General features: G+C 61.7%; 46 protein-coding genes and 1 pseudogene (1 of these 47 only partly in view). 28 read left to right on the top strand and 19 right to left on the bottom strand.

What is annotated here, in order from left to right:
* Nucleotides 1-170: 170 nt before the first annotated feature.
* The 3 genes from QF039_RS11865 to QF039_RS11855 all read left to right on the top strand — a co-directional run bounded on the left by QF039_RS11865 (nucleotide 171) and on the right by QF039_RS11855 (nucleotide 1,153).
* Complete coding sequence (locus QF039_RS11865; protein WP_003217074.1) at nucleotides 171-716, top strand: hypothetical protein; 546 nt, start codon at nucleotides 171-173, stop codon at nucleotides 714-716.
* 72 nt (nucleotides 717-788) lie between these two features.
* Nucleotides 789-1,001, top strand: coding sequence for a hypothetical protein (locus QF039_RS11860; RefSeq protein ID WP_003217072.1), 213 nt, complete (start codon nucleotides 789-791; stop codon nucleotides 999-1,001).
* 11 nt (nucleotides 1,002-1,012) lie between these two features.
* Nucleotides 1,013-1,153: a hypothetical protein gene (locus QF039_RS11855; RefSeq protein ID WP_003217070.1), complete on the top strand. Its 141-nt coding sequence runs from the start codon at nucleotides 1,013-1,015 to the stop codon at nucleotides 1,151-1,153.
* A gap of 3 nt (nucleotides 1,154-1,156) precedes the next feature.
* Here QF039_RS11855 and QF039_RS11850 read toward each other — a convergent pair whose 3' ends face one another.
* From QF039_RS11850 to QF039_RS11835, 4 genes are all read right to left on the bottom strand, one after another.
* The gene (locus tag QF039_RS11850; RefSeq protein WP_307518265.1) at nucleotides 1,157-2,503 is read right to left on the bottom strand and encodes a sodium:proton antiporter; all 1,347 of its coding nucleotides are present in this window, start codon (nucleotides 2,501-2,503) and stop codon (nucleotides 1,157-1,159) included.
* A 98-nt stretch (nucleotides 2,504-2,601) separates the two neighbouring features.
* Nucleotides 2,602-3,744, bottom strand: coding sequence for a hypothetical protein (locus tag QF039_RS11845; RefSeq protein ID WP_307518263.1), 1,143 nt, complete (start codon nucleotides 3,742-3,744; stop codon nucleotides 2,602-2,604).
* 54 nt (nucleotides 3,745-3,798) lie between these two features.
* Nucleotides 3,799-6,357 (bottom strand): hypothetical protein, encoded by a 2,559-nt coding sequence (locus tag QF039_RS11840; RefSeq protein WP_307518261.1) that lies wholly within the window; start codon nucleotides 6,355-6,357, stop codon nucleotides 3,799-3,801.
* Nucleotides 6,358-6,495: 138 nt separating this feature from the next.
* Complete coding sequence (locus QF039_RS11835; protein WP_087692315.1) at nucleotides 6,496-7,407, bottom strand: LysR family transcriptional regulator; 912 nt, start codon at nucleotides 7,405-7,407, stop codon at nucleotides 6,496-6,498.
* A gap of 111 nt (nucleotides 7,408-7,518) precedes the next feature.
* On the opposite strand from QF039_RS11835, the gene QF039_RS11830 reads away from it, so the two are divergent.
* The 7 genes from QF039_RS11830 (at nucleotide 7,519) to QF039_RS11800 (ending at nucleotide 14,896) form a co-directional block, all read left to right on the top strand.
* Nucleotides 7,519-8,502 carry an aldo/keto reductase gene (locus QF039_RS11830; RefSeq protein WP_003217060.1) on the top strand — a complete coding sequence of 328 codons (984 nt, stop codon included), beginning with the start codon at nucleotides 7,519-7,521 and terminating at the stop codon, nucleotides 8,500-8,502.
* A gap of 71 nt (nucleotides 8,503-8,573) precedes the next feature.
* Nucleotides 8,574-9,365 (top strand): CDP-diacylglycerol diphosphatase, encoded by a 792-nt coding sequence (locus QF039_RS11825; RefSeq protein ID WP_307518257.1) that lies wholly within the window; start codon nucleotides 8,574-8,576, stop codon nucleotides 9,363-9,365.
* Between the two features lie 103 nt (nucleotides 9,366-9,468).
* On the top strand, nucleotides 9,469-11,463 hold the full coding sequence (locus tag QF039_RS11820; RefSeq protein ID WP_177047942.1) for an aminotransferase class I/II-fold pyridoxal phosphate-dependent enzyme: 1,995 nt from the start codon (nucleotides 9,469-9,471) through the stop codon (nucleotides 11,461-11,463).
* Nucleotides 11,464-11,488: 25 nt separating this feature from the next.
* Nucleotides 11,489-12,325 carry a transporter substrate-binding domain-containing protein gene (locus tag QF039_RS11815; protein ID WP_307518255.1) on the top strand — a complete coding sequence of 279 codons (837 nt, stop codon included), beginning with the start codon at nucleotides 11,489-11,491 and terminating at the stop codon, nucleotides 12,323-12,325.
* Nucleotides 12,326-12,490: 165 nt separating this feature from the next.
* Entirely contained in the window at nucleotides 12,491-13,195 is a 705-nt protein-coding gene (locus QF039_RS11810) for an ABC transporter permease (protein ID WP_134326647.1), read from the top strand.
* Nucleotides 13,196-13,202: 7 nt separating this feature from the next.
* The gene (locus tag QF039_RS11805; protein ID WP_003217050.1) at nucleotides 13,203-13,901 is read left to right on the top strand and encodes an ABC transporter permease; all 699 of its coding nucleotides are present in this window, start codon (nucleotides 13,203-13,205) and stop codon (nucleotides 13,899-13,901) included.
* Nucleotides 13,898-14,896, top strand: coding sequence for a DMT family transporter (locus QF039_RS11800; protein WP_307518251.1), 999 nt, complete (start codon nucleotides 13,898-13,900; stop codon nucleotides 14,894-14,896). Before QF039_RS11805 ends, QF039_RS11800 begins: the two co-directional genes overlap by 4 nt.
* Here QF039_RS11800 and QF039_RS11795 read toward each other — a convergent pair.
* A pseudogene (locus QF039_RS11795) lies at nucleotides 14,852-15,280 on the bottom strand (TetR family transcriptional regulator C-terminal domain-containing protein); the annotation flags it as partial. The gene QF039_RS11800 and the pseudogene QF039_RS11795 overlap by 45 nt on opposite strands.
* A 158-nt stretch (nucleotides 15,281-15,438) precedes the next feature.
* On the opposite strand from QF039_RS11795, the gene QF039_RS11790 reads away from it, so the two are divergent.
* Nucleotides 15,439-16,434 (top strand): succinylglutamate desuccinylase/aspartoacylase family protein, encoded by a 996-nt coding sequence (locus QF039_RS11790; RefSeq protein WP_307518248.1) that lies wholly within the window; start codon nucleotides 15,439-15,441, stop codon nucleotides 16,432-16,434.
* 1,047 nt (nucleotides 16,435-17,481) lie between these two features.
* A complete protein-coding gene (locus QF039_RS11785; protein ID WP_177037383.1) occupies nucleotides 17,482-19,632 on the top strand; it encodes a methyl-accepting chemotaxis protein in 2,151 nt (716 codons plus the stop codon).
* On the opposite strand, the gene QF039_RS11780 is transcribed toward QF039_RS11785, so the two are convergent.
* From QF039_RS11780 to QF039_RS11770, 3 genes are read right to left on the bottom strand one after another with little or no spacing between them, the layout of a single operon-like run.
* Nucleotides 19,613-20,881 (bottom strand): EAL domain-containing response regulator, encoded by a 1,269-nt coding sequence (locus QF039_RS11780; RefSeq protein WP_003209700.1) that lies wholly within the window; start codon nucleotides 20,879-20,881, stop codon nucleotides 19,613-19,615. The two genes, QF039_RS11785 and QF039_RS11780, sit on opposite strands and share 20 nt — an antisense overlap.
* Before the next feature lie 9 nt (nucleotides 20,882-20,890).
* Nucleotides 20,891-21,274, bottom strand: a complete 384-nt coding sequence (locus tag QF039_RS11775) for a response regulator (RefSeq protein ID WP_008430409.1) — start codon at nucleotides 21,272-21,274, stop codon at nucleotides 20,891-20,893.
* Nucleotides 21,259-22,614: a HAMP domain-containing sensor histidine kinase gene (locus QF039_RS11770; protein WP_307518245.1), complete on the bottom strand. Its 1,356-nt coding sequence runs from the start codon at nucleotides 22,612-22,614 to the stop codon at nucleotides 21,259-21,261. The genes QF039_RS11775 and QF039_RS11770 overlap by 16 nt, the downstream gene beginning before the upstream one ends.
* A gap of 409 nt (nucleotides 22,615-23,023) precedes the next feature.
* Between QF039_RS11770 and QF039_RS11765 the strand changes: the two genes are divergently transcribed.
* From QF039_RS11765 to xylB, 5 genes are read left to right on the top strand one after another with little or no spacing between them, the layout of a single operon-like run.
* Nucleotides 23,024-24,556, top strand: coding sequence for a sugar ABC transporter ATP-binding protein (locus QF039_RS11765; protein ID WP_307518242.1), 1,533 nt, complete (start codon nucleotides 23,024-23,026; stop codon nucleotides 24,554-24,556).
* Nucleotides 24,557-24,581: 25 nt separating this feature from the next.
* Complete coding sequence (locus QF039_RS11760) at nucleotides 24,582-25,550, top strand: hypothetical protein (protein WP_003209708.1); 969 nt, start codon at nucleotides 24,582-24,584, stop codon at nucleotides 25,548-25,550.
* A gap of 33 nt (nucleotides 25,551-25,583) precedes the next feature.
* Nucleotides 25,584-26,525 (top strand): ABC transporter substrate-binding protein, encoded by a 942-nt coding sequence (locus tag QF039_RS11755; RefSeq protein WP_258346063.1) that lies wholly within the window; start codon nucleotides 25,584-25,586, stop codon nucleotides 26,523-26,525.
* Between the two features lie 20 nt (nucleotides 26,526-26,545).
* Nucleotides 26,546-27,538 (top strand): LacI family DNA-binding transcriptional regulator, encoded by a 993-nt coding sequence (locus tag QF039_RS11750; RefSeq protein WP_307518237.1) that lies wholly within the window; start codon nucleotides 26,546-26,548, stop codon nucleotides 27,536-27,538.
* Between the two features lies 1 nt (nucleotide 27,539).
* Nucleotides 27,540-29,015, top strand: coding sequence for a xylulokinase (gene xylB / locus QF039_RS11745; RefSeq protein WP_307518235.1), 1,476 nt, complete (start codon nucleotides 27,540-27,542; stop codon nucleotides 29,013-29,015).
* Between the two features lie 698 nt (nucleotides 29,016-29,713).
* On the opposite strand, the gene QF039_RS11740 is transcribed toward xylB, so the two are convergent.
* Entirely contained in the window at nucleotides 29,714-30,568 is an 855-nt protein-coding gene (locus tag QF039_RS11740) for an NmrA family NAD(P)-binding protein (RefSeq protein ID WP_307518233.1), read from the bottom strand.
* Between the two features lie 96 nt (nucleotides 30,569-30,664).
* Entirely contained in the window at nucleotides 30,665-31,108 is a 444-nt protein-coding gene (locus QF039_RS11735; RefSeq protein ID WP_003217805.1) for an Lrp/AsnC family transcriptional regulator, read from the bottom strand.
* Between the two features lie 130 nt (nucleotides 31,109-31,238).
* Between QF039_RS11735 and QF039_RS11730 the strand changes: the two genes are divergently transcribed.
* On the top strand, nucleotides 31,239-32,138 hold the full coding sequence (locus QF039_RS11730) for a DMT family transporter (protein ID WP_307518230.1): 900 nt from the start codon (nucleotides 31,239-31,241) through the stop codon (nucleotides 32,136-32,138).
* A 19-nt stretch (nucleotides 32,139-32,157) separates the two neighbouring features.
* On the opposite strand, the gene QF039_RS11725 is transcribed toward QF039_RS11730, so the two are convergent.
* Together QF039_RS11725 and QF039_RS11720 are read right to left on the bottom strand one after the other, a co-directional pair.
* On the bottom strand, nucleotides 32,158-34,146 hold the full coding sequence (locus QF039_RS11725) for a U32 family peptidase (RefSeq protein WP_307518228.1): 1,989 nt from the start codon (nucleotides 34,144-34,146) through the stop codon (nucleotides 32,158-32,160).
* Between the two features lie 236 nt (nucleotides 34,147-34,382).
* Entirely contained in the window at nucleotides 34,383-34,763 is a 381-nt protein-coding gene (locus QF039_RS11720) for a RidA family protein (protein ID WP_010170818.1), read from the bottom strand.
* A gap of 544 nt (nucleotides 34,764-35,307) precedes the next feature.
* On the opposite strand from QF039_RS11720, the gene QF039_RS11715 reads away from it, so the two are divergent.
* On the top strand, nucleotides 35,308-36,249 hold the full coding sequence (locus tag QF039_RS11715) for a cupin (protein ID WP_307518226.1): 942 nt from the start codon (nucleotides 35,308-35,310) through the stop codon (nucleotides 36,247-36,249).
* Here the strand turns inward: QF039_RS11715 and QF039_RS11710 are convergent.
* The 3 genes from QF039_RS11710 to QF039_RS11700 are packed head-to-tail and all read right to left on the bottom strand — an operon-like array spanning nucleotide 36,242 to nucleotide 39,697.
* The gene (locus QF039_RS11710) at nucleotides 36,242-37,147 is read right to left on the bottom strand and encodes a LysR family transcriptional regulator (protein ID WP_177021084.1); all 906 of its coding nucleotides are present in this window, start codon (nucleotides 37,145-37,147) and stop codon (nucleotides 36,242-36,244) included. The genes QF039_RS11715 and QF039_RS11710 overlap by 8 nt on opposite strands.
* Before the next feature lie 34 nt (nucleotides 37,148-37,181).
* Entirely contained in the window at nucleotides 37,182-37,904 is a 723-nt protein-coding gene (locus QF039_RS11705) for a FadR/GntR family transcriptional regulator (RefSeq protein ID WP_003217775.1), read from the bottom strand.
* Between the two features lie 56 nt (nucleotides 37,905-37,960).
* Nucleotides 37,961-39,697: an IlvD/Edd family dehydratase gene (locus QF039_RS11700; protein WP_307518222.1), complete on the bottom strand. Its 1,737-nt coding sequence runs from the start codon at nucleotides 39,695-39,697 to the stop codon at nucleotides 37,961-37,963.
* Between the two features lie 192 nt (nucleotides 39,698-39,889).
* Here QF039_RS11700 and QF039_RS11695 point away from each other — a divergent pair, with 192 nt between their 5' ends.
* The 5 genes from QF039_RS11695 to QF039_RS11675 are packed head-to-tail and all read left to right on the top strand — an operon-like array spanning nucleotide 39,890 to nucleotide 45,786.
* On the top strand, nucleotides 39,890-41,212 hold the full coding sequence (locus QF039_RS11695; protein WP_087693837.1) for an MFS transporter: 1,323 nt from the start codon (nucleotides 39,890-39,892) through the stop codon (nucleotides 41,210-41,212).
* A 21-nt stretch (nucleotides 41,213-41,233) separates the two neighbouring features.
* A complete protein-coding gene (araD1, locus tag QF039_RS11690; RefSeq protein WP_307518218.1) occupies nucleotides 41,234-42,226 on the top strand; it encodes an AraD1 family protein in 993 nt (330 codons plus the stop codon).
* An 11-nt stretch (nucleotides 42,227-42,237) separates the two neighbouring features.
* A complete protein-coding gene (locus tag QF039_RS11685; RefSeq protein ID WP_307518216.1) occupies nucleotides 42,238-43,818 on the top strand; it encodes an aldehyde dehydrogenase (NADP(+)) in 1,581 nt (526 codons plus the stop codon).
* A gap of 39 nt (nucleotides 43,819-43,857) precedes the next feature.
* Nucleotides 43,858-44,733, top strand: coding sequence for an SMP-30/gluconolactonase/LRE family protein (locus tag QF039_RS11680; RefSeq protein WP_307518214.1), 876 nt, complete (start codon nucleotides 43,858-43,860; stop codon nucleotides 44,731-44,733).
* 48 nt (nucleotides 44,734-44,781) lie between these two features.
* Complete coding sequence (locus tag QF039_RS11675) at nucleotides 44,782-45,786, top strand: substrate-binding domain-containing protein (protein ID WP_003217769.1); 1,005 nt, start codon at nucleotides 44,782-44,784, stop codon at nucleotides 45,784-45,786.
* Nucleotides 45,787-45,940: 154 nt separating this feature from the next.
* On the opposite strand, the gene QF039_RS11670 is transcribed toward QF039_RS11675, so the two are convergent.
* On the bottom strand, nucleotides 45,941-47,089 hold the full coding sequence (locus QF039_RS11670; RefSeq protein ID WP_102369085.1) for an aldose epimerase family protein: 1,149 nt from the start codon (nucleotides 47,087-47,089) through the stop codon (nucleotides 45,941-45,943).
* Between the two features lie 128 nt (nucleotides 47,090-47,217).
* Between QF039_RS11670 and QF039_RS11665 the strand changes: the two genes are divergently transcribed.
* Nucleotides 47,218-48,000 carry an SDR family NAD(P)-dependent oxidoreductase gene (locus tag QF039_RS11665; RefSeq protein ID WP_307518211.1) on the top strand — a complete coding sequence of 261 codons (783 nt, stop codon included), beginning with the start codon at nucleotides 47,218-47,220 and terminating at the stop codon, nucleotides 47,998-48,000.
* Nucleotides 48,001-48,122: 122 nt separating this feature from the next.
* The gene (gene treS, locus QF039_RS11660; protein WP_177029046.1) at nucleotides 48,123-50,174 is read left to right on the top strand and encodes a maltose alpha-D-glucosyltransferase; all 2,052 of its coding nucleotides are present in this window, start codon (nucleotides 48,123-48,125) and stop codon (nucleotides 50,172-50,174) included.
* 28 nt (nucleotides 50,175-50,202) lie between these two features.
* Here the strand turns inward: treS and QF039_RS11655 are convergent, their stop codons facing one another.
* From QF039_RS11655 to QF039_RS11645, 3 genes are all read right to left on the bottom strand, one after another.
* The gene (locus tag QF039_RS11655) at nucleotides 50,203-53,250 is read right to left on the bottom strand and encodes an efflux RND transporter permease subunit (RefSeq protein WP_177021088.1); all 3,048 of its coding nucleotides are present in this window, start codon (nucleotides 53,248-53,250) and stop codon (nucleotides 50,203-50,205) included.
* Nucleotides 53,251-53,259: 9 nt separating this feature from the next.
* Nucleotides 53,260-54,372, bottom strand: coding sequence for an efflux RND transporter periplasmic adaptor subunit (locus QF039_RS11650; RefSeq protein WP_008433355.1), 1,113 nt, complete (start codon nucleotides 54,370-54,372; stop codon nucleotides 53,260-53,262).
* 104 nt (nucleotides 54,373-54,476) lie between these two features.
* The gene (locus tag QF039_RS11645) at nucleotides 54,477-56,012 is read right to left on the bottom strand and encodes an efflux transporter outer membrane subunit (protein WP_307518208.1); all 1,536 of its coding nucleotides are present in this window, start codon (nucleotides 56,010-56,012) and stop codon (nucleotides 54,477-54,479) included.
* Nucleotides 56,013-56,421: 409 nt separating this feature from the next.
* Between QF039_RS11645 and QF039_RS11640 the strand changes: the two genes are divergently transcribed.
* A complete protein-coding gene (locus QF039_RS11640) occupies nucleotides 56,422-57,378 on the top strand; it encodes an ABC transporter substrate-binding protein (RefSeq protein ID WP_307518206.1) in 957 nt (318 codons plus the stop codon).
* Nucleotides 57,379-57,401: 23 nt separating this feature from the next.
* Nucleotides 57,402-57,671, top strand: partial view of an LLM class flavin-dependent oxidoreductase gene (locus QF039_RS11635; protein ID WP_003217715.1) — the start only. The gene runs 1,062 nt beyond the window's last position; the window shows 270 of its 1,332 coding nt (coding positions 1-270); it begins with the start codon at nucleotides 57,402-57,404; its stop codon lies beyond the right edge, outside the window.

Here is a 57,671-nt window from a genome sequence, read left to right as displayed (position 1 = left end):
CCAAAAAGGAATCAGACCGCTGCGCACTGGAGCGCTGTCCCGGTCCAGCGGGCCCAAGCTCCCGCGCCACCGATGCGGCCCTATCGCCTCAAAACGGTGCACTGATTACTTGAACTTTGCACCAGCCCGGTTCTTCTAAACTGCTTCAAATGCCAGCACGGAGCACGGATGTGCCCAGAATCATCTCACCCGACACCCCGGAATCGAGCCTGACCGACCACAGCGAACACAACGCGAAGATTTTCGGTTCGCCCAAGGACCGTCTCGACTTTTACCGGCGTGAAATCCAGTACGAAACCAGCATCCTGGCCAACCGCACCGACGCCTACCTCACGGCCCAGTCATTCCTGGTGATCGCCTTCGTGTCCGGCATGGGCAACCTGAACCCCGAATGGGGCAAGCTGTTCACCCTGGTGGTGCCCGTGTTCCTGGCGACCCTGGGCATTCTCAGTTCCCTCAACGCCTGGCCGGGGATTCGGGCGGCCTACGAAATCATCGACCACTGGCATTACAAGCAGAGCGAACTGCTGCGCAGCGAGCCGGTGATGGGCCTGGCCTACGATGAGTCGCCACTGTTCAGTGAGATGGAGTCGTCCCACAAGGGCTATCGCAAGTCGCTGTTGTTCTCGATGCGCGCGCCCTGGCTGTTCATGGTGTTCTGGGTGATGCTGGGGGCCTACGCGTTTTACATCCAGGTGGACAACCCCGGCTCATAAGCAATTGGAACTTCACCGACCCGCACGGGACCTTACCTTTACGCAGTCTGCGTTTTCCAACAGAGGTGAGCCATGAGCACAGACAACGACCCGCAAACCAGCAACCGTAACGATCCCGCCATCGACCGCGGCGAACCGGCCCCCGGCACCGCGGCCGACGCGCCAAAAGACCCCAAGCCTGCCAGCGACCCCAAGGCCAAGGAAAACGACTACAGTCCAGACTTCAAGCCCGAGCGCGAGCCCAAGCCTGAAACCGATGCCGATATCGATACCCAAGGCGGTTAGAGGAGACGGTGATGTCAGTTGAAATAGACGAAGACGATGAACTCAATGACCCGGGCAATGAAGACCCGGGTTCATTGATGGATGATGCCGAAGTACCGCTTAACGACCTGGATGATGCCGCTGACGTCGGCAACACTGAAAACCAGGAGTAGACGTCATTGTTGTGCCTGGGCACGTCGTTCATACCACGCCAGCATCGGCTGCGTGCTGAGACCATGAACGACGATGCTCAGGGCAATGACTGACAGCGTCAGGTTCACCGCGACCGCACTGCTGGTGCCCACCAGCCCGTGGTTGATGGCATAGAACAGGTAGTAGATGCTGCCGATCCCGCGAATCCCGAACCAGCCCACCAGCCCGCGCTGATGGCGATTCAGCAAGCCGCCCCAGGGTATCGACAGCACGCTGAGGGGGCGAATCACGCAAAACAGCGCCGCCCCCACCGCCAGGGCCCGCCAGTCCCAATGGCTGACCAGCACCACGCCCAGCAAGGTCACCAGGAACACTTCCATCGAACGCTCCACCAGCCCCCCAAAGGCGAGCATGTCGCCCATCATCACCCCGGCGGCGATTTGCGTGTCCTGCAGTTGCCCGACATCGCCATGCAACGCATGCTCCGGCTCAACTTCCATGTGGCCAACCACCGGCTGTGCCAGATGTTCCGCCGGGGTTTGTGAGTTGCCGGTGGACTTGAACTCGGCCTGGCGCAGCCCCAGGCCGGCGGCAAATACCGACAGGAAGCCGTAGCCGCCGATGGCTTCGGCCACCACATAGGCGAGGGCGATCAGGGCCAGCGTCAGGTAGTCATTCGGTGACAGGGTGCTGTCGGCATTGGTGATACGCATCTTCAGGGTGACGCGACCGATGCCACGCCCCATCCAGTAGCCCACGAGCAACCCGGCAGGTACGGCCCAGAGCAGGTTTTTCAGCACCCAGCCGCCCAGCCAGTCACCGTCGAACCCGCCGTGCTGCATGAAAAACAGCGCAAAGATCACGAACGGGAAGGCCGTGCCGTCGTTCAAGCCTGCCTCACCGGAAAGACCGAAGCGCAGCGCGTCATAATCCTGCGCGTTATTGACCTGCACCAGGCCCGCGAGCACCGGGTCGGTGGGCGCAAGAATCGCCCCCACCAGCAGTGAAACCCCCCACGACAACCCCAGCAGCCAATGCAGCACCAGGCACGTCCCGAGGATGGTCAAGAGCATCACCGGCCCGGCCATGCCAAACGCAATGCGCCAGGTTCGGTGCTTGAGGGGCAGGCGCAGTTTCAGCCCGCTGACGAACAGCGAAAACAGCACCGCGACTTCCGTCAGGTGTTCCATCCAACTGGCCGAGGCCTTGATGTCCAGATGCAGCAGGTCCATGCCCAGCGGGCCGATACCCACGCCGAGCAACAGGCACACCGCCGAGGTGGTGACCGGCATCCAGCGCAGGTAGGAGGAGGTGAGGGCGAGGGTGAGCAACACCGCGCCCAGTACGGCCATCCATAGGATGAAGGTCATTGAATAGTCCCGGGCATGGTCTGTGTGAACGTTTGAGGTTTGCCGGGAGAGAGAGGTTCAAAAAACGCGCATTGCCTGCTCGGGCAATGCGCGGTTTGTCAGGTCGCCAGGCGTGTTACGTTGGCATTGAGGGTGCTGTTTGGGGTGAAGGAGAAGGTGAACCCCGAGTCGAGAAACTTTTGCAGCCCGTCATTATCAAGACTGAATACCGTTGCACCGACCGATTGATCAAGAGTGCCAGTGGCATCGAACATGGCTTTGTCCAGGCCGGCTTGGTTGGTGTTGTAGATATAGAGCTTTCCATCACTGCTCTTTTGAATATAGGCGGTGTGTACGATATTGCCGTCTGCTCTATTGCTCATGAAATTGATAACGCCTGATTCGGTAATGTCCGCGGGCCTGAATACCGCGCTGGTATTCTCCGCAGTAATACCCATCAGATCCTTGTAGCGTTGCGTGTAATTGGAATCCCCGCTCCTGACCACACTGCCCAGCACGGCCTCGCGAGTTTTCAACGGGAGTGCATTGTCTGCCATCCCGACGAACATGGTTTTTTCGTAGCAGATTGTCCCGGTGTATCCCGTTTTGGCATGGAGCTTCTCCAGTTTGTCGCGAAGCGCTTCTACCGGCACGGCGTCAGCTTTGAAATTTTCCAGCGGCTCGCCAAAGGGCTGTCTGGTTTTCACATTCAAGGCGTGCCAATTACCGGTGGCGTCATCAAACTTCGCAAACACCTTGGCTTCTTCGGTCGCATTGGCCGCCTTGTAAGTGCCTTCGGCAATGCCGGGCTTTTTCGCCAGTGACGTCAGGTCGACACTGCGCAAGGCGCCACGCAGATGATTGACGCCGTTACGTCCAGCGGTCAGCGTGGTGCGCCCCAGCTTCAATGCACTCCGGGCCAGATCATCAGCCCCGCTCAACGGATTGAAACTCCCCAGCGCCGCGCGCCCGACAATCTTCGCGCCCTGGGCGAACTTGCTGAAAGCCGATGCGCCAGCGGCCACGGCCTTGGCCCCCCTGGCTGCCGCACCGAGGCCCACGGCAAACCCAAATATATCCAGGGCCAGGTCGCCGACACCTTCGGCGATGTTGCCGTTTTGAAAGTTGACGATTGCCGACCTCAAGGGGATCAGGTTGAGGAGGAATTCATTGACTTTCTTGTAAAAGGGAACCTCGGTATCAAGCGTGGTGAGCCCCTCGGCCTCTTTTTTGAATGACCGAATATCAACATCCTTCACCATGGCATCGGCAATATAAGACGTTCGGGCACTGCCAAAGCTCTTGGGATTGGCGGCCTAGATTTTTTCATCCGTCAACCCGGGTGCGTACTCGCCCGAAGGTATGACTTCTTCCAGGTCTTTATGGTAATGGGTGTGATTGGAAGGCTGTTTGCCTGCCGTGAAGTCACCCAGGTCCGTACGTTCGGTAATCTTCGCGGTCCTGAGATTGATTTCGTAGATGTGCACCTGGTTGTTGCGCCTGGTTTTCACCAGCAGGCAATTGTCTTCGGGCACCCGCTTGCGGGTTTCCTTGCCAAAGTTGTCCTTATCGACGTCGACTTCCCTGACCACTGTGATTTCGCCGTATTCCAGGTTTTTACGGTCTTCTTCAGGGAGCCGCGAAACCATCCACTTGACCTGGGTCGCGACGCTTTTTTCGATGCCGTCGGCGTATTCCCCGAACGCGTCCTGGAACACGTTCGGCATACTTGGCAGGTCTTTGGTTTTTTCCAGCACCTCGCTGAGGTTCAACGTACTGGATGAGGTCACCCAATGATTGTCAGCGGGGGGCGGGGGCCCAATTCCAAGTACCCCTACGGCCGGTGGTTCTTCGACGCCAGGTCGATGGTGAAGCGCGTCCTTCATATACAAGTCGAGGATCGAATAAGGCCCCGGGAAATCGCTATGGGCGGGTTCCAGCGTGATGCTCTTGTCTTCCAGGGTTGCCGTATCCATGCCCGGCAGGGCTTTGCGCAACTGCTCCAGGGCCATTTCCTTGCGTAATGGCATCGGCATGCTCTGTGTTTGACTGGCCGCGCTCAGCTCGGTGATCTGCGCATCGAATGCATCGCGTACATCATTCATTTGGCCTTCGGTCACCGGATACGGCATACCGTTCGCGCTTCCCCAATCCTTGAGCGCCTCTTGCTGGGCGGCATATTCGACATAACGCTCCTGGGCGGAGACTGGCGCCACCTCAGCGTGGAGCATGACCTGCCCGTAGGACATCCCTGCGGTTGAACCCGGAGACTGCGCTTCGATGCGTTCTACCGCGGTGACAAAACTGACCCAACTATGGGAACCCGGGGTGACCTGGTCCGGGATGTCTTTAACCAGGAACTCCGGAGCGCGGGTGGAGAGCAGCAGATGCGCTTGTAGCGCCGCTGCCTCGGGTGACGATGCCTTGCCGGTACTGACAAGATGTTCGGCCAACCGGCTGACGATACCGGATGCGGGTTTGCCCCAGGTACTGTTCCCGGTCACGGCAAAACCGGCGATGTGATGCCTGGACCTGGGGTCTGTCGCGCGGAACGAGTTGTCTTTGTCCACACTCATGGCTGCCAACAGCCAATCAGTGGCACTGCCTTTGATGGACTGCGCGTCAAATTTTGCCTGGAGGGCCTCGCCCAACGCCTTGCCCTTGGGGGAGCGGATCAGCGAGTCGAGCACCCGCTGCGGGTCAGCCAGCTCGGAAGGCGTGAACGACTTGCCCTGCATGAGGTATTCCACTACGTTCCTGGCGCCGTTCAAATCAACGTCGCCGATCTTGCCGCGGCGCAGGTCGGACCGCAGCTGATTCGCCGCCTCGGGCGCAAGCGGGGGCTGCCATTCCAGCGCACCGCCATAATTGCCATGGAGCGGCGCCTGGAGTTCAGGCCTGAGCAGATAATTCGTCAGGTTCTCCACCTCCTCGGGCGTGGTTGGCACGTCCCAGCCATTGATCTCAAGGAATTCCTTGAGGCTAATGGTGCTCCCTGAGTCGGTGCTCCCGACCTGGCGGTAAGCGCTGTCGGGGTGAAGCTCGACTTTATTCTTTTGCAGGTAGTCGAGAACGTCACCGCTCCCAATGCTGCCCGATCGAATCCGCTCAAGCAGGTAATTGAGTTCACGCCCCACGGTGTTCAGCGTCTGGGTATTGCCCACCAGGGCTTTCTGGCGCTCAACCTCGTCCTCACCACGGGTTTCGTGCAGGTCCGCAAAACGCGGGCCGCTCACGCCGGTAAAAGCTTTGTCGCGCGCCAACTCATCTGCACGCTCGTGGGCATGATCCGGCAGGATATGTTCTTGCTCTTTGTAGAATTGGCTCACCAACCACAGGGGGGCACTGTTGCTGTTTTGGGAGAGCGGCGGTTTGAAGGGGATCGGGTTACCGTCGCCGATAACGCGTGCGGCGTCCCTGACCTGTGCGCCCACCTGCGCCCAGCCTTTGTCATCGGGGCCGTTGGGTTGCGCGGCGGCGGAGGGCCTGCGCTGGTAGGTGATCTTCCCGGTATTGGGGTCAATCATCACTGAATTGGGGTTTATCCCGTTTTCCCTCATCCAGTCACGGACTTGCGGGGACTCCATGGCACGCCCCAACTGCGACCACCACTGCCCGAACGTTGAGTTCGGCGGAATGTTCTCGACCATGATCGCGTCGTCATGGCCGTCGCCCTTGACCTGACGCAGCGCGCTGGCTACCTGGCCTGCCAGTTCACCGTCGGCATCGGTACGCGGGCTGGGGATCCTGGTCCCGGGGGAGCCTGGCGCGGCATTTTCCGGCGCTGCGGCCTGGAGCCGCGCCGGGGGAAGCGGCTTGTCAGGTGCGCTCAAAGGAATAAAAGAAGCCGTAGCCTGAGTAGGAGCAATTGTCATAGGAGGGGGATCCGGTAATTTATCGAGTACACCCAAGCAGCGCTTCGCTCCAGCGGGTGTAACTCTTCGTACCCGATGCCCCCTCAGCGATTCCATCCCACTGGCATGCAGATTGATACGGCGTTTTACGCGCCCATGCTAAGGGTGCGCCGCGGTCCTCAGCCGAATCATGTCGATCAGCTGGCGCAATCCCGGCTGCGACTGACGCCGGCTGGGGTAGTACATGCACAGCGGCGCGCCGATGCAGGCCCAGTCGGGCAGCACTTCCACCAGGCGCCCGTCGGCCAGTTCCGCCAGCACGCGATTCTCCAGGCAGTAGGCGATACCCACGCCTTGCAGGGCCGCATCAACGATGGTCTGGGTGTCGGCCGCGCTGAAGTGGCCGGGCACATCGAGCCGCTGCTGGCGTACGCCATTGCCCAGTTCCCATTTGTAGGTGGTCTTGTCGCCCAGGTACATGCGTACACAGGAGTGCGTGAGCAAGTCCCTGGGCACTGCAGGTGTCCCTGCCTGTGCGAGGTAGGCCGGGGAGGCGACCATGATCCAGCGCAGCTCGCCGGTCAGCGGCACGGCCACCATGTCCTGGGGCACCGTGGCGCCATAGCGGATTCCTGCGTCGTAGCCCTCTGCGACGATGTCGAGCATGCGGTCCTCGATCATCACGTCCAGGCGCAGTTGCGGGTAGGTGCGGGTGAACTCGCCGAGCACCGGCGAAATCAGCAGCACCGCGGCATCCCGGGGTACGTTCAGGCGCAGGCGGCCAATCGGCGCCTCGCGGTACAGTTCGAGGGTGTCGAGGCCGTCCTGGATCGTCGCAAAGCCGGCACTGAGTTTTTCCGCCAGTACCACGCCGGCATCGGTAGGCTCTACGGCGCGGCTGGTGCGATACAGCAACTTGACCCCCAGGCGCGTTTCCAGGTTGCGCATGGTGTGGCTCAGGGCCGAGGTGGTGACGCCAAGTTCATTGGCAGCATGCCGGAAACTGCGGCGACGGATGATCGCCATGAAAACATTCAGGTCGGCCAACTCGGAGCGATTGAACGCAGCCATATCAAGCACCTTTTATGGGGTTTGGGTTGCACGCGGCGTTGAGCCCGATTCAACCACGGATGATCTAGAGTAATCGTTTTTTTACTGATTGTTTCTGGCGGAGGCTTTTTCATGAGTATCGAAACCATCAAGATCCCGGGCATCGACAAGGCCGTCTCGCGGATTGCCCTGGGCACCTGGTCCATGGGTGGCTCGATGTGGGGCGGCGCCGATAATGAGGTCTCGGTCAAGACCATTCGCCATGCGCTGGCCAGCGGCATCAACTTTATCGACAGTGCGCCGGTCTACGGCCTTGGGCTGTCGGAAGAACTGATCGGCCGGGCCCTGCGCGGCGTACGCCACACGGCGGTGATCGCCACCAAGGCCGGGTTGCAATGGGACGACGGCACGGTGCGCCGCAATGCCACGGCCCGACGTATCCGCAAGGAAATCGAAGACTCACTGCTGCGCCTCGAAACCGACTACATCGACCTCTACCAGATTCACTGGCCCGACCCGTTGGTAGCCCAGGAGGAAACCGCCGGCGAGCTGGAAAAACTGCGCCGTGAAGGCAAGATCCTTGCCGTGGGGGTGAGCAATTATTCGCCTGCGCAAATGGACGATTTCCGCCAGTACACGCACCTGGACACCGTGCAGCCGCCCTACAACCTGTTTGAGCGGGCGATCGACAGCGATATCCTGCCGTACGCCAAGCAAAATTCACTGGTGGTTTTGGCTTACGGTTCGCTGTGCCGGGGTTTGTTGAGCGGCAGCATGCACGCGGCCACGGGTTTTACCGGGGATGACGTGCGCAAGCTCGACCCGAAATTCAAGGCGCCACGCTTTGAGCAGTACCTGGCGGCGGTCGCGGCATTGGACGTGTACGCTCGCGAATGCCACGGCAAGTCTGTGCTGGCCCTGGCGTTGCGCTGGGTGCTGGACCAGGGCCCCACGGTTGCACTGTGGGGCGCCCGCCGGCCGGAGCAGCTCAAAGGCGTTGAAGATGCGTTCGGCTGGCAGCTCACGGCCGATGACCTGCAACATATCGACCGTATTCTGGCCAGCACGATAAAAGACCCGGTAGGGCCGGAGTTCATGGCCCCGGCCCAGCGTTAACCTTTGCGACAGGGATGTCTTGCAGCTTGCAAAACAACACAAGACATTCCTTTGGCGTTGAGGTTTTTGGCATGAAGCGCGGTCCCTTGTTCAAGATCATGGGTGGTTTGCTGTGTGTGGTGGCGGTGGCAGCCGCCTGGAAATGGCGCGGCAATCCCGATGTGCTGTGGCAGATCGTCAGCCGTCAATGCGTGCCCGACCAGAACCAGCACCAGAATCCGCGCCCCTGCCTCGAGGTTGATCCGGACAAGGGGTTCGCGCTGCTCAAGGACCTCAACGGCCCGTACCAGGACTTACTGATCCCCACCGATAAAGTCACCGGAATCGAAGACGTCGCGCTGGCCCGGGACTTGTTGCCGCATTACTTTGCCCAGGCGTGGAAACACCACGATGTACTCTCGGCCGGCCTGCAAACACCGATTGCCGACCGTTATGTATCCCTGGCGATCAACTCGCGGTATGGCCGCACGCAAAACCAGTTGCACATTCATATCGCCTGCCTGCGCCCCGACATTTTCAACACCCTCAATGAACGCGCGGCAACCCTCGACGAGCACTGGCAAATCCTGCCGGTAAAACTGCAGGGGCATACCTACAGTGCCCGTACGTTGTCGGCGGTGGAATTCGACCTGCGCGACCCATTGGCCATCCTGAATGACTACGTGCAGGCCCAGGGCGACGCCATGGCCAGTTACAGCTTGCTGTTGGCACCGGCGGCGAACGGCAACTTCGTACTGTTGACCACGCGGTTGACGCTCAAGGAATGGAACCTGGCCTCCGCCGAAGAACTGCAGGACCGCCAATGCAACCTGATGGGCAAACCACCACAACGACCTGTTTTAGCTGTTAACGACATCCGGTGAAGTTTGCCATTGAACGAGTGTTCAGTTTCAATTATGTTGGCTGCACCCCCTGCCTGGTAACAGGCGGGCTTGCGCTTTTTCTGATTGAACGAGAGGCACTGGCATGCGGTTTTCACCTTTTGTCGAGCGAATTGCAGGGCAGGGCGTAGCCGCCTGGGACATCCACCACGCCGCCTTCCAGGCCAGCAGCAAAGGCGAAGACATCATCATCCTGAGTGTGGGCGATCCGGATTTCGCCACACCCTCGTTCATCACCGACGCCGCCGTCGAGGCCCTGCGCCAGGGCGACACCCACTACACCGAAATCCCCGGCCGCCCGGCACTGCGCGATGCCATCGCCGCACGCTACAGCCAGTCCCTGGCTCGCCCGCTCGACGCTGAAAACGTCATCACCGTGGCCGGTGCGCAGAACGCCTTGTTCGTCACCTCGCTGTGCCTGTTGCAGGCCGGTGATGAAGTGATCGTGCTCGACCCGATGTACGTCACCTACGAAGCGACCCTCAAGGCCAGCGGCGCAACGCTGGTGCGGGTGCCGTGTTCCGCCGACTCGGGCTTTCGCCTCGACCCGGCACTGCTGGCTGCCGCCATTACGCCTCGCACCCGGGCGATCTTCTTCTCCAACCCCAACAATCCCACCGGCGTTGTCCTCAACCCTCAGGAATTGCAGGTGATCGCCGACCTGGCGATCGAGCATGAACTGTGGGTAGTGGTGGACGAGGTCTACGAAAGCCTGGTGTTCGATGGCGAATACCATAGCCTGGCCGCGTTGCCGGGCATGGCCGATCGCTGCATCGTGATCGGCAGCCTGTCCAAGTCCCATGCCATGACCGGCTGGCGCATCGGCTGGATCGTCGCCGCGCCTGCGATGGTGGCCCACGCGGAAACCCTGGTATTGAGCATGCTCTACGGCTTGCCGGGGTTCGTGATGGAAGCCGCGACCGCCGCCGTGCTGGCCCACGATGAAGTCACCCAGGGCATGCGCGAAACCTACCGCCGCCGCCGCGACCTGGTGGTAGCAGGTCTCGGCGGTTGCCCGGGCATTCACGTGCGGGCCCCGCAGGCAGGCATGTTCGTGTTGGTGGATGTGCGGGACACCGGCCTCGGCTCCCTGGATTTCGCCTGGCGGCTGTTCCGCGAAGCAGGGGTTTCCGTGCTGGATGCCGCGGCCTTCGGCGAGCCGGCCCAGGGTTTTGTGCGGCTGTCGTTTACCCTGGGTGAAGCGCGACTGGCCGAAGCCTGTGAACGTATCAGCCGCTTCGTCGCCAAGCTCGCCGGAGAACCGCGAATCGAGCCTGCGGCGAAAATCATCAGCGTACAGCCGGTGGCGGCGAAGAAGATGATCGAGGTGCTCGATCTGCATAAACGCTTTGGCAATATCGAGGTGCTCAAGGGCATCTCCCTGACCGCCCACGAAGGCGAGGTGATCTCGCTGATCGGCGCCAGCGGCTCGGGCAAAAGTACCTTGCTGCGCTGCATAAATATGCTCGAAGTGCCGGACCAGGGCAGCATCCACGTCGACGGTGAAAGCATCAAGCTCAACTACGGCCGGCCCGGGGCACCGCTGGTGGCCGACGCCAGGCAACTGGTGCGGATTCGCTCGACACTCGGCATGGTGTTCCAGAACTTCAACCTGTGGCCCCATCGCACCGTGCTGGAGAACCTGATCGAAGCGCCGATCCAGGTGCTGCGCGAAAGCCGGGCCGAAGCCATCGAGCGCGCCGAAGCCTTGCTCGACCGGGTTGGCCTGGCCGCCAAGCGCAATGAATACCCGGCGTTCCTCTCCGGCGGCCAGCAGCAGCGGGTGGCCATCGCCCGAGCCCTGGCCATGCGCCCCAAAGTCATGCTGTTCGACGAACCCACCTCGGCCCTCGACCCGGAGCTGGTGGGCGAAGTCCTGCGGGTGATTCGCTCCCTGGCCGAAGAAGGCCGCACCATGATCCTGGTGACCCATGAAATGGCGTTCGCCCGGGATGTGTCATCCAAAGTCGCGTTTTTGCATCAAGGCCTGATCGAGGAAACCGGCTCGCCGGACTCGGTGTTTATCGACCCACGCAGTGAACGTTGCCGGCAGTTCGTCAACGCGCATCAAACTCGCTAACTCCAAAAAAAGACGGGGCAAGATCATGAAATCCAAACGATTGGCAAAGTGGTTGAGCAGTGCTGTGTTGATGCTGGCGGCAGGTACTGCGTTGGCGGCGGAGAAACCCATTGTGTTCGCGGTGGCGGCAGAACCCTACCCACCGTTCACGGTGAAGGGCGGCAACGGGGAGTGGTCCGGCTTTGAGGTGGACCTGATCCATAAGCTCTGCGGCTTGATGAAGGCTGAGTGCCAGATCAAGGAAGTGGCCTGGGACGGGATTATTCCGTCGCTGCTGGCGAAGAAAATCGACGTGATTTTCTCCTCGATGTCGGTCACCGAAGAGCGCGAAAAACAGATCGCCTTCAGCCGCGCCTACTACGATTCGCTGCTGGGCATTGCCGGCCCCAAGGGCACCACGGTCGAAGTCTCGCCGGCAGGGCTGAAGGGCAAGATCATCGGCGTGCAGATCTCCACGGTCAGCGCCAACTACCTGAAGAAGTACTACGAGAACATTGCTGACCTGAAGTACTACGACACCCAGGAATCGGCCAACGCCGACCTGATTGCCGGGCGCACCGACCTGATGATGGCCGACGGCGTCGCCATCGCCATGATGGTCAAGACCCCTGAGGCCCAGGGCCTGGCCGAAATCGCCGAAGTGCCTTACGACCCGATCATCGGCCGCGGCGTGGGGGCCGGCCTGCGCAAGGAAGACGCCGAACTCAAGGCCCGGCTCGACAAGGCCATCGGTGAGTTGCTGGTGAGCAAAGACTACGCCGACCTGTCCCAGAGCGTGTTTGGGGTATCGGTCAGCCCGTGCAAACGCGCCGACACGCCTGCCTATGTGAGCAAAGTCTGCGACAGCCCCTACACCAACTAACCCTTTAGAGAGGGCGTTTTTGTGGTGAGGGAGCTTGCTGTGGCGAGGGAGCTTGCTCCCGCTGGGGTGCGAAGCGCCCCCAAAAAATGGGCCTGCTACGCAGTCCAGCGGGAGCAAGCTCCCTCGCCACAGGGTCATTGCGTGTCATCGAAATAGGGAGCCGCGATGTTCGATCTACTCAACTTCAGCGAACAAGGTTGGGGCAACGCATTGCTCAAGGGGTTATGGATGACCCTGCAGATCTCCGCCGGCTCGTTTGCGGTGGGGCTGCTGATCGGCCTGGTGGTGGCCTGCGCCAAGCTCAGTGCACCGCGCCCGATAGCCATGCTGATGCGCGGCTACACCACGGTGTTTCGCGCGGTGCCCGAGTTGCTGCTGATCCTGCTGCTGTATTACGCAGGCTCGATGGGCCTCAACGCATTGATGCTGTGGCTGGGGTTTGCGCAGTTCAACATCAGCGGCCCGCTGGTAGCGGTCCTGGTACTGGGGCTGGTGCAAGGTGCGTACGCCTCGGAGATTTTTCGCGCGGCGATCCTCGCGATTCCCCATGGCCAGATCGAAGCGGCGCGGGCGTTTGGCTTGAGCGGCTTTGGCCTGTTCCGTCGGGTGACCCTGCCGATCATGGCGCCATACGCCCTGGCGGGGATGTCCAACCTGTGGATCAATCTGATCAAGGACAGCGCGCTGATCAGCGTAGTGGGCACCAACGAACTGCTGTACACCGCCAAACAGGCGGCGGGCTCGACCCGGCATTACCTGTTGTTCTACCTCACGGCCGCCGCCTTGTATTACCTGGTGACACTGGCCTCCAACTACCTGTCCGGGCGCCTGGAGCGACGTATTCGTCGCTGGATGCCGGTTGTCGAGTGAGCCGCACATGCCTGAGTGGATAAGTTATTACGCAGGACTGATCGCCAAGGGCTTGCAGACGACGCTGTCGCTGCTGGTGATCTCGGCAGTGCTCGGCTTCGCCCTGGCGGTGCTGGTAGCGCTGGCGCGGCTGTCCCGGCGCAAGTGGCTGGCCCGTTGCGCACTGGGCTACACCAGTGTGCTGCGGGGCACGCCGCTGCTGATCCAGATCTACATCTTCTATTACGGCCTGGGCAGCCTGTTTGCCCAGTTCCCGATGATTCGCGGGAGTTTCCTCTGGCCGTTCCTGCGGGACGGTTACTGGTACATCGTGTTCGCCCTGGTGTTGTCGGTGGGCGCGTACGTCGGTGAAGTGATTCGCGGCGGGCTGCTGGCCGTGCCCAAGGGTGAAATGGAAGCCGCCTCGGCGTTCGGCATGACGCCACGCCAGGCACTGTTGCGGGTGCGCCTGCCACGGGCCATGCGCCTGCTGCTGCCGACCCTGGCGGGGGAGACGGTGATGCTGCTCAAGTCCACGGCGCTGGCCTCGACCATTGCGGTAGTCGACCTGCTTGGCGCCGCCAACGTGGTACGCGCCCAGACCTTGCAGATCTACCAGCCGCTGCTGCTGGTGGCCGGGGTCTACCTGTGCCTGACCTTTTTGATTGAAGCCCTGTACGCGATTGCCGAGCGACGCGGCACACCGTTGCGCAGGTCTGCCGGATGAAAACCGATCGCTCGTTGCAAGGGATTGCCTTGTGCTCGCTGGCCTATGCGTTCCTGGCGTTGCAGGACGCCGGGATCAAATGGCTGGTGGCCGACTACTCAGTGTTCACCATCCTGTTCTGGCGCAGCCTGGTGGTGGTCGCCGCGTGCGTGATCGCCGGGCGAATGGGTTTGCTCAAGCGTGCCTGGCACTCGGTCAGCCGCAAGCTGTTGATCATCCGCGGCCTGCTGTCGCTGCTGGCCTGGCTGCTGTACTACACCGCCGCCAGAGACCTGACCCTGGCGGAAATGACCACGCTGTATTTTTCCGCACCGATCATGGTCACGTTGCTCGCGGCATTGATCCTCAAGGAGCGCGCCAGTCGCGGCCAGTGGATTTCGCTGATCATCGGCTTTGTCGGCGTGGTGATCGCTTGTCGCCCCAGCAACATGCTCGATCCGTTGCCAATCGCCCTGACATTGGCGGCAGCACTGTGCTGGGCGTTTACCTATATCCAGTTGCGCCAGGTGGACGACAACACCTCGGTGCTGGAGCAGATGCTGATCACCAATGTGGTGTTTGTGATCTGCATGGCGCTGACGCTGCCCTGGACCCACACGCCATCGCCGACCCCGGCATGGCTGGGCATGCTCGGCGCGGGGCTGGTGGGCGGGATTGGCCAGTTCCTGCTGTTTGCGAGCTTCCGCCGGGCCACGGCGACGCTGCTGGCGCCGTTTGAATACACCGGTTTGATCTGGGCGTTCCTGCTGTCGAGCCTGGTCTGGGGCACGGTGATGGACGTGTCGCTGATTTTCGGCGCCGTGCTGATCGCCATCAGCGGCACCCTGGCCATGCTCAGCGCCCGGCACCCGGTGTCACAGGATGTGGTCGGCGCCGAATGCTCCGTGACGCAGCCCCTGTATCCAGCAACGGCAGATGTGCAGTCCGTTGGCGGGGCTGAAGGTGCCGGGGTTGAGGCACCACTCGAGCCAGAGTCCGTCGAGCATCGCCGATAAGCCGATGGCGGCCAGGCGCGTGTCGTGGATCACGAAGCCTTCGCTCTCGGCCAGGTCGTCGAGCAACTGGCGGATCAGTTCGAGGTAGGCGCGGTAGCTTTTTTCATGGGAGTCGTTCACGTGGTTCGAGTGGCGGATCAGGCTCCAGAACACCACCCAGACGCCCAACAGTTTCGGGTCCATGACCCGCGAGGAAAACGAGCCGGCGAGGAATGCATCGAGCCGCGCGGCAGGGCCCACGGCCTGGTCGACTTCCTGCCACAGGGCGGTGGTCAGTTCGCTGGCGAGTTTGTGGTAGGTCTCGGCGATCAGTGCATCGATGCTGCCGAAATGGTGATTGAGCAACCCCACCGAAACCCCGGCTTCAGCGGCGATGCGCCGCACGGAAATGCCGGCATGCCCGTCACGGGCGAGGCTGGTGAGGGTGGCGGCAATCAACAGGTCGCGACGGTCTTCGGCCACAGGCACACCCTCGGTGAAGATAGATGGTTGAACGTGTGTTCAATATATACCTGCAGAACCAACAAGAGGAGGGCAACGGCATGGCAAAAGACCTTTCGTGGCAAGTCCCCGGGGATTCCGGGAACACCCTGCACATTGGCGCCTGGCGCTTCGAGGGTGACGGCGACGGCCCTCGGGTGCACCTGCAGGCCGGTGTGCATGCCGATGAAATCGCCGGGATGCTGGTGTTGCATCAACTGCTGCCGCGTTTGCAGGCCTGCCAGGATCAGGGCCGGCTCAAGGGCACGGTGACGGTGGTGCCCCAGGCCAACCCGTTTGGCATTGGCCAGTTTCGCCAGGGGCGGTTGTTGGGGCGGTTTCACGAAGCCACCGGGCAGAATTTCAACCGGGCGTTTGATCATTCATTGGCCATGGAGCGGCCGGCCAGCAACCTGGCGCAATGGCAGAAAAGCCTGGTGCAACTGGCCGCCGATGCTGACCTGGTGCTGGACCTGCACACCGATGATGAAGCCCTGCCATATCTCTACATCCACCGCAGCTTTTGGCCCGCGGGCCAGGTATTGGCGGCGGCGTTGCAGGTGGATGTGGTGATTGTCTGGGACGAGGGCGGTGATGGGTCGTTTGAGGAGACCATCATTGATCACGGGCAGCCGCGGTTGGCGGCGACGATTGAATTGCGTGGGCAGGCGGATGTGAGTGATGCCCTGGCCGGGCAGGATGGCGACGGGATCTGGGGTTGGCTTTGTGCCAGTGGGGTGATTGATGAGGCGCCGGTGATTGCTCAATGGCGGGGGCAGGTGGTGGACATGGGCTGCATGGAGACCATCCTGGCACCGTGTGCCGGGGTGTTGGTGTTTGAGAAAGGTTTGGGTGAACAGGTTGAAAAGGGTGAGCGGTTTGCGCGGATTATTCGGCGGCCTGGGGATTCGGCTTCTGAGGTTGTGCTGCATGCGGCGCAAACCGGGCGGATGGTGACGGGGCATCGGGAGCGGCTGGTTTCACAGGGTTCGGTGGTGGCCAAGTTTACCGGGACGCGGTTGTCTGAGGGGTACAGCGGGGGGGTGTTGGATCCTTAGGCGGGAGTACATATCCGTTTCTTCGGTTATGGCTGGTATTGGTTCCGCTCTTACAGCGGCTCACTTTTGAAAAGCGCAAAAGTAAGCAAAACGCTCTTGCCCCACCACTCGGCACCTCGCCCAGGCTCGGTGTGCCCTCACTCCGGCTTTGGACCGTGGGCCGCCGTCATGGGCCATCCCTGGCCCAGGACGGCTAACCCGGCGTCCTGCCGGGTTACCCACGCTCCAAAGCCTGCGTTCGGCCAGCGTGGTTTAACGGGGCGCCCAAGATCAAGATCAAAAGCAGATCAACAGCACAGCGGCCTACCGGCCGGCTTGAGTGTTGAAGAGCAAAATCAAAAGCTAAAGCGGGCACGGTTCAAATGTGGGGTGGCTTGCCTGCGATGGCATCGCCTCGGTGTGTCTGATGCACCGAGGTGTCTGCATCGCAGGCAAGCCAGCTCCCACAGAAAAGCAACTCTGCTTTCGCTCTGGACTTTGCCTTTGCTTTTAACACTCAGGTCGGCTTTCAGGCCGCCGTGCTCTTGCTTTTGATCTTGATCTTGCTCTGACTGCCCCAATAAGCCCGAGGCCGAACGCAGGTATTGCGGAGCGGGTAAACCGGCAGGACGCCGGTTTAGCCGCGCCGGGCCATGGATGGCCCGTCGCGGCGGCCCGCGGAGTAATGCCGGAGTGAGGGAACGCCGAGCCACAGCGAGGCGCCGACAGGCGGGGCAGAGCGCTTTGGTTACTTTGCCGCTTTTGCAAAGTGACTCGCTGTAAGAGCGAAACCATAAGCCGCCGTTACCCAAATAACGGATATGCCCCCAAAATTCCGCCGATATTCGATCTCGAAAACCACGGCCCCCTGGGACATCCCACCCGACAAGCGATCTTACTGCCACCCGCTGGTGCATGCTCTTGATTGCATGCAGCTTTTTGTGGCGAGGAAGCTCGCTCCCGTTGACCCGCATGACAGGCCAGGCAGCCTAATCAATAGCAAGCTAGCTAATTGGCGCATTAATTGCCTTGAAATATGGCAATTAGACATCACTCCCGGAGTCCGCCATGAGCAGCCTGTCGAGCAGCACGATGCAGTTATCTTCCGCCGAGAAAAGCTGGCTGCCCTGGTGGGGCAAGACCGGCAAGTTCGCCATGGGCTGGTCCTGCCACCTCAACCGCGCGGTGTACCCGGTGATGGAGCAAACCTTCGAGGCCATTGCCGAAACCCGGGTCAAACTCCTGCAAACCTGGACCCGCGAACAGTGGGAACACCTCAACGAACTGGCCACGACACTGGCCCGCGATTCCGTGCTCACCGACAACAGCCTGCTGCTGGAAAAACTGCACCAGGCCGGGGATTTCTCCGAGCTGTTTATCGTCGACCCAAAGGGCGAATTACTGGCGAGTACCTGGAGCCAGGCCAGTCACCGCGCGCTCAATCAACAAGCCCTGGCCGCCGGGCTCAAGGCGCCATTCCTCCACGGTCCCTACAGCGACCCGCTGACCTTGCAGATCGGCCCTTCGTCTTCGCGCTTCCATGACGAAGTGACCCTGATGTTCTACCAACCATTGACCCGCGAGGGCAGGGTGGTCGGCTGCCTCTGCGGTCGGGTGCCCAACGACATACTCGGGGATTTGATCCAGCGCGAGGCCGGGCATATCTTCCCCGAGTCCGGCGATAACTACCTGTTCATGGTGCAATCGCGCTTCGACCCGGCGCTGCAGCCGGGCATTGCGCTGTCCCGCTCACGCTTCGAGGACGGCACCTTCACCCACGGTGAAAATCTCAAGAGCGGCGTGCACACACCCTGGAAAACCGTACAGATCCAGCGCCATACCGAACTGGAATTGCGGTTTATCGACCCCGCCACCCAACAACTGCACCCCGGCGTGCGGGAAACCATCCGCAAGGGCTCGAACCTGTTTGTCACCTATCCCGGCTATTCCGACTACCGTCACATCCCGGTGGTGGGCAAGGGCGTGACCTTCGAACTGCCGGGCTCGCCGGATCGCTGGGGCATGATGTGCGAGGCCGACCTGGAAGAGGTCTACCGCCGGCGCTCCCTGAGCCACGGCTTGATGAAGCCCTATCTGGCGACCATGGCCGGCCTGTTTGCCTGCAACTTCCTGGTCCGTCACTACAGTGGTTTGCCCGCCGCCTGGACCGATGCGTGCGAGGTGCTGAGCATGGTCGTCGCGGCCTTGCTGTTCAGCCGCCTGGGCCCCAGGCGCCTGGCCGCACGCCTGAATGAAATGACCGAGGTCATCCGCACCATTGCCGAAGGCGAGGGCAACCTGCGCCAACGCCTGGACAGCGGGCGCATGGTCAACGACGAAACCGGCGACATGAGCCGCTGGATCAACAGCTTCATCGACCGCCTGGATTCGGTGGTCGGCCAGGTGGTCAAGGCCAGCCACAGCGTTGGCAACACCAACCAATTGATGCTCGGCCGCAGCGAGGCGGCCGGGTTGATGTCCCATGAAGTGGCCGACGCGACCCACCGCATGATGATCATCGTTGAAGAGCAACTGGGAGAAATCCAGCAAGCCTCGGTGAGCGCCGAGCAAATGAAGCAGGCCATGGACGAGGTGGTCAGCCGGGCCCGCGAGCAATTCCTCGCGGTACAGGTCGGCACCCAGTCGATTCGCGATGTGGTGCAGCGCTCCTCGGAAAGCGTGCAACTGCTGGACAGCCGCATGGCACAGATCAGCAACATCACCGGGTTGATCAGCGACATCACCAACCAGACCAACCTGCTGGCCCTGAATGCGGCCATCGAAGCGGCGCGGGCGGGCGAGCATGGCCGCGGTTTTGCGGTGGTGGCCGACGAAGTCCGCACCCTGGCGTCACGCACTTCCAAGGCAGCGGAAGACATTCGCCAGATGGTCGAGGGCCTGCAAGGCGAAACCCGCAAGGCCGTAGGCTTCATGGAAAACGGCGTGACCAACGTCGACAGCAGCCTGCGCCTGGCCGAGGACGCCTCCTCGGAGAACGTGCACCTGCACCAGGCGGTGGAGAGCATGTTCAGCATCATCCAGCAGCTCAACGCCCGCAGCCTCGACTATGGCAAGACCATCAAGCAGGTCAGCCACTCTTCGGAGCAAATGCGCCTGACCGTAGGGGTGTTGCAGACCAGCGCGGAAACCGTGCGGGTCAATGCCAACAAGTTGCAGAAGCTGGTGGGGTTGTTCGAAGTCAGTGAGGCTGCGGCCTGACCAGGCTGCGCTTATCCAGCAGCAGGCGCTCCAGCTCCTTCATCGGCAAAGGCCGGCTGAACAGATATCCCTGGATCTGATCGCAGCCGGCTTCCCGCAGAAACTCCAGCTGCGCCTGGGTTTCCACGCCTTCGGCCACCACTCGCAGCTTCAGGCTGTGGGCCAGTTCGATGATGGTGCGGGTGATAGCCGCGTCCTGCGGGTTGCTGGTGACTTCGCGGATAAACGCGATATCGATTTTCAGCGTATCAATCGGGAACCGCCGCAGGTAGGCCAGGCTGGAATAGCCGGTGCCGAAGTCGTCGATGGAGATCTTCACCCCCATCGCCCGCAGGCGCTGCAAGCTGGCGATGGTGTGCTGGGTGTTCTCCATCAGCGAGCCTTCGGTCAATTCAACTTCCAGCCAATGCGCTTCCACGCCGGCCTGGGCGAGGGACTGGGCGATATCGGCAATCAGGTCGCCCTCGATCAATTGATGCCCCGAAACGTTGACCGATACCTCCACCGCGCCCACCGTGCCGGATTGCCACGCTGCGATCTGGCGGCACACGTTGTCGATCACCCAACGCCCGAGCGTGACGATCAAGCCCTGGCTTTCCAGGATCGGTATGAAGACCGCTGGAGACACCGCACCGTAACCGGGCCGGTCCCAGCGCAGCAGGGCCTCGAGGGCGCACACCTGACCGTTGGCCAGTTCGACCTTGGGTTGGTAATGCAGCACGAATTCTTCGCGCTCGACCGCCAGGCGCAGGGCTTTTTCCAGGTCCAGGCGCGCCAGGTCATGCACATTCAACCGCGAGGACTCATTTTGGTGGTGTTGAAGTTGCTGCTCCAACAACTGGCTATGGTTTTTCAACCGATCGCCGTGGGCCTTGAGCCGCAGCAGGTTGCGTACCCGTAGCCACAACTCGACCCGCTCCACCGGCTTGCTGATGAATTCTTCAGCACCGGTTTCCAGGCCACTGAGCCGCGCGCTGGACTCACTCAATGCCGAAAGCATGATGATCGGAATGTTCGCCGTGGCCTGGTTGCCCTTGAGCTGGTTGGCCACTTCATAGCCGTCCATGCCCGGCATCATGATGTCCAGCAGGATCAAGTCCGGCGGCCGCTGCGCCACCAACTGCAAGGCTTCTTCACCACTGGCGGCGCTCACGGTCTGGTAACCCTCGTGGCGCAGCAGGGTTTCCAGCAGCTTGCGCACCTGGATTTCATCATCAACGATCAACAGCGTTGCGGGTTGGCTGGCCATGGAGAGGACTCAAGTCGAGGGAGTAATGTTCTTTTGCAGCAGCGTGTCGATCACCTGGTACAGCTCTTTGTAGCGCAGGGGCTTGATGATGTAGGCATCGCAGCCGGCCCGCAGGGTCTTGTCACGGTCTTCCTTCATGGCCATGGCCGTCAGGGCGATCACCGGGATGTGCGCGGTATGAGGGTCCTGCTTGAGCAGTGACGTGGCTGCCAGGCCGTCCATGCCCGGCAACTGGATGTCCATCAGGATCAATGCCGGTTGTTTTTCCCGGGCCAGGGTCAGCCCGGTCTCGGCATCGGCGGCCCACAACACGCTGTGGCCGGCGTTCACCAGCAACAGGCGGGCGAGGCGCATATTGGCCTCGTTGTCTTCGACGATCAGGATTTCGGCCATGGGGCCTCCGCATCTGCGGCACGGTGCAGCGGCAGCCACACCACAAATCGCGCGCCTTCGCCTTCGCGGCTGGCCACGGCGACACTGCCGTCGTGCAGGTCGGTGAGTTGCTTGACCATCGCCAGGCCCAGGCCCGTGCCTTCGAATTTGCGCGCCAGGCTGCTGTCGATCTGGCTGAAGGCCTTGAACAGCTTGCTCATGTCGTCCCGGGCGATCCCGATGCCGGTGTCGCTCACGCTCAATTCAAGGAACTGTTGATGCTCGCTGGGCTGCAGGGCAAAACCATAGGTGGGCCAGTCGCCGAGAACCTGCCCGACTTGTGCACGACTCACCTCGCGTACCGACAGGGTCACCGAGCCGCCGTGCTCGCTGAACTTCACCGCATTGGCCAGCAGGTTGTAGATGATCTGCTTGGTCTTGCGCAGGTCCAGTTCCAGCGCGCCGAAGTCGTCCGGGCTTTCGAGTTTCAACTGGATGCGCTGCAATGCGGCCTTTTCCCGCACGATCAGCAGGCTGTTGGCCAACAGGCCGGCCAACTCCACGGCTTCCAGTTCCAGGTCCATCATGCCGGCCTCGACCTTGGACAGGTCGAGGATGTCGTTGATCAGCGACAGCAAGTGCTGGCCGCTGGTGAAGATATCGCCGATGTACTCGCGCTGGATATCGCTCATGTCGCCCACCAGGCCGTCCTTGAGCGCCTCGGAAAAACCGATCACCGCATTCAGCGGCGTGCGCAGCTCGTGGGACATGGTGGCAAGGAACTCGGACTTCATGTGGCTGGCGTGTTCCAGCTCCAGGTTCTTCTCTTCCAGGGCGCGCTCAAAGCCTTTGCGTTGCGCCTCTTCCTGCTTGCGCGCGGTGTTGTCGGTGCCGATCAGCAGGTAGCCGATGATCGCGTCGTTGCGGTTGCGCAGGGCGGTCACCGACACCATGGCCGACAGGCGACTGTTGTCCTTGCGGATATAGGTCAGTTCGTAAATGTCTTCGATGCCCCGGGAGGCCTTGAACACCAGGGCCTCAAAGCCCGGCGTGATCGGTGTGTCCAGTTCCAGGCTGAGGGCAGCGGCGCGGGTGATCAGCTCGGCGGGGTCGGAAATGTCGGCCGGTGTGACGCGGTTCAGCACATCGGCGGCGGCGTAGCCAAGCATGCGTTCGGCGCCGACGTTGAAAATCTGGATTACGCCTTTTTCGTCGGTGGCGATGCTGGAGAAGTAGGCGCTGTTGAAGATCGCATCTTGCAAGGCGCCGGCCTTGAGCAGGGTTTTCTGGCGTTTGAATTCGACGATTTTTTCAGCCCGGGATTGCGGCTCCGCCGGGCTGTCGACTGAAGAGTTGTCCATCGTGCAGTGTTCCGTGAACTTCAGGCCCGACGCTGCCAAAGGCGGCGCCGCAGAGCATGCTCACAGAAGATCGCGCAGGCGCGATGAGGAGGAGATGAGGTCTTTGGACGATAGCAGATAAACCGCAACCGACAGGGATCGTAGTGGCCAAACGCGGTGTTATTTTTAAAAAAACACTCAATCGGATAGGTGAAGGTGGAAAAACGGCGGTTTTATCTGCAATTAGTCACTCCAGGTCGCTGGATGAACATTTATTCATCAGGTGAAACGTTTAATCAAACGATAAACGGCTGACGCAAGCGCTTGCGTAAGCAAATGTATCTGATTAGAGTCGGCAGCAATCAGGTCTGCCGATGACTGCCATTGGCAAACGCCCGAACACAACAATAATAAAACCAGGAGCTCAGTCATGAGCCTTGAACCCTTGCTTGAAATGCAGGGCATCAGCAAGACCTTCAACGGCCTGCGGGTGCTCAAGAACGTCAGCCTGAAGGTCTACCCCGGTGAAATCCACGCCTTGATGGGTGAGAACGGCGCCGGCAAATCGACCTTGATGAAGATCCTCTCCGGTGCCTACCAGGCCGACGACGGCGGCACCATCCGCATCGATGGCCAGCCCGTCGCCAGCTACAACCCAGCCTCCGCCAAAGCCCTCGGCATTGCCGTGATCTACCAGGAACTGAGCCTGTGTCCGAACCTCACGGTGGCCGAGAACATTTACCTGGGCCGTGAACTGCGCCGTGGCTGGACCATCGACCGCAAGGGCATGGAAGCCGGGGTGGCCGAGGTGCTGGCAAGGCTTGGTGCGGAGTTTCTGCCCACCACCCGCGTCGCCAGCCTGTCCATCGCCGAGCGCCAACTGGTGGAAATCGCCCGGGCCTTGCATGCCCACGCAAAAATCCTGGTGATGGACGAGCCCACCACGCCGCTGTCCTCCCGGGAGACCGACCGCCTGTTCGCGCTGATCAAACAGCTGCGCAGCCAGGGCCTGGCGATCATCTACATCAGCCATCGCATGGCGGAAATCTACGAGCTGTCGGACCGGGTCTCGGTGCTGCGGGACGGCGAGTACGTCGGCGAACTGGCGCGGGACGTGCTGTCGGCCGAAGTGCTGGTGAAGATGATGGTGGGCCGCGACCTGTCAGGTTTCTACAAGAAGGAACATGCGGCCTACGACCCCGGCCAGGTGGTGATGCGCGTGCGTGACATGGCCGACGGCAAGCGCGTGCGCAACTGCAGCTTTGACCTGCACGCCGGTGAAGTGCTGGGCATCGCCGGCCTGGTGGGCGCCGGGCGTACCGAACTGGCACGGCTGATCTTTGCCGCCGACCCACGCACCTCCGGCACCCTGGAGGTGGTCGGCAAAACCGTGACCCAACTGCGCAACCCGGCGGATGCGATTCGTGCCGGTGTCGTCTACCTCACCGAGGACCGCAAGGCTCAGGGTCTGTTTCTCGACATGAGCGTGGCCGACAACATCAACGTCTGTGCGTGTGTGCCGGATGCCCATGCCGGTGGCGTGCTCGACCGTGGCCACGCCGCACAACGCTCACGCGATGCGATCAAGTCCCTGTCGATCCGCGTGGTGTCGGGCAAGGTCAACGTCGGCGCGTTGTCCGGTGGCAACCAGCAGAAAGTGCTGCTGGCACGGCTGCTGGAGGTCAAGCCGCACGTACTGATCCTCGACGAGCCCACCCGTGGCGTGGACATAGGCTCCAAATCCGAGATCTACCGCATCATCAACCAGTTGGCCAAGGCCGGCGTAGGCATCGTGGTGATCTCCAGCGAACTGCCGGAAATCATCGGCACCTGCGACCGCGTGCTGATCATGCGCGAAGGGCAACTGGTGGCCGAAGTGGGCGGGGCATCGGGGCTGGATATTTCCCAGGAGGCGATCATCGACCTCGCCACCGGCAGCGAACAGGTGGCCGCCCATGGCTAATTCAACGACAAGCGGGAGCAACACCATGACTGTGGCAACGATCGGCAAGGCTGAGCGTATTCGCGAACTGATGCGCACGGTGGGCATGTTGCCGGTGCTGGTGCTGCTGCTGGTGGGTTTTGCCCTGGCCAGCGAAAACTTCATGACGGTGCAGAACCTGTCGATCATCACCCAGCAGGCGTCGGTCAACGTGGTGCTGGCGGCGGGGATGACCTTTGTGATCCTCACGGCGGGCATCGACTTGTCGGTGGGAGCGATTCTTGCGGCTTCGGCTGTGGTTGCGTTGCAAGCGTCGATGTCACCGCAGTTCGGCATGTTCGGGATTGCCGCCGGGGTTGGCTTCGGCCTGTTGCTGGGCCTGGTCAACGGCGGCCTGATCGCCTTCATGCGCCTGCCGCCGTTTATCGTCACCCTCGGTGCGCTGACCGCCATGCGCGGTTTGGCACGCCTGTTGGCCGACGACAAAACCGTGTTCAACCCTGATTTGCCGTTTGCCTTTATTGGCAACGATTCGGTGCTGGGCGTGCCCTGGCTGGTGATCATTGCCGTGGCCGTGATTGCGCTGTCGTGGTTCATCCTGCGGCGCACGGTGATGGGGGTGCAAATTTACTCCGTGGGCGGCAACCCGGAAGCGGCGCGGCTGTCGGGGATCAAGGTGTGGAAGGTCCTGCTGTTCGTCTATGCCATGTCCGGTGCGTTGGCCGGGTTGGGCGCGGTGATGAGCGCGTCACGCCTGTTCGCCGCCAATGGCCTGCAGTTGGGGCAGTCCTATGAGCTGGATGCGATTGCCGCAGTGATCCTCGGCGGCACCAGTTTTACCGGCGGCGTCGGCACCATCGGCGGCACGCTGATTGGCGCGCTGATCATCGCGGTATTGACCAACGGCCTGGTGCTGCTGGGCGTCTCGGATATCTGGCAGTACATCATCAAGGGCATCGTGATCATTGGCGCGGTAGCGCTGGATCGCTATCGCCAGTCCGGTGCGCGGACCTGATTTCACTCAAACAACAATCACAAGAGAGTCATCATGAACTTCAAACGCATGTTTCCTGTTGTCGCCTCCCTGGGCGTTGCCGTGTTGATGTCCCAAGCCGTAGAAGCCCGTGAACTGAAAGCCATCGGCATCAGCATGGGTTCCCTGGGCAACCCGTATTTCGTGACCCTGGCCGACGGTGCCACGGCTCGGGCCAAGGAGCTGAACCCGGCGGTGAAAGTCACCTCGGTGTCGGCCGACTATGACCTGAGCAAGCAGTTCTCGCAGATCGACAACTTCATCTCGTCCAAGGTCGACCTGATCCTGCTCAACGCCGTGGACCCATCGGCCATGGCCTCGGCGATCAAGAAAGCCCGTGACGCCGGGATCGTGGTGGTGGCGGTAGACGTCGATGCGAAGGGCGTGAATGCCACCGTGCAGACCGACAACGTCGAAGCCGGCAAACTGGCCTGCCAGTTCATCGTCGACAAGCTCTCGGGCAAGGGCAACGTGATTATCCAGAATGGCCCGCAGGTCACCGCCGTGACTGATCGCGTCAAAGGCTGTAAAGCCGCGCTGGGCAGTGCGCCGGATATCAAGGTGCTGTCTGATGACCAGGACGGCAAAGGCTCCCGTGAAGGCGGCCTGAACGTGATGCAGGGCTACCTGACACGCTTCCAGAAAATCGACGGCCTGTTCGCGATCAACGACCCGCAAGCCATCGGCAGCGACCTGGCCGCCAAGCAGCTGAAACGCAGCGGCATCATCATCACCTCCGTGGACGGCGCGCCGGATATCGAGAATGCCCTGAAGACCGACACCCTGATCCAGGCTTCCGCCAGCCAGGACCCATGGGCCATGGCCCAGACGGCTGTCAACGTCGGCAATGACATTCTCAATGACAAACAACCTGCCGAAGCGGTTACCCTGCTGCCGCCAAAACTGATCACCCGCGACAACGTCGGTTCCTACAGCGGTTGGTCCAGCAAACATTAAAGCGCGCAGGAGTGAGCACCGTGGCAACCATGGAGGATGTGGCAAGAATTGCAGGGGTGTCGACGTCGACGGTTTCCCACGTCTTGAACGGCACCCGCAAGGTCAGCCCGGACACGGTGCAAGCGGTGCAGAGCGCGATCCGGCAGTTGGGCTACATCCCCAACACGCTGGCGCGCTCCCTGGCCCGGTCCACCACCAATACCATTGGCGTGGCGATCTCGGCGCTGTCCAACCATTACTTCAGTGAAACGGTGCACGCGATTGAAACCGAGTGCGCCAAACACGGCTACATGATGCTGTTTGTCGATACCCACGACGATCCCGAACAGGAACTGCGTGTGGTCACGGCGCTGCACCATCGGCGGGTGGACGGCATTCTGCTGGCGCCGTCTACCGGTTCGCTGGCCCTGGAATACCTGCAGGCCAATCAAGTGCCGGCGGTGCTGGTGGACCGGATGATGTGTGATCGTTTCGATCAGGTCGGGGTGGAAAACACCCAGTCGACCCAGGCCCTGGTGGCGCACTTGATCGGCCATGGACACCGGCGCATCGGCTTTATTTCCGGGCGCGCGGGGCTCGGCACTTCCGATGAGCGCGTGGCCGGCTATCAAGCCGCGTTGCAGGCGGCAGAGTTGGTGTTTGACCCGCAATTGCTGGTCAACGGTGGTTCCAGCAGCGAGCCGGCACGGCAAGCGACCGCGCAGTTATTGGCCCTGGCAACACCGCCCACGGCAATCATGGCGGGCAACAACCTGATGACCCTGGGTGCGATGCACGCCTTGCGTGATGCGAATATCGACGTGCCCGGGCAGATGGCCCTGGTGGGCTTCGATGATTTTGACTGGGCGGATTTCTTCGTGCCACGCCTGACCCTGATCGCACAGCCGGTCCAGGAACTCGGCGCCCGGGCGGTCAACCTGCTGCTTGAGCGCATGGCGTCGCCCAAGCGTAAAACACACAGCGTGCGGCTCGCGCCCACCCTGAAGATTCGTAACTCATGCGGCTGCCCCTGATATGAACAACGCGGTTTCCCTTGGCATTGATCTCGGCACTTCGGAACTCAAGGCGATCCTGATGGACGAGCAAGGCAACGTCCTCGCCCATGCGGGCGCGCGGCTGACGGTCTCGCGCCCGCACGCAGGCTGGTCCGAGCAGGCGCCTGAGGATTGGTGGCAAGCATGCCTGAAGGCCCTGGACCAACTGCGCACTGATCAGCCGGATGCCTACGGCCGTGTCGGCTGCATCGGGTTGTCCGGGCAGATGCACGGGGCGGTGTTGCTGGGGCAAGACGACCGGGTGTTGTACCCGGCGATTCTCTGGGATGACTCCCGTGCCATGGCCCAGGCTGAAGCCTTGGGCAGTGAGTTTGCCGACGTCACCGGCAGCTTGCCGATGGCCGGTCTCACGGCGCCCAAGCTGCTGTGGTTGCAGGAGCATGAACCGGCGGTATTCAGCGCCATTGATTGCGTGCTGTCGCCCAAGGACTACCTGCGCCTGCGCTTGAGTGGTGAGCGCGTGAGTGATGTGTCCGATGGTGCGGGGACGTTGTGGCTGGATGTGGCCAACCGCGAATGGTTTGAACCGATGCTGCAGGCCACGGGTTTGCGGTTGGCGCAGATGCCACGGCTGGTAGAAGGTGGCGCGGCCAGTGCTTGTTTGAATGCGGCTGCGGCGGGGCGACTGGGCTTGGCCGAGGGCCTGGTGATTGCCGGCGGTGGCGGGGACAACCCGGTGGCGGCGGTGGGCATAGGGGCGGTGAATGCGGGTGATGCGTTTATCACCCTCGGTACGAGTGCGGCCATCGTGGCGATTACTGATCACTCGGCGGGGAATCCGGCGAGTGCGGTGCATAGTTTTTGTCATGCGTTGCCTGGGCGTTGGTACACCATGGGGGCGATGTTGGCCGGGGCCAGTTGCTTGCGGTGGGTGACGCGGTTGACGGGGTCGGTTGATGAGCAGGCGTTGCTGAATCGGGTGCAGGCCGAGTTGCCGATCGGGCAGGGCGTGCCGGTTTCCAATCCGTTGTTTTTGCCGTATTTGGCGGGGGAGCGTACGCCCCATAACGACCCGTTGTTGCGGGGTGGTTTCATGAGCCTGGGGCATGACTGCACGCCGGCCATGCTGGGGTATGCGGTGATGGAGGGCGTCGGGTTCGGGTTGCTGGATGCATTGAATGCAGTGCAGTCGGCCGGGGCCACGGTGGGGGCTTGTGCGTTGGTGGGTGGTGGGGCGCGCAGTGAGTATTGGGCGCAGTTGTTGGCCAATATTCTTGGGCGGGAGATTTATACGTTGCATGGCAGTGAGTTGGGGGCGTGTATTGGTGCAGCGAAGTTGGGGTTCCTGTCGAGTGGGCAGGGCGCGGCGCTGTTGCAGGCGGGGATGCCGGTGAAGCAACGGTTTTTCCCGGACGGCGCTCAACAGGCTGTTTTGCAGGCACGTTATTTGAAGTTTCGGGGGTTGTTGGGGGCGGCTAAGGCTTTGCACGATTAGGGAAGTTTTGGGTGTATATCCGTTATTTGGGTAACGGCTGCTATTGGTTCCGCTCTTACAGCGGCTCACTTTTGAACAGCGCAAAAGTAAGCAAAACGCTCTTGCCCCACCACTCGGCACCTCGCTTAGGCTCGGTGTGCCCTCACTCCGGCTTTGGACCGTGGGCCGCCGTCATGGGCCATCCCTGGCCCAGGACGGCTAACCTGGCGTCCTGCCAGGTTACCCACGCTCCAAAGCCTGCGTTCGGCCAGCGTGGTTTAACGGGGCGCCCAAGATCAAGATCAAAAGCAGATCAAGAGCACAGCGGCCTACCGGCCGGCTTGAGTGTTGAAGAGCAAAATCAGAAGCTAAAGCGGGCACGGGCCAAATGTGGGAGCGGGCTTGCTCGCGAAGGTCGTTAACGATGACGCGGGCATTCTGAATGAACGCGGCGCTCTCAGGTTTTTCGCGAGCAAGCCCGCTCCCACAGAAAAGCAGATCTGTTTTCGCTCTGGTCTTTGCTTTTGATTTTGATCTGACTGCCCCAATAAGCCCGAGGCCGAACGCAGGTATTGCGGAGCGGCGGCCCGCGGAGCAATGCCGTTTGGTGGACTTTGCCGCTTTTGCAAAGTGACTCGCTGTAAGAGCGAAACCATACGCCGCCGTTACCCAAATAACGGATATGTACCCAATCACTGAGCTGGCTTGCAGGCATGGCATCAGGTTTTTGCAGCCAACTCCCGCAGCACCTTGAGCAATGTGGTCTCACCCTTGACCACGTCCGCCTGCTCAAAGCAGATCCAACCTTCGTTAAACCCATCAATCATGCGCATGCGCGGCATTGGATTCTGCGCGCCTTGCTCACGAAACATCGGCTCCCACGCATCGCGAGGCACCACCTGTGCTGTCACACCACGACCAAGCACTTCGGTCAACGTGCGAGCGATGTCGTTCGGGCTGACCCATTGGCCTTCCAGCTCAACTACCCGACGCCCGCTCCAGTGTTGCTGCAACAATTGCGCAGCGAGGCGGCCGACGTCGGCGGTGGCGATCATCGGTACGGTCTTATCCAGCGGTTGCAGGAAGCTGTGGATCACCCCGTGCTCGCGGGCGGCCAGCACGTCATAGGCCGAGTTCTCCATAAACCAGCCCGGACGCAAAAAGGTCACCGGCACGTTCAACGCGCTCAGCGCCTGTTCCATCAAGGTGCGTTGGGTCAGCAGATTCAGGTGCTCGGCCTGGGCGCCAATGGTCGACAGGCAAACAACTTTCTGCGGGGCCGCCGCTTCAATGGCCTGAGCGACGGCGGCAATCACCTTGCGCGCCTCGGGAAAACCCGGCTCCGGGTCGAAATCCGAAGGCGGCAGGATGAACACGCCGGTGGCACCCTTGAATGCTTCAGTGAGGGCCGCAGCGTCGTCCATATTGGCGATGGCGACCTCGCAACCAAGGGCGGCCCATACGGCGCCTTTGCCGGCATCGCGAATGACTGCGCGCACGGGTTGACGATCGTTGAGGAGAAAGCGCGCGAGGGCGCCGCCGACTTTGCCTGTGATTCCGGTGATGACATACATGGTGTTTACGCCTGTTGTTCCAATGTGTGGATCAAGCATAAACACCGCCCTGGATTGACAGAATAGCGATCCCGTCACTGCATCAGTGACTCAGAATCATGAATCACTCAGTGGTGGCAATCGGCGTTTTACCGGGGTTTTCTTGACGATGGCGGTGTTGGTTTCGGCGTAAGCGTTGAGCTTATCCAGCAGTGTGTCGAGTTGGTCCATGGTGCGCACATGCAGGCGTGCGATGAAGCAGTCATCGCCGGTCACTTTGTCGCATTCGGTGAACTCGGGGATCGCCTGGATCTGGCGCTCCACCTCCTGCAGTTTCCCGGGCAGTGGGCGGATGCGCACGATGGCTTGCAGCAGATAGCCAAAATGTTTGGGGTCGATGTCCACGGTGTAGTTCTTCAACACGCCACGCTCTTCCAGCCGTCGCAACCGCTCGCCGACGCTGGGGGAGGACAGGCCGGTGATACCCGCCAAGGCCTTGAGGGACAGGCGCGAATCGTCCATCAGCGCGGCGATCAGTTGCTGGTCAATGCTGTCAATCATGGTCGCTCCGAAAGCGATTGCTCAGGTTTGCCTAATAAGAATAGGCGAAATGAAAGGTTCGCCTTATTTAGAATATGGAGTCGCTACAGGCCAGATTGCCATAATTGAGCCTCACTTGAGGAGCTCAATCATGGACAAATCCATACGTCGCGGTTCATGGGAAATGGTCGCCGCCATGCTCATATCCGGCACCATCGGCTGGTTCGTGCTGGTGTCGGGAGTGCCGGTGGTGGAAGTGGTGTTCTGGCGCTGCGTGATCGGCGCGCTGACGTTGCTGGTGGTGTGCTGGCTGCTCGGCTATCTGCGCCTGGACTTGCTGGACTACACCAAACTCGGGCTGGCGATGCTCAGCGGCGTGGCGATCGTGGGGAATTGGTTGCTGCTGTTCGAGTCCTACGCCAGGGCATCCATTTCCATCAGTACAGCGGTGTATAACGTGCAGCCGTTCATGCTGGTGTTGCTGGCGGCAGTGTTCCTGGGCGAGAAAATCACCGTGCAGAAGCTCGCCTGGCTGAGCGTGGCGTTCGTGGGAATGCTGGCGATTGTCACTGCCCATGGCGATCAGTCAAATACCGGGGATGACTATCTGGTGGGCGTGGCATTGGCGCTAGGTGCGGCGTTTTTGTACGCGATTGCCGCGCTGATCATCAAGCGCTTGAAGGAGGTGCCGCCGCATTTGATGGCGTTGATCCAGGTGACCACGGGCGCCTTGCTGCTGGCTCCGCTGATGCAGTGGCACAGCCTGTCTGCATCGATGGATGCCTGGGCGGCATTGCTGACCCTGGGCGTTGTGCATACCGGCTTGATGTACGTGTTGCTGTACGGCGCGATCCAGAAGTTGCCGACGGCAATTACCGGGGCGCTGTCATTCGTCTACCCGATCGCAGCAATCTTCGTCGACTGGATTGCCTTTGGGCATCGGCTGGGCTGGCTGCAATGGCTGGGCGTAGCGGCCATTCTGCTGGCAGCGGCAGGATTGCAGCGGGGTTGGTGGTGGCGTTCGAAAACAGCGGTGAACGTCACGCCGTAGCATGACGCTCACCCGCGACTCAATGTGCGCCGCGCGGGATGGTCTTGAGCAGGTCATCCGGGCTGATATAACCCACCACGCTGCCCGGTTGCGGCAGGCCGAGGATGTGGCCCTTGATCTTGCCGATCACGTGCATCTCGCAAGGCTTGCAGTCGAACTTCAGCGTCAGTACTTCGTCGCCGTGGATCAACTGCATCGGCGCAACCTTGGTCTTCACCCCCGTCACACCCTTGGCCTGTTTGGGGCAGAGGTTGAACGAGAACCGCAGGCAGTGCTTGGTGATCATCACCGGCACTTCGCCGGTTTCTTCGTGGGCTTCGTACGCCGCGTCGATCAGTTGCACACCATGGCGGTGATAGAAGTCGCGGGCCTTCTGGTTGTAGACGTTGGCCAGGAACGACAGGTGCGATTCCGGATACACCGGCGGCGGCGTGGTTTCCGCCTTGCGGCCGCCCCGTGGATGAGCCTGGATACGCGCCTCGGTCAGCGCCTCGATCACTTCACGGCGCAGGGCCTTGAGCTGCGAGTTCGGGATGAAGAACGCCTGCGGCGCATCCAGCTCGATCGCAGTGGCGTGGTACTGGGTGGTGCCCAGTTGGCCCAGCAGGTCACGCAGGGTTTCCAGGGCCTGTTCCGGCTTGTTGGCCACGCCAAACGGGCCGGGCAGGGCAACGCTGGCGCTGATGCCTTCTTCGCTGGTGACGGTCAGTTCCAGGCGGTCTTCCTGCAGGCGAGCCGCCCAGGACACACCAATACGGCGCTCGGCGGAAGTCTTGAGCAGCGCCTGCTGCCAGTTATGGTCCAGGTTGCGGTTCAACGGATGATTCGGCCGCAGTTGGTGTAAGCCGGCCGGCATCTCATTGGGCTCGACGCGGTAGCGGTAGCGCTTCTCGCCGTCTTCTTCGAACTCGCCTTTTGGCTCGGCGATGTTCGCGCGGAAACCCACCACTTCGCGCTTGATCAGCACATTGAGACCGTCGCCATTGGACAGCGGCTCATGGGTGACCACTTGCAAGTCACGCTTGCTGGCTTTTTCCACCACACCCACCGGCAGGCCGGTAAAGGTTGGGGTGTCGAAGGCGCCGATGTCGACCTTGCGGTCGGTGACGAAGTAGTCGGTGCTGCCACGATGGAAGGTCTTTTCCGGGTCCGGCAGGAAGAAATGCGCGGTGCGGCCGCTGGAAGCGCGGGCCAGGTCCGGACGGTCTTCGAGGATCTCGTCCAGGCGCTGACGGTAATAGGCGGTGATGTTCTTCACATAGCCCATGTCCTTGTAGCGGCCTTCGATCTTGAACGAACGCACGCCGGCATCCACCAGGGCACGCAGGTTGGCGCTCTGGTTGTTGTCTTTCATCGACAACAGGTGCTTTTCAAAGGCAACCACACGGCCCTGGTCATCCTTGAGGGTGTAGGGCAGGCGGCAGGCCTGGGAGCAATCGCCACGGTTGGCGCTGCGGCCATTCTGGGCGTGGGAGATGTTGCACTGGCCGGAGAAGGCCACGCACAAGGCACCGTGGATGAAGAACTCGATGGCGGCATCGGTTTCATCGGCAATCGCCCGGATTTCCTGCAGGTTCAGCTCACGGGCCAACACCAGCTGCGAAAAACCGGCCTGGTCGAGGAACTTGGCCCGGCCCAGGGTGCGGATGTCGGTCTGGGTGCTGGCATGCAGTTCGATGGGCGGGATATCCAGCTCCATCACCCCCAGGTCCTGGACGATCAGCGCGTCGACGCCGGCATCGTAAAGCTCGTGGATCAGCTTGCGCGCCGGCTCAAGCTCGTTGTCGTGCAGGATCGTGTTGATGGTGGTGAACACCCGCGCATGGTAGCGCCGAGCGAACTCCACCAACTGCGCGATATCGCTCACGTCGTTGCAGGCGTTATGGCGCGCGCCGAAACTCGGGCCGCCGATGTACACGGCGTCGGCGCCATGCAAGATGGCCTCGCGGGCGATGGCAACATCGCGCGCAGGGCTGAGCAATTCCAGGTGATGCTTGGGCAAGGACATAGTTTTTTTAGTCAGGCTTGTCACGGAGGCGGGCATTGTAGCTGCGAAATGCGCTATCGACATCTATCAAGCCCTGCGTGTGCTCCCAAACTGGAATGCACTCAACTGTGGGAGCCGGGCTTGCCCGCGATGCAGACACCGCGGTGTATCAGTGACACCGCGGCGATCCCATCGCAGCCTCGCTGGGGCTCGACAGCTCCCACATTTGATCATCGTTGGTTTATAGAGCGTTTGACTCAGGCCTTGGCCGCCATCGCCGTGACTTCAACCCGCATGCCTTCCACGGCCAGGGCTGCCACGCCAACCGCCGCACGCACCGGCCAAGGCTTGGCGAAGTAGCGCTTGTAGACTTCATTGAAAGCGGCGCGGTCGGCCATGTCGGTCAGGTAGATGGTCAGGTGCATGACCCGGTCAATCGAACTGCCGGCACGTTCCAGGGCCACCTTGAGGGCTTGCAGGGTGCATTCGCTTTGCAGGGTGATGTCGCCAAGCTCCAGGCTGCCGTCGGCGCGGGTAGGGATTTGCGTGGAGACGAGGATGCCGTTGAAACCGATGACGTCGGAGGAGATGGAGTCCGGGTCGAGATCGGGGGTGAAGGCGAGGTCGTGGTTGGCCATGGGATTCCCTTGGGTGACATCAGAAAGAAGGCCGATATGGTCCCCGAAAAAAAGGCCCGGGGCAAACCCGGGCCTTTTCGGCGAAGCAGCAAGGTAAAACGAAAGTCCACGATCAACCGTGTTTGTTTAACTAGCCTGTTGTTTTCGTGGATAGTTTAATTGCCAATAGTTGCATGCGCAGGTGCACGACTGGTTAAACTCGATTAATTAAAATTCACTGTGCATACGCGCACGCTGCTGTAGTTTTAACCCTGTCTTAGCCGCTCTGCTTCGACAACATCCTTTGGTTTGCCGCCGCAGTTTCTGCGGCGGATTTTTTATGGGCGCTGATGTATATATATTTAACTTATTTATAAAGTGGCACTTTGATAGTTGGTTGAATCAAACTATCAGTACACCAAGAGAGGCTTGTGCCTGCCCCATTTCGCACAACTGCTGTGCAAGATGAGGGATTAATCCACCGCCGCTGAATGCCTATAGTTCTTTCACCGCCGCAGCGCCCCACGGGGCATGCGAAATCCAGTCGTAGATTGAGGTGATCATAATGAATAGCGAATTCAAGCCTGACGTGGCCGATACCCAACCGCAGCACCTGCTCGATGCCGAATACTTTGAATACAGCAAGGCCGCCAATCCCATCAGCGCCAACCTGATCACGCGCATTCCCTATCACAGCTTCCCGGCCTCGCTGTACGACAGTGGGCCCTCTCGGGTAGTGCCGCTGGACCTCAGCGATGCCTTGGGTTGCGAAGGTCCGGCCACCGGTCCGGGGCTGTGTGCGAACTTCATTCGCCTGAACGCCGGCGATACGCTGGAACTGCACCCCAACGCCACTTCACAGGTGTTTTATGTCATCGCCGGGCAGGGCAGCGTGGTCCAGGGCGAGCACCGCATCGACTGGACCAAGGGCTGCTTCATCGCGCTGCCAGGCCTGCAGCAAGCGCTGTTCAGTGCATCAGAGGATGCGCGCCTGTATTACGTCCACGATGAGCCGCTGTTGCGTTACCTGGGCGTGACCCGCAGTGCCGATCGCTTCGTACCGACGCTGTATCCCGCGGAGCTGGCCAACGCAAAACTGCGGGAAGCGGCCGATGATCCCCGCGCCCAGGACCGTAGCCGTATCAGCATCCTGCTGGGCAATCGCAACTTCCCGCAGACTCGCACCGTGACCCATGTGCTGTGGGCGATGTACGGCATCCTGCCGCCGGGGTCGATTCAGAAGCCCCACCGACACCAGTCGATTGCGCTGGATTTCATCATTGATTGCCCCAAGGGCTGCTATTCGCTGGTGGGCACCGAACTGTACGCCGATGGGCAGATCCGCAACCCGGTGCGGGTCGACTGGTCGCCGGGCCTGGCGTTCGTCACCCCGCCAGGCTACTGGCATGCTCACTTCAACGAGTCCGATACGGAAGCCTTCCTGATTCCGATCCAGGACGCCGGGCTGCAAACCTATCTGCGGTCGCTGGATATCCGCTTCAGTTGAGACGTTTCCAGTGCGGTGTTTCGCCCAGTTGCTCGACGATAAAGTCGATGAAACACCGCACTTTGGACGACACGATGCGCTTGGGTGGATAGACGAACCACACCGCCGATTCACGGCCTGCGATGCGGATATCCCACTCAGGCAACCACACCAGCAACTCGCCGGTTTCAATGGGTTTGGCTACCAGCCAGTCGGGCAGCAAGGCAAATCCCAGGCCCTGTTGTGCGGCGATCAATTGTGCGTCCAGGTCGTTGATCCGGATGCTGTCTTTATGCACCAGCGGTGACACCTCACGCCCGTTGGCAAATGCGCTGTCAGCCGCCCCCAGAATCGCCGGCATGGCAGCCAGGTCGGCAGGGTTGACCGGCGCCGGATACTCCCGGCAAAACGCCGGGCTGGCCACCAGCCGGTAGCGCTCATCGCAGATCTTGCGTGCCTTCAACGTGGAATCCGCCAGGGTGCCAATTCGGATCGCCAGGTCCGCGCCGGCATGAATCAGGTTGACGTGGCTGTCGTCCAGCACCAGTTCCAGCTTGATCTGCGGGTAGCGGGCCAGGAAGGCATTCAAGGTGGGAAGGATATGGTGGCGGGCAAAGGCGGGCGGCAGGTTGAGCTTGAGCACGCCCCGTGGTTGTTCGTTCAGTGCGGAGGTGGCGGCCTTGGCTTGTTCGAGTTCATCCAGTACCCGGCGTGCGTGCGTCAGGAATGTCTGGCCACCCTCGGTCAGGTGCAGCGTACGGGTAGAGCGGTTGAACAAGGCGATGCCGAGGTCCTGTTCAAGGTCCTTCACGTAGCGTGAAACCGTGGAAGCCTTGATGCCAAGCCGGTCGGCGGCACGGGAGAAGTTATTGCCCTCGGCGGCTTCGACAAAGGCGGTTAACGCAGCGAAGTAATCCAAGGGCGGCCTCGACTTGACGGTGAGTTGCCTGGCGCTACAGCGGCGTCAGCACGTTCATCACGGTGTCCAGCGCCACCCGGGTATCGTCCAGTTGCACCAGGGAGGCATGCCGCGCGCCGAGGGCGTCACGGTTCTTGATCGCCGTGAGAATCGCCTTGTGCCGGGGCAGGCTGAGGCCCTGGATGTCGGGGCGGCGGTTGGTGATGTTGATGGACTCGCGAAGTGGCAGCGACAGCATGTTGCACATGTAGGCCAGCAAGTCGTTGCGGGTCGCATCGGCAATCGCCCGGTGGAAGTCCAGGTCGGCCTGCAGCAACGTTTCGTGGGTATTGGCGGTTTCCATGCCGAGGTAGGCTTTTTCGATGGTGGCGATGTCGGCGTCGGTCGCGGTGGTCGCGGCCATCGCGGCGATTTCCGGCTCGAGGATCCGGCGCACACCGGCCAGGGTGTTGAAAAACTCGCTGTGGGGTGTCGACTGCATCAGCCAGGTCAGCACGTCCGGGTCCAGCAAGTGCCACTGCACCCGTGGGCGCACCACGGCGCCGACCTTGGGCTTGGAAATCACCAGGCCCTTGGCGCTGAGCACCCGGGTCGCCTCACGCAATACCGAGCGGCTGACCTTGTACTCCTCGCACAAGGTGGCCTCCATGGGCAACCGTTCTTCCGGCTTGAAGCGCCCGGAAACGATGTGCATGCCCAAGTCCTGAACGATTTGGGCGTGCATGCTCTTGCGCGGCTTGGTCGGCTGCTGATCCATAACAGGGAGGCTACTCTGGCGAAATACGCGGCATCATAGCATTGCTCCCGTCCCAATTAGTGGGAATGACGCGGCACTTCGGCGCCACGGCAGCCCACCAGGAAGTCGAAGTCGCAGCCCTGGTCTGCCTGTAATACGTGGTCGATGTACAGCTGCCGGTAACCCCCGACAATCAGTTGCTCGGGCGGCGCAAGGTCGGCCATGCGGGCCGCCAGTTCGGCGTCCGGGATGTCCAGGTGCAGGCGGCCATTGGCGCAATCGAGTTCGATCCAGTCGCTTTCCTTGACCGCGGCCAACGGGCCGCCGGCCGCCGCTTCCGGCGCCACGTGCAACACCACGGTGCCGTAGGCCGTGCCGCTCATGCGCGCATCGGAAATCCGCACCATGTCGGTCACGCCCTGGGCCAGCAGTTTGGCCGGCAAGCCCATGTTGCCGACTTCCGCCATGCCCGGATAACCCTTGGGCCCGCAGTTTTTCATCACCAGGATCGAGTTGGCATCCACGTCCAGTTCCGGGTCGTTGATCCGTGCCTTGTACATGTCGAAGTTCTCGAACACCACGGCACGCCCGCGATGCTGCATCAGCTCGGGACTGGCAGCCGAGGGCTTGAGGACTGCACCCAGTGGCGCGAGGTTGCCCCGCAGCACACAAATGCCGCCGTCGGCGCGGATCGGGTTGTCGAGGGTGCGGATCACTTCGTCCTGGCCGTAGATCGGCGCTTCCCGTGTGTTTTCGCCGAGGGACTTGCCGTTGACGGTCAAGGCATTCGGGTGCGGGATCAGGTTGGCCTCACCGAGGCGGCGCAGCACCGCCGGCAGGCCGCCAGCGTAGTAGAACTCCTCCATCAGGAAGCGCCCGGACGGCTGCAGGTCGACGATGGTCGGCATGCCACGGCCCATGCGGGTCCAGTCGTCCAGGTCGAGCTCGACGCCGATGCGCCCGGCGATGGCTTTCAGGTGAATCACGGCGTTGGTCGAGCCGCCGATGGCTGCGTTCACACGAATCGCGTTTTCGAAAGCCTCCTTGGTCAGGATCTTCGACAGCTTCAGGTCTTCACGCACCATCTCCACCGCACGCATGCCGGACATGTGCGCCAGTACATAACGCCGCGCATCCACCGCCGGAATCGCCGCGTTGTGGGGCAGGGAAGTGCCGAGTGCTTCGGCCATGCAGGCCATGGTCGAGGCGGTGCCCATGGTGTTGCAGGTGCCCGCCGAGCGGGACATGCCGCCTTCGGCCGCGAGGAAATCGTCGAGGGTAATGGTGCCCGCCTTGACCTGTTCGCTGAGCTGCCACACCACGGTGCCCGAGCCGATGTCCTGGCCCTTGTGCTTGCCGTTGAGCATCGGCCCGCCGGTGACGACGATCGCCGGCACGTCGCAACTGGCGGCGCCCATCAGCAGCGCCGGGGTGGTCTTGTCACAGCCGGTCAGCAGCACCACGCCGTCGATGGGGTTGCCGCGAATGGCTTCCTCCACGTCCATGCTGGCCAGGTTACGGGTGAGCATCGCGGTGGGGCGCAGGTTCGATTCGCCGTTGGAGAACACCGGAAATTCCACCGGAAAGCCACCGGCTTCGATCACGCCGCGTTTCACATGCTCGGCAATCTGGCGGAAGTGCGCGTTGCAGGGCGTCAGCTCCGACCAGGTATTGCAGATCCCGATGATCGGTTTGCCGTGGAACTGATGATCGGCAATCCCCTGGTTTTTCATCCAGCTGCGGTACATGAAGCCGTTTTTATCGGCGGTACCAAACCAGCTGGCGGAGCGCAGGACGGGCTTTTTCTCGGACATGGCTGACTCTCTTATTGTAAGACTATATTGATCCATTCTCGGCTTAACATAGGCGTAAATTCGGGTGTTTGGAAGTGTTGTTGATTAAATAGTATTACTATATAGTCCGATTCAACGAGGCCTGGCCCTGGCGGTTTTCCGCGAGAGGCAACCCGAAACGCTCTATAAAAATAACAATCGGAGACCGCTCACATGAGCCAGGAACAGCGGCTGATACGTCGCATCACGCTGAAACTGATTCCCTTCCTGATCTTGCTGTACCTGATTGCCTACGTGGATCGCTCGGCCGTGGGCTTCGCCAAATTGCACATGGGCGCGGATGTCGGCATCGGAGATGCGGCGTATGGGCTGGGAGCAGGGCTGTTCTTTATTGGCTACTTCCTGCTGGAAATCCCCAGCAACCTGATGCTCGACCGTTTCGGCGCGCGGCGCTGGTTCGCACGAATCATGGTGACCTGGGGCGCGATTACCATCGGCATGGCATTCGTCCAGGGCCCCCACAGTTTCTATGTGATGCGCTTTCTGCTGGGCGCCGCCGAAGCCGGGTTCTTCCCGGGTGTCCTCTACTACATCACCCAATGGTTCCCGGTAAGGCACCGCGGCAAGATCCTCGGGCTGTTCATCCTGTCCCAACCCATCGCGATGATGATCACCGGCCCCGTGGCGGGCGGCTTGCTCGGCATGGACGGGATACTCGGCCTGCACGGCTGGCAGTGGTTGTTCATCGTCATCGGCACCCCGGCGATCCTGCTGACCTGGCCGGTGCTGCGCTACCTGCCGGATGGGCCGCAACAGGTGAAATGGATGGACCAGGCGGAGAAGGCCTGGCTCACCGGCGAGCTGGCCAAAGACCTGCAAGCCTACGGCCAGACCCGGCACGGCAACCCGCTGCATGCGCTGAAGGACAAACGCGTGCTGCTGCTGGCGCTGTTCTACTTGCCGGTGACCTTGAGCATTTATGGGCTGGGCCTGTGGCTGCCGACCTTGATCAAGCAGTTTGGCGGCAGCGACCTGACCACCGGGTTTGTGTCGGCAGTGCCCTACATCTTCGGGATCATCGGTTTGCTGATCGTCCCGCGCAGTTCCGATCGCCTGAATGATCGCTACGGTCATCTCGCCGTGCTCTACGTGTTGGGCGCCATCGGCCTGTTCCTCAGCGCCTGGCTGACAGTGCCGCTGTGGCAACTGGCAGCGCTGTGCCTGGTGGCGTTTGCGCTGTTTTCTTGCACGGCGGTGTTCTGGACCTTGCCGGGACGTTTCTTTGCCGGCGCGAGTGCAGCGGCGGGCATCGCCTTGATCAACTCGGTGGGCAACCTCGGCGGCTACATCGGGCCGTTCGTGATCGGCGCCCTCAAGGAGTACACCGGCAACCTTGCGTCGGGCTTGTACTTCCTGGCGTGCGTGATGCTGTTCGGGGTGGTGTTGACCGGGGTGGTCTATCGGTTGCTGGAGCGCAGGCACGTGCTGCCGCCCGACCAGTTCGCCGCCAGCGCCCGTGGCGCCACGCGTACTTAATTGGCAATCAGGAGAACACTCATGGGGTTAGTGCAGTTTGAATTGAACAACGGCGAACGCCGAGTGGGCGTGGTCGACGGCGATCAGGTACGCGAGGTGCGGGCCGCCCGCACGGTACGCGACCTGGCACTCGCCGCCATCGAGGCTGGCGTCACCTTGCAACAGCACATAGACCACCTCGGCCTGGCCGAGAGCCACGACTACGCAAAACTGCTGGCCGCGCAGAAGATCTTGCCACCGCTGGATCACCCGGACCCGGCCCACACGCTGGTCAGCGGTACCGGCCTGACCCACCTGGGCAGTGCGTCGGCGCGGGACAAGATGCACCAGAACGCCAGTGACGAAAGCGCGATGACCGACAGCATGCGCATCTTCAAATGGGGCGTGGAGGGCGGCAAACCGGCTGCTGGCCAGGCCGGTGTGCAGCCGGAATGGTTCTACAAGGGCGACGGCAGCATCGTGGTGCGTCCGGGCCAGCCATTCCCGTGGCCGGCGTTTGCCGAAGACGCCGGCGAAGAGCCGGAAATCGCCGGGCTGTATGTGATTGGTCACGACGGCAAGCCGTATCGCCTGGGCTACGCGGTGGGCAACGAGTTTTCCGACCACGTGATGGAGCGCAAGAATTACCTGTACCTGGCCCACTCCAAACTGCGCAGTTGCAGCTATGGTCCCGAGTTGCGCCTGGGTGAACTGCCCCGGCACCTGGCGGGCACCAGCCGTATCGTGCGCAATGGCGAGGTGTTGTGGCAGCACGAATTCCTCAGTGGCGAAGCCAACATGTGCCACAGCCTCGAAAACCTTGAATACCACCATTTCAAATACACCCAGTTCCTGCGCCCAGGTGACGTGCATATCCATTTCTTCGGCACCGCCACCTTGTCGTTTGCGGACGGCATTCGTACCCGGCCAGGCGATGTGTTTGAAATCAGCCAGGCCGAATTCGGCGCGCCATTGATCAACGGCATTGCCGTGGCCAACAGCGGCGTGGCACCTGGCGGCATAGGCACCCTTTGAAGGAGACAGGCATGACCCGGATTTGTGGCCATAACTACATCGGCGGCCAGCGCAGCGCTGCCGGCAGCATCACCCTGCAGAGCATCGACGCCACCAGTGGCGAGGCATTGCCCTTTGATTTCTACCAGGCCACCGCGCAGGAGGTCGACGCCGCGGCGAACGCCGCCGCTCAGGCTTACCCGGCCTATCGCAGCCTGAGCGCGCAGCATCGTGCGTCGTTCCTGGAGGCGATAGCCGATGAACTGGACGCCCTGGGCGATGACTTTGTCGCCCTGGTCTGCCGCGAAACGGCGTTGCCCGCCGGGCGTATCCAGGGTGAGCGCGGTCGTACCAGCGGCCAGATGCGGTTGTTCGCCAAGGTACTGCGGCGCGGTGATTTCTACGGCGCGCGGATCGACCAGGCGCTGCCGGATCGTCAGCCCTTGCCGCGCCCGGATCTGCGCCAATACCGCATCGGCCTGGGGCCGGTCGCGGTGTTTGGGGCGAGCAATTTCCCCCTGGCCTTTTCCACTGCCGGTGGCGACACCGCCGCCGCGCTGGCGGCCGGTTGCCCGGTGGTGTTCAAGGCCCACAGCGGCCACATGGCCACCGCCGAGCGGGTCGCCGATGCGATCATGCGGGCGGCCGAGCGCACAGGTATGCCCGGCGGCGTGTTCAACATGATCTTCGGCGGCGGTGTGGGGGAAGCGCTGGTCAAGCACCCGGCGATCCAGGCCGTGGGTTTCACCGGCTCGCTCAAGGGCGGCCGGGCCTTGTGCGATATGGCGGCGGCACGCCCGCAACCGATCCCGGTGTTCGCCGAGATGTCCAGCATCAACCCGGTGATCGTCTTGCCCAAGGCCCTGCAAACCCGGGCAGACACCATCGCCCGCGACCTGGTCGCCTCGGTGGTGCAGGGGTGCGGCCAGTTCTGCACGAACCCGGGCCTGGTGATCGGGATTGCCTCGCCAGCGTTCACAGGCTTCACCCAACAGGTCGCCCAACTGATCGGCGGCCAGCCCGCGCAAACCATGCTCAATGCCGGCACCTTGAACAGCTACGGCAAAGGCCTGCACACGCTGCTGGCCCATCCTGGCATCGAGCACCTGGCGGGCCAGACGCAAACCGGCAATCAGGCGCAGCCACAGCTGTTCAAAGCGGACGCCAGCCTGCTGATCAACGGCGATGAAGTGCTGCAGGAGGAAGTGTTCGGCCCCACCACGGTGTTCGTGGAAGTCGCCGACCAGGCCCAACTCGCTGCGGCGTTGCACGGCCTGCACGGCCAATTGACCGCGACGATCATCGGCGAGCCGGCGGATTTCACCCAGTTCGGCGAGTTGACGTCGCTGCTGGAGCAAAAGGTTGGCCGCATCCTGCTCAACGGCTACCCCACGGGCGTCGAGGTGTGTGATGCGATGGTCCACGGCGGGCCGTATCCGGCAACTTCGGATGCCCGTGGCACTTCCGTGGGCACCCTGGCGATCGAGCGTTTCCTGCGACCTGTGTGCTTTCAGAATTACCCTGATAGCCTGCTACCCGACGCGCTGAAGAATGCCAACCCGTTGCGCATTCAGCGTCTGGTAGATGGGCAGCCGTCGCGCGACGCGCTGTAACCGGTACCACCTGAAAACAACAAGAAAGCAGGAGGTTTCATGTCGTGGACCGCAGTCACACCGCACCGGGCTCGGCTGGGCGAAGGGCCGTTCTGGGATGTACCGGGCCAGGCCTTGTATTGGGTGGACATCATCGGCCAGCAGGCCTTGCGCCTGCAGGGCGGGCAATTGCACACCTGGCAATTGCCTGAGCCGGTCTCGGCGTTTATCCCGTGCGCCAGCGGCGATGCACTGGTGACCCTGAGCAGCGGCGTGTATCGCCTGGACCTCGATTCGACGCCGAGCGATCCACGCCTGACCTTGCTTTGCGTCGCCGATCCGCAACCGGGCAACCGTGCCAACGAAGCCCGCTGCGACGCCCAGGGCCGGCTGTGGCTGGGCACCATGCAGAACAACATCGGCGAGCACGGTGAAGACTTGCCGGTGCTGCGACGTTCCGGCGGCCTGTTCCGGGTCGAGGCCGACGGGCAGGTCACGCCGTTGCTGCAAGGCCTGGGGATTCCCAACACCTTGCTGTGGAACGACACCGCCACCCACGTGCATTTCGGCGACAGCCTGGACGGCACGCTCTATCAATATCCGATTAATGAACAGGGCCAGCTCGCACCCGCGCAGGTCTGGTTCGGGCCTCACTCCCGGGGTGGCCCGGACGGTTCGGCCATGGACGCCGAAGGCTATATCTGGAACGCCCGCTGGGACGGCAGTTGCCTGCTGCGGCTGACGCCGGACGGTGAAGTTGACCGGGTCATCGAATTGCCGGTCAGCCGTCCCACCAGTTGCGTGTTCGCAGGCCCCGACCTCAAGACCTTGTACATCACCAGTGCCGCCAGCCCGCTGGATCACCCGCTGGACGGTGCGGTGCTGGCGATCGAGGTCGATGTGCCGGGGAAAATCTGCCACCGCTTTGCAGGATAACCAACAGGCTGTTTAACGCATTCAAAAACAACAACAAGGAGTCACCCTATGAATCGTCGTCGTGGTATCCGTTCCCTGTGCTGCGCCGCTGTGGCGGTGTCCGCCGTCGGCCTGAGCAGCCTGTTGCTGGCGGCCGAGCCGGTGAAGATCGGCTTTCTGGTCAAGCAGGCGGAAGAGCCCTGGTTCCAGACCGAATGGGCCTTCGCCGAAAAGGCCGGCAAGGACAAGGGCTTCGAGGTGATCAAGATCGCCGTGCCCGACGGCGAAAAAACCCTCTCGGCCATCGACAGCCTGGCGGCCAACGGTGCCAAGGGTTTTGTGATTTGCCCGCCGGACGTGTCCCTCGGCCCGGCGATCATGGCCAAGGCCAAAGCCAACGGCTTGAAAGTGATCGCCGTGGATGACCGTTTTGTGGATGCCAAGGGCAACTTCATGGAAGACGTGCCTTACCTGGGCATGGCCGCGTTTGAAGTGGGCGAGAAGCAGGGCAGTGCCATGGCCACTGAAGCGAAAAAACGTGGCTGGGATTGGAAGGACACCTATGCGGTGATCAACACCTACAACGAACTCGATACCGGTAAAAAGCGCACTGATGGCTCGGTCAAATCCCTGAAGGCCGCGGGCATTCCGGATGACCACATCCTATACGCAGCCCTCAAGACCCTCGACGTCCCCGGCAGCATGGACGCCACCAACTCGGCGCTGGTCAAGCTGCCCGGCGGCGCGAAAAACCTGATCATCGGCGGCATGAATGACAACACCGTGCTTGGCGGCGTGCGCGCCACCGAAAGCGCCGGGTTTGCGGCGGCGAATGTCATCGGCATCGGCATCAACGGCACCGATGCCATTGGCGAATTGAAGAAAGCCAACAGCGGCTTCTTCGGCTCGATGCTGCCCAGCCCGCACATCGAGGGCTACAACACCGCGAGCATGATGTTCGAGTGGGTCACTACGGGTAAGGAGCCGCCGAAGTACACGGCCATGGATGAGGTGACGCTGATCACCCGCGAGAACTTCAAACAGGAGCTGGAAAAGATCGGTTTGTGGAACTGATGGCCGCTGACGTTTCCCGGCAGCCCTGCTAACGCCGGTACTGTGGGATCTGTCGAGCTTTGGCGAGGCTGCGATAGCGGTGGGTCAGGCACCTTGGATATTGATAGTGCCGACGTCATCGCAGCCTCGCCAAAGCTCGACAGCTCCCAAAGGTTTAGTCGGCAGAGAATTTCAGCACGGTATTCTGCGTGTAGGTCTGGCCAGGATCGAGACGGGTAGAGGGGAAGCTCGGCTGGTTGGGGCCGTCGGGAAAATGCTGGGTTTCCAGGGTGAACGCACTCCAGTGGGCGTAAGGCTTGCCACCCTTGCCCTTGATCGTCCCGTCGAGGAAGTTGCCGGTATAGAACTGCACGCCAGGCTCGCTGGTATACAGCTGCAAGCGGCGGCCGGACTGCGGGTCACGAACGTCGGCGGCCAGTTTGCCGATATCACCCTTGGCATCCAGCACCCAGTTGAAGTCAAAGCCACCTTGTTTAGGTTCGGCGAATTTCAGCTGGGGATGATCGTCCTTGATGTGCTGGCCGATGGCAGTGGGCTTGAGAAAGTCCATCGGCGTACCGGCGACCGGGGCCAGTTCGCCGGTGGGAATCAGGGTGCTGTTGACCGGGGTGTAATGGCTGGCATGCAGGGTGGCGACCTGCTTGAGCACATCACCGCTGCCGGCGCCGGCGAGGTTGAAGTAACTGTGGTTGGTGAGGTTGAGCACCGTGGGTTTGTCGGTGGTGGCCTTGTAGTCGATGTGCAGTTCGTTCTTGTCGTTGAGGCTATAGGTGACATCGACTTTCAGGTTGCCGGGGAAACCCATCTCGCCGTCCTTTGACAGGTAGCTCAGGGTCACGCCCACCGAATCGTCCTGCTTGACCGGCTGGGCTTTCCACACATGCTTGTCGAAACCTTGCGGGCCGCCGTGCAGCGAGTTCGGCCCGTCGTTGAGGGGCACTTGATAGCGTTTGCCGTCCAGTTCAAAGCTGCCCTTGTCCAGGCGGTTGCCAAAACGGCCGATGGTCGCGCCGAAGAACGCAGTACCGGCCTGGTAGCCCTGGACGTCATCGAAGCCCAGCACCACGTCGGCGAACTGGCCGTGTTTGTCGGGTACTTTCAGCGACTGCAAGACCGCGCCATAGGTGATGACCGTGGCTTGTACGCCATGACTGTTACGCAATACATACTGCTCGACGGCGGTGCCGTCATTGGTTTTACCGAAGGGTTTGTGTTCGCTGGACAAGCCAGCCGCCTGAGCGCCCAGGCTGGCCACCGCCAGGGAGAGGCCAAGGCCGGTAAGCAGGAATCGGGATTGCCGCATGACTGAGCTACCTTTATTGTTGTTAATTAAATAGTTCTACTATTTATTCGGCTGCAGGGCTGATTTATAGCCAACATCGCAAAACATGCAATATAAAATAAGACTAAATACAGCGGAGTGACTGCCCCATGAACACTGAAAAACAGCCCGGCGCGCAGGCGATGTACCCGGACCTGCGGGATAAAACCGTGCTGATCTCCGGCGGTGCTTCCGGGATAGGCGAGGCCATGGTGCGTGCCTTCGCACGCCAGGGGGCCAAGGTAGCCTTCGTGGACCGGGCGCAAGGGCAGGGCGACCGATTGGCGGCGATATTGTCGGCCGAGGGCTATGCCGTCGAATTCGCCCATTGCGATATCACCGACGAGATCGCGTACAAGGCCGCGATAGCGTGCCTGGCGCAGAGCCTTGGACCGATCGACGTGCTGGTGAATAATGCCGCCAATGACGTTCGGCACACCCTGGATGAAATCGACTCGGAGCGGTTCGACCAACTGATTTCGGTCAACCTGAAGCACGGGTTTTTCGCGGCCCGGGCCGTGGTGCCGATGATGAAGGCGGCAGGCGGCGGGTCGATCATCAACCTGGGTTCCATCGGCTGGATGATGGCTTCCAGCGGCTACCCGGTATACGCCGCCAGCAAAGCCGCCGCCCACGGCATGACCCGGGCCCTGGCGCGGGAGCTTGGGCCCAGCCGTATCAGGGTCAATACGCTGGTGCCGGGCTGGGTGATGACCGAGAAACAACTGGCGATGTGGGTGGATGACGCGGCCCGGGAGTTGATCGCCCGCAGCCAGTGCCTGCCGGGCAGTGTGGAGCCGGAACATATCGCCAATATGGCGCTGTTCCTGGCCTCTGATGTATCGGCGATGTGTACCGCACAGAACTTCATTGTGGACGGTGGATGGGTCTAGGCCGGGGAAGGGTCGCCATCCCGGATGCAACGAATCGCCGCCCGGGGCCTCATACAGTAACGAACGGTGGTTCATATGCAGCCACCGCAACCGACTACTTCATGGGTGCAGGTGATTGATTTATGACGGACGCCGATAAGAAACATGTGGCCTGGCTGGTGGAACAATCAATGCTGCATGCCGCCAAGCAGCGCGCCAGGCTCTACTCGGGGCAAGGCCGGTTGTGGCAACAGCCGTATGCCCATACCCGGCCCCGTGATGCTTCAGCCCTGGCATCGGTGTGGTTCACGGCCTATCCGGCGTCCATCGTCACCCGTGAAAACGGCAGCGTACTCGAAGCCCTGGGGGATGAGACTTTATGGCACGCGCTGTCAAAAATCGGCATCCAGGGCATTCACAACGGCCCATTGAAACGCTCGGGCGGTCTATCCGGCACCGAGCACACCCCCACCATTGACGGCAATTTTGACCGCATCAGCTTCGACATCGACCCGCAACTGGGCACCGAAGCCCAGCTTCAGGCGCTGGCCCGCATGGCCGCCGCGCACAACGCAGTGATCATCGACGATGTGATCCCGTCCCACACCGGCAAGGGCGCGGACTTCCGCCTGGCCGAGATGGCCTACGAAGACTATCCCGGGCTCTACCACATGGTGGAGATCCGCGAAGAAGACTGGCCGCTGCTGCCCGACATCAGCGAGGGCCGCGATGCGCAGAACCTCAGCCCACAGCAGGTCGACGTACTCAGGGACAAGCACTACATCGTCGGCCAGTTGCAACGGGTGATCTTCTTCGAACCCGGGGTCAAGGAAACCGACTGGAGCGCGACCGATGTGGTCATCGGCGTGGACGGCAAGCCCCGCCGCTGGGTGTACCTGCATTACTTCAAGGAAGGGCAGCCGTCGCTGAACTGGCTGGACCCGACCTTCGCCGCGCAGCAGATGATCATCGGCGACGCCCTGCACGCCATCGACGTGATGGGGGCGAAAATCCTGCGCCTGGATGCCAACGGTTTCCTCGGTGTGGAACGAAAACTGGAAGGTAACGCCTGGTCTGAAAGCCATCCGCTGTCCATCACCGGCAACCAGATCCTGGGCGGCGCGATTCGCAAGGCGGGCGGTTTCAGCTTCCAGGAACTGAACCTGACGGTGGACGACATCGCCGCCATGTCCCACGGCGGCGCAGACCTGTCCTACGACTTCATCACGCGCCCGGCTTACCAGCACGCGTTATTGATGGGCGACACCGAATTCCTGCGCCTGATGCTGCGGGAGATGCACACCCTGGGCATCGACCCCGGCTCGCTGATCCACGCCTTGCAGAACCATGACGAGCTGACCCTGGAACTGGTGCACTTCTGGACGTTGCACGCCCATGACACCTACCTCTATCAGGGGCAGACCTTTCCCGGCGGCATCCTGCGCGAGCATATCCGCGAGCAGATGTACGAACGCCTGGCTGGCGAACACGCGCCGTATAACCTGAAGTTCGTGACCAACGGCGTGTCCTGCACCACCGCCAGCATCATTACGGCGGCGCTGGGCATTCGCGACCTTGAGGCGATTACCCCGGCGGATATCCAGCAGATCCGCCAGATTCACCTGCTGCTGGTGATGTACAACGCGATGCAACCGGGGGTGTTTGCACTGTCCGGCTGGGACCTGGTGGGCGCATTGCCGTTGCCGGCGCAGGAGGTGGCCCACTTGATGCTGGATGGCGACACACGCTGGATCCATCGCGGCGCCTATGACCTGGTGGACCTGAATCCGGATGCGGAGCAATCCGCCGGGCAGATGCCGCGCCCGAAAACCTTGTATGGCAGCCTGATCAGCCAGTTGGCCGACCCGGATTCGTTTGCCTCGCAACTGCAAAGAATCCTCGCGGTGCGCCGAGCCTACGACATCGCCGCCAGCCGCCAGATCCTGGTGCCGGATGTGCAGCACCCGGGGCTGTTGATCATGGTGCACGAGCTGCCGGCGGGCAAAGGTACCCAGATCACGGCGCTGAACTTCGGCTCGACGCCGATTACGGAAACCCTGCACTTGCCCAATATCGCGCCGGGCCCGGTGGTGGACATCATCAATGAGCGGGTGGAGGGCGATCTGACGCCCGAGGGTGATTTCACCATCACCCTGGATGCGTATGAAGGCTTGGCGCTGCGGGTAGTGATCTGATCCACTGTAGGAGCGAGCCAGCTCGCTCCTACACGGGGACCGGCTGTTCCGCCTCCTGATGGTGCGTTGAACCAATGAACATATACATCGCAGGCACCATGAACAGCGTCAGCACGGTACCGATCGACAACCCGGCGAAGATCACCAGGCCCATGTCATGCCGTCCCGCAGCCCCGGCACCGGAGGCCCACACCAGCGGCACCACGCCCAGCACCATGGCGGCAGTGGTCATCAGGATCGGCCGCAAACGCACGCCGGCGGCTTCTTCTATGGCCTCACGCTTGCTGTGACCGGCGCGCTGCAACTCGTTGGCAAACTGCACGATCAGGATCCCGTGCTTGGTGATCAACCCCAGCAACGTCACCAGGCCCACCTGGGTGTAGACGTTGATGGAGGCAAACCCCATGGTGATAAACGCCAGCGCGCCGAAGAGTGCAGGGGGCACCGAGAACAGGATCACCACCGGGTCGCGGAAGCTCTCGAACTGGAAGGCGAGGGCCAGGTACACGATCAGGATCGAGAACATCAGCAAGCCGAAGAACCCGCCGGATTCCTGCATGAACTGGCGAGATTCGCCGGAGAAGTCCGAGGTGTAACCCGACGGCGCAATATTGGTCAGAATGGTGTTCAGTTTCGCCAGCAGTTCGCCCTGGGCGACGCCGCTGACGCCCGACAGGGTCGCCGAGTTGAGTTGCTGGAAGTGGTTGATGGATTCCGGCTGGGTTGACGTTTCGATATGCGCCACGGTGCGCGCCTGGATCATGCTGCCGGATGGCGTGCGGATGTAGTAATCGAGAATCTGGTCCGGGTTGAGGCGATCAACCTGCAACACCTGGGGAATCACTTTGTACGAGCGCCCGGCAGTGGAGAAGTAGTTCACGTAGTTGCCGCCCAGTGCCGCGGACAGCGCCGCACCGACGTCGGCCTGGGTCATGCCCAGTGCGGCGATTTTTTCCCGGTCCACCACCAGCTTGGCTTGTGGCTTGTCGAGTTTCAGGTCCATGTCGGAGAAATAGAACAGCTGTTGTTTCTGGGCCTCGGCCACCACGGCCTGGGCGACTTCGTTGAGGTTTTCCACCGAGTCGGTGGTGGTGATCACGAACTGCACCGGCAAGCCCTGGGCGCCCGGCAGCGACGGCAGCGGGAAGGCCGCAATGGTGGCGCCCGGCACCTGGTTCCATTTCTGCTGGAGTTCCAATATCAGTTGGGCCTGGGAGCGCGAGCGGTCGCCCCAGTTTTTCAGCAGCACACCGCCCAGGCCCTGGTTGAGGATAGGCAACCCGGTCAGCTGGAACATCTGCGCGTATTCCGGCTCTTTGTTGGCGATCTGGAAGGCCTGGTCGGCGATGCGCTCCATCTGCTGCGGCGAGGCAGTGGGCGGGCCCTTGATCTGCATGAACACCAGCCCCTGGTCCTCGGTGGGCGACAGTTCGCTTTTGGCGGTCATGCCGCTGGCGGCCACCAGCAGGAACAGCACAAAACCAAACGTCACCAGCACCGGCCATACGTTCAGGCCGCCCGAGAGTACGCGGTGGTAACGGCCCCGCAACCAGTCAAAGTACTGATCGAGCTTGCGGGCGAAACGACCTTCTTCCTGCCCGGTCTTGAACAGCCGGGAGGTCATCATCGGCGAAAGCGTCAACGCCACCACGGCCGACACAGTCACGGCACCCGCCAGCGAGAAACAGAACTCCTTGAACAGCGCACCGGTAAGGCCGCTGCGCAGCCCGATGGGCACGTAGGCCGCGATCAGCACCACGGTCATCGCGATGATCGGCCCACCCAGTTCCCGCGCGGCAACCAGCGCAGCCTCCAGCACGCCTTTGCCTTCTTCCTTGATATGCCGGTCGACGTTTTCCACCACGATAATCGCGTCGTCCACCACCAGGCCGATCGCCAATACCAGGGCAAGCAGGGTCAGCAGGTTTATCGAGTACCCCAGCAGGTACATGATGAAGAAGGTCCCGACCAGCGACAGCGGGATCGCCACCAGCGGCACGATCACCGCGCGGAACGAGCCGAGGAACAGGTAGATCACCACCGACACAATGATCATCGCCTCGACCAGGGTCTTCACCACCTCATAGATCGAGGTGTTGATGAACTCCGTGGAGTCATACACGATCTCGCCGCGTACCCCGGTGGGCAACTGGGATTGCAGCTCGGGGAAGGCCTCGCGCACGCTGTCGGCCACCGTCAGGATATTTGCAGTCGGCGCCGTCTTGATGCCGATGAACACCGAGCGCTTGCCGGAAAACGCCACGCTGCTGTCGTAGCTTTCGGCGCCGAGGGTGACGGTGGCCACGTCCTCCAGGTACACCAGGGCATCGCCTTTCTGCTTGACCACCAGCCGCTTGAATTCATCCACCGTGTGCAAGTCGGTCCCGGCCGTCAGGTCGACCGTCACCGTTTGCCCACGGGTGGAACCGACGGCAGACAGGTAGTTGTTGTTGGCCAGGGCGGTGGACACGTCCTGGGCTGTCACGTTATGCGCCGCCAGTTTGTTCGGGTCCATCCAGGCGCGCAGGGCGAACTGGCGCCCGCCGAGGATTTCTGCGGTTTGCACGCCCTGGATTGAGTCCAGCTTGGGCTTGACCACCCGCACCAGGTAGTCGGTGATGTTGTTGGTGGGCAGGGTGTCGCTGTAGAAACCCAGGTACATGGCGTCTGTGGTCTGCCCGACCGCCACCGTCAGCACCGGTTCCTGGGACTGCGCCGGCAGTTGGTTCTTGACCGAGTTGACCTGGGTGTTGATCTCGGTGAGGGCCTTGCTCGCGTCGTAATTCAGCCGCAGCGTGGCGGTAATCGTCGAGACACCGGTGATGCTGGTTGAAGACAGGTAGTCAATGCCCTGGGCCTGGGCGATGGCCGATTCAAGCGGCTGGGTGATAAAGCCGGCAACGGTGGAGGCGTCCGCGCCGTAGTAGGCGGTGGTGATGGTGACCACGGTATTTTCGGTGCGTGGCCATTGGTTCACCGGCAATTCGAAGATCGAGCGCAGCCCCAGGATCAGGATGAACAGCGAGACGACAATCGCCCAAACCGGCCGCTGAATAAAGGTATCGGTAAGCTTCATGGGACACCTTTAGTGTTCTTGGGGAGTCGGCGCAGGATCGTTCAGCGGCGCGGCGCTGTTATCGACCTTCACCGGCGAGCCATTCTTGAGCTTCATCTGGCCGCTGGTGATCAGCAGGTCGCCTTCCTTCACGCCCGACAGGATCGCCACCTGATCGCCCCGGGTCGGTCCGGTCTTGATAAAGGTCTGTTGCGCGGTGAGGACTTCCTCACCCTTGTCGTTCTTGCTCGATGTGGCAATGAATACCGTGGTGCCGTAAGGGTTGTAGGTCACCGATGTCTGCGGGACGGTGAGGTAGCGCTGCGTCGCACCGGAGTTGACCACGGCGCGGGCAAACATCCCGGGCACCAGGTTCTGTTTGGGGTTGTCGACGGTGGCTTCCACGGTGACATTGCGCGTGGTGGCGTCGAACTGGGTGTCGATCGTGCTGATCTTGCCGGTGAAGGTTTGATTCGACAGGCCGTCGGCCGTTACCGAAACCCCTTGGCCGATGGCAATGGCCTCCATTTGAGTCTGGGGCACCGTGAAGTCGATGTAGATCGGATCGAAGGTTTGCAGCGTGGCGATCTTGTCGCCGGGGTTGAGGTATTGGCCAGGGTTGACGCTGGTGATGCCGATGCGCCCGGCAAACGGCGCGCGGATGGTTTTTTTCGCCACCAGCGCGCGCTGTTGTTCGGCGGCGGCGAGCTTGGCTTTGAGGTCGGCGGTGTCAGTGTCCACTTGTGCCTGGGAGATGGCGTTAACCGCCAGTTGCGCCTTGTCACGCTTGAGGACGATCACCGCCAGGTCAGCCGTGGCCTCAAGGGAATGCAGTTGCGCGATGTCCGAGTCGGCATTCAGTTGGACGAGCAGCGCCTGGGCCGCCACTTCTTGCCCGGGCGTGAAGCCGATGGTGCGCACGATGCCGCCCACTTCAGTGGTCACATCCACCCCCCTGACCGCTTTCATTGAGCCCACGGCGCTGACATTCGGTTGCCAGTCGCTGAACGGCACCTTCATGGCCGTGACCACGGAGGCGGGCAGGGGCATTTTCGACTGGGCGATCAGCGCCGAAATCTGCACGAACTTCACCCCGGCAATGATCGCCACAATCACCAGCACCACCACGATCATGATGATCATCGGCCGCCACAGTCGGCGCTTGCGCGGTGCGCCGGGCTCGGTGGGCAGGGGAGAGGCGGTTATGACGTCAGCCATGGATGTTCTCGCTGTTTCAAGAGTTCAGTTCAGTTGAACCGTGCCGAATCGGCAGGCGCTGCCTCGTTCCTGGCCGGCATGATCTCGTTCCACGAAGGCAGGCCGAACCGATCAGGCCGGCCCTTGGTGGCAGGGTCCACATCGGTACGGTTCCACCATCCGCCACCCAATGCCTGGAAGAGCGCGGTGGTGTCGCTGTAGCGGGAGGCCTGCGCCCTGACCCGGGCCAGCACGGTGTTCTGGTAGGTTTGCTGGGCCGTGAGCAGGTTGATGTACGCCACGGCACCGAGTTTGAACTGCGCCTGCACCAGGTCCAGGTTGGCTTGGGCAGAGCGCTCGGCCACTACCTGCTGGTTGAGCGCATCGGCATCCGCCTCCAGCGCCCGCAGTGCGTTGGCCACGTCCTGGAACGCGCCGATCACCGTGCCACGGTAGCGGGCTGCCGACTCGTCATAGGCGGCCACGGCAGCGCGTTTGCGATGTTCGAGTGCGCCGGCATCAAAGATCGGTTGGGTGATCGACCCGGCTAGGCTCCAGACCCCACTGCCCGCCGAAAACAATTTGGTCCCGCTGGCCACCGTGGAGCCCACCGACCCGGTAATGCTGAACTGGGGCAACTGATTGGCGACGGCCACGCCGATATTGGCACTGGCCTGATGCAGTTGCGCCTGCGCAGAGCGCACATCGGGCCGCTGGCCAACGATGGCCGAAGGCAGGCTGAGCGGCAGTTCTTCGGGCAGGTGCAGGGAGGCGAGGTTGAAGCGCTCGTCCCGGTCCTGGTTGGGAAACCGGCCGAGGTAGGCCATCAACTGGTTGCGGGTCTGGGCGAACTGCTTTTGCAGGGGCGGCAAGGTGGCACGGGTTTGCGCCAGCGCGGTCTGCTGTGTGAGCACGTCGGTGTCACCGATCGCACCCAGCCGGCGCTGCGCCTGCAGGACGTCGAGCTGATCACTCTGTAGCCGAATGATGGTTTCGGTGGCGGCGATCTGGTCGCGTATAGAGGCGAGGCTGACTGCGGTGTTCACCACATTGGAGGTCAAGGTGAGGTAGGTCGCCTCCAACTGGAAGCGTTCGTACTCGGCCTGGGCCGAGGTGGATTCAATTTGCCGGCGCGTGCCGCCGAACACATCCGGGGCGTAGGACACGCTCAGCGACGCCGAACTCACCGTGAGAATCGGCGACTCCGGCAGGCCCGAGGTGACGCCCGATACTTTCTCGCGGGCTTTCTGCACGTTGGCGCTCACCGAGGGAAACAGCGACGCCTGGTCGGCATAGACCAGCTCGTTGGCCTGGCGCAATGCCGCCTGCGCGGCGGTGACATCCGGGTTGGCGCGCAAGGCTTCCTCCACCAGCGCGTTCAGTTCCGGTGAGCGGAACAGCGTCCACCATTGCCCGGGAATATCCATCCCGGCGATCAACCGCTGCGCCGCACCGCCGGTGTCGATATCGGCCTTGGTGGTGGAGGTGAGTTTTTCTCGTGAATAATCGGCGTTCGCCGGCACCTCAGGGCGCGCGAAATCGGGCCCGACGGTGCAGCCGGCGAGGGCGATGCACAGCAGGCTCAACGGAGCCAGAAGGTGGGGTGGTCGAAAAAGGGCGCGGCTGTGCGCCACTGGTTGCCGTGCCGATGCAAGCTGCCGAGGCTGCTCTTTCATATTTACTCTGATTAATCAGTTGGTTAACTGCTTTATTTGTTGAGCAATGAGTGCGCGGGCATCGGGCCATACGGCTGAAAAAATGGCGCGAGAGTCGCCGAATTCAAATCAGTGTAGGTGGTGCAGGCGGGTACGCAATGTCCGTGCGCGCCGACCACCCACAAAAATGCATTTAACGCATTAATATCGAATTAGGTTATGCGTTATAAGTATTTTACATGCGGCCGTCAGCCCCTCATCGTAGCCCTCCCTACGAACACTGCCGAGACCGCACGCGCGGATCGACTTTCAATGCTTGAGAAGGCATCTGGAGACGAACGTGCGTTACCTGACAAAACTGGCGGCCGGGTTGGCCGCCACGCTGCTGTGCCTGACCGCGAACGCGCAAACGCTGGTGGTCGGAGACCAAAGCTACAACGCCCAGGCCGTGATGGAAGCGGCGGGGGTGCTGGATGATCTGCCCTACACCCTTGAATGGAAGCAATTCACCGCCGGGTCTCCGGTGGCGGAAGCCCTCAATACCAACAGCCTCGACATCGGCCTGCTCGGCGATGCGCCCGTGCTGTTCCTCGGTGCACTCGGCGCGCCAATCAAGGTGATTGCCATCAGCCGGCAAAACCTCGAGGGCGTGGCCATCCTGGTGAAAAAGGATTCCTCGATCCACAGCCTTGCGGACCTCAAAGGCAAGCGCGCCGCCATCTGGAAAGGCTCCTGGAGCCAGCAACTGCTGCTGACCGCACTGGATAAGGCCGGCGTGCCGAAGGACGCCCTGGAGTTGCGCTACCTCAGTGCACTGGATGCTTCCCACGCACTGGAAGGCGGTTCGGTCGACGTCATCGCCACCTGGGAACCCTACGTCACCCAACAGGAACGCCAGGGCGCACGGGTATTGGCGACCGCAGACGGGCTGATCCCGGCTCAGAGTTTCGTCGCCGCCAGCACCAGGGCCGTCGATAACAAGCGTGCGCAAATCAGCGATTTTCTCCAACGTCTGAAGAAAGCCCGTGACTGGACGCGCCAAAACCCGGCCAACGCCGACGCGTATGCAGATGCCTGGGCCAAGCGCACCCGCGCAGATGCCGACATTGCCCGCGCCTGGTTTGCCCGGGCACGCACGACGGTCGAACCGGTGACAGCCCAGTCGCCTGTAGAAGCACAAAAGACCGTGGACTTTTTCGCAAGCCAGGGACTGGTCAAGTCTTACCCGGCAGCCAAGCTGTTCGACGACTCCTTCGCGGCGTCCTTGCAACCAGCCGTCGCCAGAACCCAGCCCTGAACGTTTCCAGGAATACGTTGGACATGACTAAAAGACAGCTCAAACTCGGCGCCCTGACCATGGGCTGCGGCGGGCCCGGCCGCCACAATCTGTGGCTCGACCCGCAATTGCCGGCCGATGCCAGCGTCAACGTCGACTGGTACATCGACATTGCACGCCAGGCCGAGGCGGCATTGTTCGACTTGATGTTCATCGTCGACAGCCAATTCATCACACCGGGTTCGCCATCCCACTACCTGAACCGGCTGGAGCCGCTGACGCTGTTATCGGCACTTGCCGTAAGCACCCGGCAC

It is taken from the genome of Pseudomonas sp. W2I6 (assembly GCF_030815935.1).
Lineage (GTDB): Bacteria > Pseudomonadota > Gammaproteobacteria > Pseudomonadales > Pseudomonadaceae > Aquipseudomonas.
Note: the sequence above shows the minus strand (reverse complement) of the source record. Positions and strands in the feature narration are given on the sequence as shown.

What these genes read in the sequence shown, in the direction of transcription:
- treS (WP_177029046.1), top strand. Translation starts at nt 48,123, where the DNA reads ATGACGGACGCCGATAAGAAACATGTGGCCTGGCTGGTGGAACAATCA.
- QF039_RS11800 (WP_307518251.1), top strand. Translation starts at nt 13,898, where the DNA reads ATGAAAACCGATCGCTCGTTGCAAGGGATTGCCTTGTGCTCGCTGGCC.
- QF039_RS11765 (WP_307518242.1), top strand. Translation starts at nt 23,024, where the DNA reads ATGAGCCTTGAACCCTTGCTTGAAATGCAGGGCATCAGCAAGACCTTC.
- xylB (WP_307518235.1), top strand. Translation starts at nt 27,540, where the DNA reads ATGAACAACGCGGTTTCCCTTGGCATTGATCTCGGCACTTCGGAACTC.
- QF039_RS11755 (WP_258346063.1), top strand. Translation starts at nt 25,584, where the DNA reads ATGAACTTCAAACGCATGTTTCCTGTTGTCGCCTCCCTGGGCGTTGCC.
- QF039_RS11805 (WP_003217050.1), top strand. Translation starts at nt 13,203, where the DNA reads ATGCCTGAGTGGATAAGTTATTACGCAGGACTGATCGCCAAGGGCTTG.
- QF039_RS11830 (WP_003217060.1), top strand. Translation starts at nt 7,519, where the DNA reads ATGAGTATCGAAACCATCAAGATCCCGGGCATCGACAAGGCCGTCTCG.
- QF039_RS11835 (WP_087692315.1), bottom strand. Translation starts at nt 7,407, where the DNA reads ATGGCTGCGTTCAATCGCTCCGAGTTGGCCGACCTGAATGTTTTCATG.
- QF039_RS11665 (WP_307518211.1), top strand. Translation starts at nt 47,218, where the DNA reads ATGAACACTGAAAAACAGCCCGGCGCGCAGGCGATGTACCCGGACCTG.
- QF039_RS11650 (WP_008433355.1), bottom strand. Translation starts at nt 54,372, where the DNA reads ATGATCATCATGATCGTGGTGGTGCTGGTGATTGTGGCGATCATTGCC.
- QF039_RS11725 (WP_307518228.1), bottom strand. Translation starts at nt 34,146, where the DNA reads ATGTCCTTGCCCAAGCATCACCTGGAATTGCTCAGCCCTGCGCGCGAT.
- QF039_RS11760 (WP_003209708.1), top strand. Translation starts at nt 24,582, where the DNA reads ATGACTGTGGCAACGATCGGCAAGGCTGAGCGTATTCGCGAACTGATG.
- QF039_RS11810 (WP_134326647.1), top strand. Translation starts at nt 12,491, where the DNA reads ATGTTCGATCTACTCAACTTCAGCGAACAAGGTTGGGGCAACGCATTG.
- QF039_RS11820 (WP_177047942.1), top strand. Translation starts at nt 9,469, where the DNA reads ATGCGGTTTTCACCTTTTGTCGAGCGAATTGCAGGGCAGGGCGTAGCC.
- QF039_RS11705 (WP_003217775.1), bottom strand. Translation starts at nt 37,904, where the DNA reads ATGGATCAGCAGCCGACCAAGCCGCGCAAGAGCATGCACGCCCAAATC.
- QF039_RS11675 (WP_003217769.1), top strand. Translation starts at nt 44,782, where the DNA reads ATGAATCGTCGTCGTGGTATCCGTTCCCTGTGCTGCGCCGCTGTGGCG.
- QF039_RS11860 (WP_003217072.1), top strand. Translation starts at nt 789, where the DNA reads ATGAGCACAGACAACGACCCGCAAACCAGCAACCGTAACGATCCCGCC.
- QF039_RS11715 (WP_307518226.1), top strand. Translation starts at nt 35,308, where the DNA reads ATGAATAGCGAATTCAAGCCTGACGTGGCCGATACCCAACCGCAGCAC.
- QF039_RS11680 (WP_307518214.1), top strand. Translation starts at nt 43,858, where the DNA reads ATGTCGTGGACCGCAGTCACACCGCACCGGGCTCGGCTGGGCGAAGGG.
- QF039_RS11740 (WP_307518233.1), bottom strand. Translation starts at nt 30,568, where the DNA reads ATGTATGTCATCACCGGAATCACAGGCAAAGTCGGCGGCGCCCTCGCG.
- QF039_RS11720 (WP_010170818.1), bottom strand. Translation starts at nt 34,763, where the DNA reads ATGGCCAACCACGACCTCGCCTTCACCCCCGATCTCGACCCGGACTCC.
- QF039_RS11770 (WP_307518245.1), bottom strand. Translation starts at nt 22,614, where the DNA reads ATGGACAACTCTTCAGTCGACAGCCCGGCGGAGCCGCAATCCCGGGCT.
- QF039_RS11700 (WP_307518222.1), bottom strand. Translation starts at nt 39,697, where the DNA reads ATGTCCGAGAAAAAGCCCGTCCTGCGCTCCGCCAGCTGGTTTGGTACC.
- QF039_RS11855 (WP_003217070.1), top strand. Translation starts at nt 1,013, where the DNA reads ATGTCAGTTGAAATAGACGAAGACGATGAACTCAATGACCCGGGCAAT.
- QF039_RS11685 (WP_307518216.1), top strand. Translation starts at nt 42,238, where the DNA reads ATGACCCGGATTTGTGGCCATAACTACATCGGCGGCCAGCGCAGCGCT.
- QF039_RS11840 (WP_307518261.1), bottom strand. Translation starts at nt 6,357, where the DNA reads ATGACAATTGCTCCTACTCAGGCTACGGCTTCTTTTATTCCTTTGAGC.
- QF039_RS11785 (WP_177037383.1), top strand. Translation starts at nt 17,482, where the DNA reads ATGAGCAGCCTGTCGAGCAGCACGATGCAGTTATCTTCCGCCGAGAAA.
- QF039_RS11825 (WP_307518257.1), top strand. Translation starts at nt 8,574, where the DNA reads ATGAAGCGCGGTCCCTTGTTCAAGATCATGGGTGGTTTGCTGTGTGTG.
- QF039_RS11670 (WP_102369085.1), bottom strand. Translation starts at nt 47,089, where the DNA reads ATGCGGCAATCCCGATTCCTGCTTACCGGCCTTGGCCTCTCCCTGGCG.
- QF039_RS11780 (WP_003209700.1), bottom strand. Translation starts at nt 20,881, where the DNA reads ATGGCCAGCCAACCCGCAACGCTGTTGATCGTTGATGATGAAATCCAG.
- QF039_RS11735 (WP_003217805.1), bottom strand. Translation starts at nt 31,108, where the DNA reads ATGATTGACAGCATTGACCAGCAACTGATCGCCGCGCTGATGGACGAT.
- araD1 (WP_307518218.1), top strand. Translation starts at nt 41,234, where the DNA reads ATGGGGTTAGTGCAGTTTGAATTGAACAACGGCGAACGCCGAGTGGGC.
- QF039_RS11790 (WP_307518248.1), top strand. Translation starts at nt 15,439, where the DNA reads ATGGCAAAAGACCTTTCGTGGCAAGTCCCCGGGGATTCCGGGAACACC.
- QF039_RS11850 (WP_307518265.1), bottom strand. Translation starts at nt 2,503, where the DNA reads ATGACCTTCATCCTATGGATGGCCGTACTGGGCGCGGTGTTGCTCACC.
- QF039_RS11730 (WP_307518230.1), top strand. Translation starts at nt 31,239, where the DNA reads ATGGACAAATCCATACGTCGCGGTTCATGGGAAATGGTCGCCGCCATG.
- QF039_RS11845 (WP_307518263.1), bottom strand. Translation starts at nt 3,744, where the DNA reads ATGGTGAAGGATGTTGATATTCGGTCATTCAAAAAAGAGGCCGAGGGG.
- QF039_RS11695 (WP_087693837.1), top strand. Translation starts at nt 39,890, where the DNA reads ATGAGCCAGGAACAGCGGCTGATACGTCGCATCACGCTGAAACTGATT.
- QF039_RS11655 (WP_177021088.1), bottom strand. Translation starts at nt 53,250, where the DNA reads ATGAAGCTTACCGATACCTTTATTCAGCGGCCGGTTTGGGCGATTGTC.
- QF039_RS11775 (WP_008430409.1), bottom strand. Translation starts at nt 21,274, where the DNA reads ATGGCCGAAATCCTGATCGTCGAAGACAACGAGGCCAATATGCGCCTC.
- QF039_RS11815 (WP_307518255.1), top strand. Translation starts at nt 11,489, where the DNA reads ATGAAATCCAAACGATTGGCAAAGTGGTTGAGCAGTGCTGTGTTGATG.